At 70.5% G+C, this 57,671-nt stretch carries 41 protein-coding genes (1 of these 41 running past the window's edge); 22 read left to right on the forward strand and 19 right to left on the reverse strand.

Annotated elements, in window-relative coordinates; genetic code table 11:
- Nucleotides 1-246: 246 nt before the first annotated feature.
- Nucleotides 247-612 carry a DUF5655 domain-containing protein gene (locus HCR68_RS06135; RefSeq protein ID WP_167147635.1) on the forward strand — a complete coding sequence of 122 codons (366 nt, stop codon included), beginning with the start codon at nt 247-249 and terminating at the stop codon, nt 610-612.
- A 92-nt stretch (nt 613-704) separates the two neighbouring features.
- Here HCR68_RS06135 and HCR68_RS06140 read toward each other — a convergent pair whose 3' ends face one another.
- On the reverse strand, nt 705-1,001 hold the full coding sequence (locus tag HCR68_RS06140; RefSeq protein WP_167147646.1) for a hypothetical protein: 297 nt from the start codon (nt 999-1,001) through the stop codon (nt 705-707).
- 130 nt (nt 1,002-1,131) lie between these two features.
- On the opposite strand from HCR68_RS06140, the gene mnmA reads away from it, so the two are divergent.
- Together mnmA and HCR68_RS06150 are read left to right on the forward strand one after the other, a co-directional pair.
- Nucleotides 1,132-2,316 carry a tRNA 2-thiouridine(34) synthase MnmA gene (gene mnmA, locus HCR68_RS06145; protein WP_167147808.1) on the forward strand — a complete coding sequence of 395 codons (1,185 nt, stop codon included), beginning with the start codon at nt 1,132-1,134 and terminating at the stop codon, nt 2,314-2,316.
- Between the two features lie 108 nt (nt 2,317-2,424).
- The gene (locus tag HCR68_RS06150; protein ID WP_167147649.1) at nt 2,425-2,733 is read left to right on the forward strand and encodes an AbrB/MazE/SpoVT family DNA-binding domain-containing protein; all 309 of its coding nucleotides are present in this window, start codon (nt 2,425-2,427) and stop codon (nt 2,731-2,733) included.
- Nucleotides 2,734-2,777: 44 nt separating this feature from the next.
- On the opposite strand, the gene HCR68_RS06155 is transcribed toward HCR68_RS06150, so the two are convergent.
- The 3 genes from HCR68_RS06155 to HCR68_RS06165 are packed head-to-tail and all read right to left on the reverse strand — an operon-like array spanning nt 2,778 to nt 4,731.
- Complete coding sequence (locus HCR68_RS06155) at nt 2,778-3,593, reverse strand: hypothetical protein (protein ID WP_167147652.1); 816 nt, start codon at nt 3,591-3,593, stop codon at nt 2,778-2,780.
- Entirely contained in the window at nt 3,593-4,339 is a 747-nt protein-coding gene (locus tag HCR68_RS06160; RefSeq protein WP_167147655.1) for an ABC transporter ATP-binding protein, read from the reverse strand. The genes HCR68_RS06155 and HCR68_RS06160 overlap by 1 nt, the downstream gene beginning before the upstream one ends.
- Nucleotides 4,336-4,731 carry a GntR family transcriptional regulator gene (locus HCR68_RS06165; protein WP_167147658.1) on the reverse strand — a complete coding sequence of 132 codons (396 nt, stop codon included), beginning with the start codon at nt 4,729-4,731 and terminating at the stop codon, nt 4,336-4,338. Before HCR68_RS06165 ends, HCR68_RS06160 begins: the two co-directional genes overlap by 4 nt.
- Before the next feature lie 402 nt (nt 4,732-5,133).
- Here HCR68_RS06165 and HCR68_RS06170 point away from each other — a divergent pair, with 402 nt between their 5' ends.
- Nucleotides 5,134-7,374 (forward strand): hypothetical protein, encoded by a 2,241-nt coding sequence (locus HCR68_RS06170; RefSeq protein WP_243858966.1) that lies wholly within the window; start codon nt 5,134-5,136, stop codon nt 7,372-7,374.
- A 91-nt stretch (nt 7,375-7,465) separates the two neighbouring features.
- On the opposite strand, the gene HCR68_RS06175 is transcribed toward HCR68_RS06170, so the two are convergent.
- Nucleotides 7,466-8,464: an FAD-binding protein gene (locus HCR68_RS06175; RefSeq protein ID WP_167147661.1), complete on the reverse strand. Its 999-nt coding sequence runs from the start codon at nt 8,462-8,464 to the stop codon at nt 7,466-7,468.
- A 104-nt stretch (nt 8,465-8,568) separates the two neighbouring features.
- Nucleotides 8,569-9,327, reverse strand: coding sequence for an electron transfer flavoprotein subunit beta/FixA family protein (locus HCR68_RS06180; RefSeq protein ID WP_167147664.1), 759 nt, complete (start codon nt 9,325-9,327; stop codon nt 8,569-8,571).
- Nucleotides 9,328-9,593: 266 nt separating this feature from the next.
- Here HCR68_RS06180 and glgX point away from each other — a divergent pair, with 266 nt between their 5' ends.
- The 8 genes from glgX (at nt 9,594) to HCR68_RS06220 (ending at nt 26,026) form a co-directional block, all read left to right on the forward strand.
- Nucleotides 9,594-12,011, forward strand: a complete 2,418-nt coding sequence (gene glgX / locus HCR68_RS06185; protein ID WP_167147667.1) for a glycogen debranching protein GlgX — start codon at nt 9,594-9,596, stop codon at nt 12,009-12,011.
- A gap of 29 nt (nt 12,012-12,040) precedes the next feature.
- Nucleotides 12,041-13,768 carry an alpha/beta hydrolase gene (locus HCR68_RS06190; RefSeq protein ID WP_167147669.1) on the forward strand — a complete coding sequence of 576 codons (1,728 nt, stop codon included), beginning with the start codon at nt 12,041-12,043 and terminating at the stop codon, nt 13,766-13,768.
- Between the two features lie 67 nt (nt 13,769-13,835).
- Entirely contained in the window at nt 13,836-14,948 is a 1,113-nt protein-coding gene (gene trpS / locus HCR68_RS06195; RefSeq protein ID WP_167147672.1) for a tryptophan--tRNA ligase, read from the forward strand.
- A 144-nt stretch (nt 14,949-15,092) separates the two neighbouring features.
- Nucleotides 15,093-17,285: an alpha-1,4-glucan--maltose-1-phosphate maltosyltransferase gene (locus HCR68_RS06200; protein WP_279586975.1), complete on the forward strand. Its 2,193-nt coding sequence runs from the start codon at nt 15,093-15,095 to the stop codon at nt 17,283-17,285.
- A 179-nt stretch (nt 17,286-17,464) separates the two neighbouring features.
- Nucleotides 17,465-19,309, forward strand: coding sequence for a maltose alpha-D-glucosyltransferase (treS, locus tag HCR68_RS06205; protein ID WP_243858969.1), 1,845 nt, complete (start codon nt 17,465-17,467; stop codon nt 19,307-19,309).
- Nucleotides 19,309-20,940, forward strand: coding sequence for a phosphotransferase (locus tag HCR68_RS06210; RefSeq protein ID WP_167147675.1), 1,632 nt, complete (start codon nt 19,309-19,311; stop codon nt 20,938-20,940). The genes treS and HCR68_RS06210 overlap by 1 nt, the downstream gene beginning before the upstream one ends.
- A gap of 87 nt (nt 20,941-21,027) precedes the next feature.
- Nucleotides 21,028-23,262, forward strand: coding sequence for a 1,4-alpha-glucan branching protein GlgB (glgB, locus tag HCR68_RS06215; protein WP_167147678.1), 2,235 nt, complete (start codon nt 21,028-21,030; stop codon nt 23,260-23,262).
- A gap of 397 nt (nt 23,263-23,659) precedes the next feature.
- On the forward strand, nt 23,660-26,026 hold the full coding sequence (locus HCR68_RS06220; RefSeq protein ID WP_167147681.1) for a glycogen/starch/alpha-glucan phosphorylase: 2,367 nt from the start codon (nt 23,660-23,662) through the stop codon (nt 26,024-26,026).
- 84 nt (nt 26,027-26,110) lie between these two features.
- Here the strand turns inward: HCR68_RS06220 and HCR68_RS06225 are convergent, their stop codons facing one another.
- From HCR68_RS06225 to HCR68_RS06235, 3 genes are all read right to left on the reverse strand, one after another.
- Complete coding sequence (locus tag HCR68_RS06225; protein ID WP_167147683.1) at nt 26,111-27,064, reverse strand: tetratricopeptide repeat protein; 954 nt, start codon at nt 27,062-27,064, stop codon at nt 26,111-26,113.
- Between the two features lie 182 nt (nt 27,065-27,246).
- Complete coding sequence (locus HCR68_RS06230) at nt 27,247-28,293, reverse strand: Tat pathway signal protein (RefSeq protein ID WP_167147686.1); 1,047 nt, start codon at nt 28,291-28,293, stop codon at nt 27,247-27,249.
- On the reverse strand, nt 28,290-30,239 hold the full coding sequence (locus HCR68_RS06235) for a hypothetical protein (protein ID WP_167147689.1): 1,950 nt from the start codon (nt 30,237-30,239) through the stop codon (nt 28,290-28,292). Before HCR68_RS06235 ends, HCR68_RS06230 begins: the two co-directional genes overlap by 4 nt.
- 464 nt (nt 30,240-30,703) lie before the next feature.
- On the opposite strand from HCR68_RS06235, the gene HCR68_RS06240 reads away from it, so the two are divergent.
- Together HCR68_RS06240 and HCR68_RS06245 are read left to right on the forward strand one after the other, a co-directional pair.
- Nucleotides 30,704-32,347 carry a DivIVA domain-containing protein gene (locus HCR68_RS06240; protein WP_167147693.1) on the forward strand — a complete coding sequence of 548 codons (1,644 nt, stop codon included), beginning with the start codon at nt 30,704-30,706 and terminating at the stop codon, nt 32,345-32,347.
- A 9-nt stretch (nt 32,348-32,356) separates the two neighbouring features.
- The gene (locus HCR68_RS06245) at nt 32,357-32,857 is read left to right on the forward strand and encodes a hypothetical protein (protein WP_167147695.1); all 501 of its coding nucleotides are present in this window, start codon (nt 32,357-32,359) and stop codon (nt 32,855-32,857) included.
- 30 nt (nt 32,858-32,887) lie between these two features.
- Here HCR68_RS06245 and HCR68_RS06250 read toward each other — a convergent pair whose 3' ends face one another.
- Both HCR68_RS06250 and HCR68_RS06255 read right to left on the reverse strand, forming a co-directional pair.
- Nucleotides 32,888-33,178, reverse strand: coding sequence for a hypothetical protein (locus HCR68_RS06250; protein WP_167147698.1), 291 nt, complete (start codon nt 33,176-33,178; stop codon nt 32,888-32,890).
- 159 nt (nt 33,179-33,337) lie between these two features.
- A complete protein-coding gene (locus HCR68_RS06255; protein WP_167147701.1) occupies nt 33,338-34,324 on the reverse strand; it encodes a malate dehydrogenase in 987 nt (328 codons plus the stop codon).
- A 254-nt stretch (nt 34,325-34,578) separates the two neighbouring features.
- Here HCR68_RS06255 and HCR68_RS06260 point away from each other — a divergent pair, with 254 nt between their 5' ends.
- The gene (locus tag HCR68_RS06260) at nt 34,579-36,459 is read left to right on the forward strand and encodes an ABC transporter ATP-binding protein (protein WP_167147704.1); all 1,881 of its coding nucleotides are present in this window, start codon (nt 34,579-34,581) and stop codon (nt 36,457-36,459) included.
- Entirely contained in the window at nt 36,456-38,303 is a 1,848-nt protein-coding gene (locus HCR68_RS06265) for an ABC transporter ATP-binding protein (RefSeq protein WP_167147708.1), read from the forward strand. Before HCR68_RS06260 ends, HCR68_RS06265 begins: the two co-directional genes overlap by 4 nt.
- 67 nt (nt 38,304-38,370) lie before the next feature.
- Here the strand turns inward: HCR68_RS06265 and HCR68_RS06270 are convergent, their stop codons facing one another.
- The 3 genes from HCR68_RS06270 to purH form a co-directional block, all read right to left on the reverse strand.
- On the reverse strand, nt 38,371-39,723 hold the full coding sequence (locus tag HCR68_RS06270; protein WP_167147711.1) for a dicarboxylate/amino acid:cation symporter: 1,353 nt from the start codon (nt 39,721-39,723) through the stop codon (nt 38,371-38,373).
- A 181-nt stretch (nt 39,724-39,904) separates the two neighbouring features.
- A complete protein-coding gene (locus tag HCR68_RS06275) occupies nt 39,905-40,204 on the reverse strand; it encodes a DUF3017 domain-containing protein (RefSeq protein WP_167147714.1) in 300 nt (99 codons plus the stop codon).
- Nucleotides 40,205-40,344: 140 nt separating this feature from the next.
- Nucleotides 40,345-42,195 (reverse strand): bifunctional phosphoribosylaminoimidazolecarboxamide formyltransferase/IMP cyclohydrolase, encoded by a 1,851-nt coding sequence (gene purH / locus HCR68_RS06280; RefSeq protein ID WP_208320520.1) that lies wholly within the window; start codon nt 42,193-42,195, stop codon nt 40,345-40,347.
- 378 nt (nt 42,196-42,573) lie between these two features.
- Here purH and hchA point away from each other — a divergent pair, with 378 nt between their 5' ends.
- Together hchA and HCR68_RS06290 are read left to right on the forward strand one after the other, a co-directional pair.
- The gene (gene hchA / locus HCR68_RS06285) at nt 42,574-43,446 is read left to right on the forward strand and encodes a glyoxalase III HchA (protein WP_243858967.1); all 873 of its coding nucleotides are present in this window, start codon (nt 42,574-42,576) and stop codon (nt 43,444-43,446) included.
- A 137-nt stretch (nt 43,447-43,583) separates the two neighbouring features.
- Nucleotides 43,584-46,079 carry a hypothetical protein gene (locus tag HCR68_RS06290; RefSeq protein WP_167147717.1) on the forward strand — a complete coding sequence of 832 codons (2,496 nt, stop codon included), beginning with the start codon at nt 43,584-43,586 and terminating at the stop codon, nt 46,077-46,079.
- A 171-nt stretch (nt 46,080-46,250) separates the two neighbouring features.
- Here the strand turns inward: HCR68_RS06290 and HCR68_RS06295 are convergent, their stop codons facing one another.
- The 3 genes from HCR68_RS06295 to sucC are packed head-to-tail and all read right to left on the reverse strand — an operon-like array spanning nt 46,251 to nt 49,648.
- Nucleotides 46,251-47,501, reverse strand: coding sequence for a DUF6350 family protein (locus HCR68_RS06295; RefSeq protein ID WP_167147720.1), 1,251 nt, complete (start codon nt 47,499-47,501; stop codon nt 46,251-46,253).
- A complete protein-coding gene (sucD, locus tag HCR68_RS06300; protein WP_167147723.1) occupies nt 47,498-48,439 on the reverse strand; it encodes a succinate--CoA ligase subunit alpha in 942 nt (313 codons plus the stop codon). The genes HCR68_RS06295 and sucD overlap by 4 nt, the downstream gene beginning before the upstream one ends.
- 3 nt (nt 48,440-48,442) lie before the next feature.
- A complete protein-coding gene (gene sucC, locus HCR68_RS06305; protein ID WP_167147726.1) occupies nt 48,443-49,648 on the reverse strand; it encodes an ADP-forming succinate--CoA ligase subunit beta in 1,206 nt (401 codons plus the stop codon).
- 443 nt (nt 49,649-50,091) lie between these two features.
- Between sucC and HCR68_RS06310 the strand changes: the two genes are divergently transcribed.
- The 4 genes from HCR68_RS06310 to HCR68_RS06325 all read left to right on the forward strand — a co-directional run bounded on the left by HCR68_RS06310 (nt 50,092) and on the right by HCR68_RS06325 (nt 56,809).
- Complete coding sequence (locus tag HCR68_RS06310; protein ID WP_208320521.1) at nt 50,092-52,467, forward strand: 6-phosphofructokinase; 2,376 nt, start codon at nt 50,092-50,094, stop codon at nt 52,465-52,467.
- A gap of 6 nt (nt 52,468-52,473) precedes the next feature.
- Nucleotides 52,474-53,310 carry a CPBP family intramembrane glutamic endopeptidase gene (locus tag HCR68_RS06315; protein ID WP_167147729.1) on the forward strand — a complete coding sequence of 279 codons (837 nt, stop codon included), beginning with the start codon at nt 52,474-52,476 and terminating at the stop codon, nt 53,308-53,310.
- Between the two features lie 100 nt (nt 53,311-53,410).
- Entirely contained in the window at nt 53,411-54,706 is a 1,296-nt protein-coding gene (locus HCR68_RS06320; RefSeq protein ID WP_167147732.1) for a chloride channel protein, read from the forward strand.
- A 1,248-nt stretch (nt 54,707-55,954) separates the two neighbouring features.
- On the forward strand, nt 55,955-56,809 hold the full coding sequence (locus tag HCR68_RS06325) for a CPBP family intramembrane glutamic endopeptidase (protein ID WP_167147735.1): 855 nt from the start codon (nt 55,955-55,957) through the stop codon (nt 56,807-56,809).
- A gap of 4 nt (nt 56,810-56,813) precedes the next feature.
- Here the strand turns inward: HCR68_RS06325 and HCR68_RS06330 are convergent, their stop codons facing one another.
- Complete coding sequence (locus HCR68_RS06330; RefSeq protein ID WP_167147738.1) at nt 56,814-57,521, reverse strand: SDR family NAD(P)-dependent oxidoreductase; 708 nt, start codon at nt 57,519-57,521, stop codon at nt 56,814-56,816.
- On the reverse strand, nt 57,518-57,671 hold the end of the coding sequence (gene nhaA / locus HCR68_RS06335; protein ID WP_208320522.1) for a Na+/H+ antiporter NhaA. 1,745 nt of this gene lie beyond the right edge of the window; 154 of the gene's 1,899 nt are visible here — the last part of the coding sequence; its start codon lies off the right edge, out of view — the gene reads right to left on this strand; it ends in the stop codon at nt 57,518-57,520. Before nhaA ends, HCR68_RS06330 begins: the two co-directional genes overlap by 4 nt.

The following is a 57,671-nucleotide window of genomic DNA, read 5'->3' on the forward strand; positions in this document are numbered from 1 at the left end:
TCCATGAGCAAGCCGTCCTTCCCAGCAGGAGCGGTGAGATCTGGTGTAACACCACCGATCCTGCGAGGCCCTCACCCCATTGCCCAGCACCCACGCCGACCCACACCCCTTGGACTTACTCATCTAGGATGGCGTAGTCCTGCCCACCGCCTCCGGGGTTCCCATTGGCGTCCCACGCGGGAGAGCTACGAGAGCGCCGAAAGACCACGGCCATTCGTACGATGCTTCGCATACCGAGGAGTCCTCGTGTCCTCTACCTCGAACAAGATGATCGGCGACTTCAGCGGCAAGCCAGCGACGGCCACCATGTACACGGCGATCGAGTCCTACGTCATGTCTCTTGGCGACGTCACGAAGCACCTGACGGCCCAGGTCAGCTTCTCCGTCAACCGGAAGTTCCTCTGGGCGTGGGCCTACGAGAGGACGACTGACGGCACCCTGTTCCTGAACGTGAGACTCGACCATCCTCTGGAGGATCCGAACCTCCACCGCGTCACCCAGGTCAGCACGAACCGGTGGAACCATCACGTCGTCGTGAAGACGATGGAAGCCGCGGAGAGCGGGTGGCTCAGAGCTCTCATTGGTGCCGGATACGAGTTCGCCTCCCGCTAAGCAGCCCGCCATCGCTGCCAGCGCCGCCAAGCACGAGTCGCCAAGCACGAGGCCGCGGACGTCAAACAGTCCTGACCTCATATAGCTAACGCTTAAACGCGATCAACGAACTCCACGGCGATCTCGAGGGGGACCGGATCCCATTTCTTCACGTATCGCACGGCTCGCACACGCCCGTTTCTTCTTCCCGAGTCACGCAGGCGCCTGACCTCGTCGCGATCCAGCGGACTCTCCGAGAGCATACGGTCGATCGACAGGTTATAGGCCTGTCGGAAGTGGAGGCGCTCCAGCTCACGCTTCGTCATGGGATATTTTCGGCCGCCTGCCAGAATCCAGACATACAACAGCATGGCGACGACAACCATGTAGGGTAACAAGTCATCAAACATCGCAGCTCCTTCCTCTGACCCAATCCTATGCCGGTCACCACAACGTCTTCTGAGTTGTCCCGGCTCCCCTGCCGGTGTCGACCTGCGGTAGCCTGCCACGGCTGTACCCGCTTGCGTGAAGGAGACCCTCGTGCGCGTCCTGGCCGCCCTGTCCGGTGGAGTCGACTCCGCCGTCGCCGCAGCGCGCGCCGTCGACGCAGGCCACGAGGTCGTGGGCGTCCACATGGCCCTGACCCGCAACCGCGCCCAGACCCGCACGGGCTCACGCGGCTGCTGCTCCATCGAGGACTCCGCCGACGCCCGCTGGGCCGCCCAGATCCTCGGCATCCCCTTCTACGTGTGGGACCTGTCCGAGGAGTTCGAGGAGCGCGTCGTGGCCGACTTCCTCGACGAGTACCGCGCCGGCCGCACCCCTAACCCCTGCGTGCGCTGCAACGAGCGCGTCAAGTTCGACGCCCTCCTGGAGCGCGGCCTGGCTTTGGGCTTCGATGCGGTCGCCACCGGCCACTACGCGCGCCTGAGCGGTGGCGCCGCCTCCGGCCGCCCCGGTGACACCACCGGTCTGAGGCTTCGCCGTGCCGTCGACACCGCCAAGGACCAGTCCTACGTGCTGGCGGTCTCCGGGCGCGAGGGCCTGGCCCGCGCCCTCTTCCCACTGGGCGATGCCCCCTCCAAGGCGCAGGTGCGCGCCGAGGCCGAGGCCCGCGGCCTGCCGGTGGCCTCCAAGCCGGACTCCTACGACATCTGCTTCGTGGCCGACGGCGACACCCGCGGATTCCTGACCCGCTCGCTCGGCGCCCACGAGGGCGCCATGGTCTCCCCCGACGGCGAGGTCCTGGGCACCCACCAGGGATACTTCGGCTTCACCGTCGGCCAACGCAAGGGCCTGGGGCTCTCCCGCCCCGCAGACGACGGCCGCCCCCGCTACGTCATCGAGACCCGCCCAGCCACCAACGAGGTCGTCGTCGGCCCCGAGGAGCTGCTGAGCCGCACGACGGTCGAGGGCGACGGGCTCATCCTGCTGGCCGATCCCGAGCCGCTCGCCGACGGCGTCGGCGCAGTTCCCGGCCTCGGTGACTCCCCCGCCGTCGGCTGGCAGGAGGCCAGCGTCCAGGTGCGCGCCCACGGCTGCCCGGTACCGGCCCGCGTCCGCGTCGACGAGACCGCGGGTCTCCTGCACGCCGAGCTGGCCACCCCCCTGCGCGGCGTCGCCGCCGGTCAGAGCCTGGTCATCTACGGCGGCGCCGACGGCGACCAGGTCCTGGCCCAGGCGACCGTCACCTCCGAGCACGCCACCAGCCGCGCCGTCGCCTGAATCTGCGGAGCGGCTCCGGACCTCCACCGCGCCGGCACCGTGGAAAAGGGCTAGGGTTGGAGGCACCCCCGGCGCCCAGCAGAACCAGCAGGAAAGGGATCCTCCAGCATGTCAGCCGACACGTCCGCCGATTCTCCGTCGGACACGCAGCCCGGCACCCCACCTGACCTCACCGCCCAGGACCCGGAGCGCTACATCGCCACCGTCAGGCTCGGCCCCAAGTCACAGATCGTCATTCCCAAGGAGGTCCGGGAGATCTTCAACCTGGCCCCGGGAGACAACCTGCTCCTCCTGGCCGACCGCACCCAGGGGATCGCCCTGGTCAACCCGGCCGACTACGCCGACGTCGTCGCCGCCGCCTTCGATGCGGCCGCGCCCAGGACCAGCGGCGCAGCGGCGCCCAGGGCCACGGCATAGCCACCGCGCCCCGAACGCCACGCGCCGGGTTCCTTCACCCCCGGTCAGCGCAAGCAGGTGTGCCGCTCGATCGCGCGCACCGCCCACCAGACCAGGATCGCAGCCAGGACCGGCGCCGCCACGACGGAGCCGATTCCCACCAGAAGCGGGTCCTGGCCCGTTCGGGCGGCCTCGATGAACTGCGGGAGCATCATGCGCCCCACGATCCGCCCGCTGGTCAGATCCAGCGACAGCGGCAGCAGCACCGTGGCGACCAGGCCCACAACCTGGTTGACCACGTAGAGGATGACCAGGCCGGCTGCCGGCGCCCCGAAGCCGAGTCGGTTCCAGCGCCCCTGCCCGCCAATGCTCATCACCGCTGCGACCTCGATAATCGTCACGATGACGCCCTCAACGACGGTCAGCCCGTAGAACACGACCATGCCGGTTCCCACCATGCTGATCATCTGACGCACCGGTTCGAGGAGCTGCCCGAGCGTGGAACCGAGCAGGTGCACGTAGGCGGCGAACCAGCCGATGGCGAGGAGCGTCGCCGCCGCCGCGGACACCACCACCGCGATCACGGCGTACAGGACCTTGGCGGCGAACACGGTACGTCCCCTCACCGGCAGACTCATGGTGAGGTAGCCACGCGCACCGTACATGGACGCCCAGTACTCGATGCCGACCTGGACGCTCACGACACCGGGCATGGCCACGAGCGCCACGAACGCGCCAACGAGCAGCATCGAGGAGATCACGGGAAGCTCGAGCAGACTCAGAAGCATGAAGCCGGCGGCGATGACCGCCACGATCCCCACGACTCCGGCGTTGCGCCGGGCCTGGGTCCGGACCTCTTCCATGAGCAACGTGGTGAACATCAGTGGTACTCCTTCCTGAACAGGGCGTCCAGGCTCATACCGCGGTCCTGGCGCAGGTCGTCGGCGTCACCGGCCAGCAGCAGACGGCCGTCCTTGAGGAAGACGGCGGAGTCGATGATGGGCTCGACGTCGGCGATGAGGTGCGTGGAGATGAGCATGAGCGCATCGGGGTCGAAGTCCCGCAGGATGCCGCCGAGGATGACGTCGCGGGCGGCGGGGTCGACCCCGGAGATCGGCTCGTCGAGGAGGTAGACGCGGGCCCGGCGGGACATGGCCAGGCTGATGCGCAGCTTCTCCCCCATGCCCTTGCTCATCTCCTTGAGGGTGCGGTCGGTCGGCAGGCTGAAGAAGCGTACGAGCTCGGCGGCCTTGTCGGCGTCGAAGTCGGCGAAGAAGCGCCGGTACTGAGCGATGGCCGCCGGGGCGGTCAGGTTGGAGGCTAGGAAGCTCGCGTCGGGCAGGAAGGAGACGAGAGCCTTGGACTCGGGTCCGGGGGCATGTCCGGCGATACGGACCTGCCCGTCGTAGTCGGCCAGGACTCCGGCGAGGACCTTGAGCAGGGTGGTCTTGCCCGATCCGTTGGAGCCCATGAGGCCGACGATCCGCCCGGGCGGCAGCTCGAGGCTCAGCCCGTCCAGCGCGGGTCGGCCCTGGTAGGTCTTGGTGAGGTTCTCGACGGCGACCAGCGGTGAGGCGCCGTCGAGAGAGGGAATGGTGATGGGTTTACTGAGGGTCTGTGCGCTCATGACGCATCTCCTGTGGTACGGCGGACCAGTCGGTCCGGAGCCCACCAGCGCTCGGTGAGGAGCGCAGCGGTCTGGTCCAGGTCCATGCCGATGGCGGTCAAGGTGTCGATGTAGGCGTCCGTGGCCCCGGAGGCCAGGTCCCGACGCACGGAGTCGATAACGCTCGCCTTCGAGGTGACGAAGCGCCCGGCGGTGCGCTCCGTCGCGGTGAGCCCCTCACCGTCCAGCGCGCCCAGTGCACGCTGGACGGTGTTGGGGTTGACTCCGGTGTCCGCAGCGAGCTCGCGCACGCTGGGGACCTTGGTGCCCGGGGGCCACTGGCCGGAGACGATCCGGCGACGGAAGTCGTCGGCCAGCTGGACCCAGATCGGGCGGGAGTCGTCGCGATCCATGGCTCTCCTGGTACTCGGGGACGGGGACTGCTCATGAGCGCAGCGCAGGCGGCCTCGTCAGACCGGCTGTATTACTGCACTAATACAGTGACACAGACCGGCGGCGTCGTCAAGCCGGAGAGCCCGGACAGTCACGACCCCCCATCAACGACAGACGGCCTCCAGACCGAAGAACAAGAGCATTTATTCTCTCGGGAATTACCGAGCGAACAGTCGCGCGAATATCTACCAATTGATCGATCATCTATTTCGCCTTTCGACCGGCCTGTTTCCTTCTACGCTGTGCCCATGTCTCCGTCTCCCGAATCTCAGTCTCCCGAAACTCCATCCCCCTCTTCCGCGTCTCCCTCGCCCGAATACCCATCACCCACTATGCCGCCCGCCGGGTTCGACCCCGCCCCCATGGCACCGTCATCACCCGGACGTCCTCGGCGGGGACGGCTGGTGATCCTCGGCGTCGTCCTCACCCTGGTCCTCGCACTGGGCGGCGGAGGCCTATGGGCGCTGACCCGCGACTCCGATCCGCTCTCACTGGTCAAGGCCCCGATCCTCAAGGCCCAGCAGGACCTGTCCAACCTCGGCAAGGAGCCCACGGCTGCCCCCTTCGACTCCAGCGGCACAACGGCCATTGTCAACAAGCAGCTGACGATCCTGCGGGTGATCGCGGATCGCCGGGAGACCCTGGTGGCCCTGAGCACGAGCTCCTCGGCCTCCCATGCCGCCTGGCAGGTCCCAGTCCCCGACGAGCTGGCGGGGCAGAACCTCAGCTGCAAGGTGAGTACCAAGACCCTCGACTGCGGAGAGCGGATCAGCATCGACCTGGCCTCCGGCATCAACAGCCCCGCCAAGCCGTCGACGGTCTCGGCGGCCCCGGCCACCTCCTCCTCACAGGAGCCGGGGCAGCAGGAGCCGAGCGGCTCCAGCACGTCGGCCGACGACCCGACCTCGTCGACGGCACCAGCGCCCGCCGCCTCCCCCGAGTCCTCTCCGCAGACCTCCGCCACCGCATCCGATTCCTCACCCGTCCCCTCATCGTCTGACGCCTCCACGACGGCCTCCCCTGCCGTCTCCGCCTCGCCATCAGCATCGGATTCCCCGGCCCCGGCATCAGCGCCCGCCTCGGTGCGTCTGAGTGAGACGCCCTCCGGCGACGTGCCGCTGTCCGTCGACAAGGACGGTGCCGTGAGCGTCAATAATGGCAAGGTCTCCGGCCTGAGCCTCGACGGCTCCAAGCCGGTGTGGGCGGCCCGCGTCGAGGCGCCCCGCAAGGTCGCCGGCGTCAACCTGCCGTCAAGCCGTGAGGTCTGGGTCGTCAGCGACGGCCTCACCGTAGCCGCCCTCGACGGCAGCACCGTGCTGTGGTCGAGCGAGCTGCCCGACGGCGCGGGCGCCCTCAACGGCCTGGGCGCCGAGACTCCGCCGCGCTGGCAGATGAGCAAGGGCGCCGTCGTCATGGCCTACCCGGACTCGCTGCGCGCCCTCGACCCGATCGACGGCACCGCGATCTGGCAGGTCTCCACCCCGGTGACCTCATGGGCGGCCGGTGACGGCTACGTCGTGGTCTTCAACGGCTCGACGACGTCTGTCCTGGCCTTCGACTCCGGCTCGAGCTCAACCCGAGCCACGACGCTGCCGACCTCGGCCCCCGTCTCCACGGACGTCCCAGACCAGAAGGAGATCGAGAACGCGAGCCTCGACGTACCGGGCATCTGCGCGGAGGCCTTCAGCGGAGGGGGCCGAGGCATGACGAGGGCTGACATGGTGAAGCAGGCCCCGGAGAAGACGACGGTCACCTTCTCCGACGGAAAGGCCGCCGGTACCGCCAGGGGCAACGGCGTTGGCAGCAGCATCTCGAACACGATCTCCATGAAGGCGACGCAACAGGGGCTGCTCGGCAGCACGCCGGTCATGGTCACCGTCCTGGACTGCAACGCGGACAATCCCACCTACGGGTTCGATGTTCTTGTCGCCTACAACGCAGACAAGGAGATGGTCGGCTCACTCGTCATGGACGCCGAGGCCAACGAGATCGGCTACGTGTCCGCCCCGCACATGGAGAACCTGCGTGTCGTCGGCGGCACCATCACCTTCGATGAGCCGCAGCTGCGGATCTCCGGTGACGAGTCCTGCCTGACCTGCGGCGGCAGCGCCTCGGCCACCGTCACCGCGCAGTGGGACGGAGACTCCCTGGAGCTGTTCGACGTCGTCTACCACCTGCCGACCCAGGACATCCATCGCCCGTCACTGGCCACGGTCCAGGCCGTCTACGACGCTCTGGCCGCCAAGGAGGACAGCAGGGTTGCCAACCAGGTCGACCCCTCAGTGCTCTCGTCCCTGGATCAGCCCGCCAGGGCGGCGCAAGCAGGCGACGCCACGCTGCGCACCGCCTTCGTGCCCGAGGGCGGCAAGGTGGTCACCTGTCTGCTGGCCGGTTCCAAGGACTCCTCGGGCGCCTCAATGGCCTTGACACAGGATCTGCCTCTGGGCTCGATCGTCTGCCCGATCACCTCAGATGATCCTTCCAAGCCCTGGATGCAGCCCACCCCCAAGTACTCCGCCCAGGCCGAGTACGGTTCCTGGCTGGTGCTCACCTCGAACGAGGAGGGTTTCACGGTCACCGATATCGGACACAAGACCAACTGACTCGGCCCGATACCGCCTGAAACGGCACGAATGGTGGGGGGCGCACCGTCAGATCGACGGTGCGCCCCCACCATGTCGTTGGAGAAGCTTCTCAGCCGCGCAGCCTGGCGAGCTCCTCGACGAGCTGGGGGACGACGTCGGTGACATCGCCGACGACGCCGAAGTCGGCCATCTCGAAGATCGGCGCCTCGGAGTCGTCGCAGATCGCCACGACGGTGCCGGCACCCTGGATGCCGCTGGTGTGGTGGACGGCGCCTGAGACGCCGAGCCCGATGTACAGGCGCGGGGAGATGGTCTCGCCGGTCTGGCCGATCTGGGCGCTGCGCTCGATCCAGCCCTCGTCGCAGGCCACGCGGGTGGCTCCGACGGCCGCGTCCAACGGCTCGGCCAGGGAACGGACCAGGTTGAAGTCCCCATCCACTCCACGACCGCCCACGACGACGGTGCGGGCCTCGCTCAGGGCCGGACCGGCGGCGACGGAGGTGGCCTCGCGCGAGACGAGGCGCACGGCGGCGGCCTCGGCGCTGACGGGCACCTCCAGGGACTCGGCGGCGAGTGCCGCACCGTCAGCGGCGGCGACCTCGGCGATCCCGGGGCGCACGGCGATGATCGGTGCGCTGCCGCCCGAGCCGACGGAGGCGGTGGTGGACCAGGAGCCGGACAGGACCAGCTTGGAGGCGCGCAGCGTGGCGCTCTCCCCTGTGCCGGCGGCCTCCAGGGCGGTGGCGTCGGAGACGCAGGCCGAGCCGAGCAGGACGGCGGCCCGCCCGGCCAGCTCCTTGCCGCGGTAGTCGGAGACGACCAGGACCGCGGCGGGCTGGACCGCGTCGACGGCCGCGACGACGGCGTCGGCCGCGGTGGCCGGCAGGTGGGCGGACTCGCCCAGGTCGGCGGCAAGCAGGCGGGTGGCGCCCGCAGCGGCCAGGGCCGCGGTGGCCGGATCGCCCAGGGGCTGGAGGGCCAGGGCGACGACGTCGCCGCTGGTCAGACCTCGGGCGGCGGTGAGCAGCTCCAGGCTGGGTCCGGTGGGGGCGGGGGCCGCCTCGGTGGTCTCGAGGTCGATCAGGACGAGGATGGGGGCGTCGAGCATGGGAATCAGCTTCTTTCGCGGGTGGTGTGAGGCGGGTGAGGCGGCACCGCGGGCTCCGGCGTCCCTCGCTGAGGGGTGACGGCCTGCGACGGCTTGGCTCACCGTCAGACGAGCTTGTTCTCCACGAGCCAGGCGGCGAGCTCGCGGCCCGCCTCGCCGGCATCGGTGCGGATGATGCCGGCCTCGCGGGCCGGCCGGGCCTCGTCGTCGACGACGCTCACGGCCGGGTCGGCGACCTGGAGCCCGAGCTCGGAGGTGTCCCAGAAGTCGACGGGCTTCTTCTTCGCGGCGCGCATGGCGGCGAAGTTGGGGTAGCGGGGCTCGTTGGCCTGGTCGGTGACGCTGACCAGGGCGGGCAGCGGTGCGCTGACGACCTCGCGGACGGTGCCCACGGTGCGGGTGACGGTGACGGCACCGCCGTCGACCTCGAGCCGGTTGGCCAGTGTGAGGGCCGGCAGGTGCAGGGCGGCGGCCAGGGCGCCTGGGAGCATGGAGGTCAGGGAGTCCAGGGAGGCCATACCGGTAACGACCAGGTCGACCTCGCCGATGCGCTCGATGGCGGCCGCCAGGACCCGGGCGGTGGTGACGACGTCGGCGCCGGCCAGGGCGTCGTCGGCGACGACGATCCCGGAGTCTGCTCCCATCTGGAGGGCGCGGCGCACTGCGTCCTCGGCGTCCTCGGGGCCCATGGTCAGGGCGATGACCTCGCCGTCGGCCTCCTCGGCCAGGGTGACGGCGGCCTCGACGGCGTTCTCGTCGAGCTCGTTGAGGACGTCCTCCTCACCTCGCACGAGCCGGCCGCCCTCGAGACGGCGCTCGGACTGCACGTCGGGAACGTGCTTGATGCAGACCACGATTCTCATGCGCTCAAGGGTGCCATAACAGCGGCATCTCACCACTGAGCGCTGAGTCACCCTGACACGGCGTCAGGGCCCGGGTCGTGCCGGCTCCGTCGAGGTCGACAGGACCGCTTGACACGACTGCACGGTCACGATGGTCACGATGCCATCACCAGGCAGCATCGAGCCGCATCGATGCGTCGGATAAACGCGACGCGGCGCACTCTCACGAGGGAGACCTCACTGCGCCTCAACTGGTAGCGAACTGCGGGCGCCAGGACAATGGACCCATGCCTTCGACGCCAGAGCCCGCTCCAGCACCGCGCGCCGAGCTGCCAGCAGCTCCCGACCACGGGCTGGGCGTCACTCTCAGCGGTGACGGCGCGGACTTCGCGGTCCACGCCCCGCACGCCACGGCCGTGGACCTGTGCCTGCTGACCATGAACGCCGACGGCTCGGTGGCGGAGGAGACCCGGATCGGGATGCACGGCCCCTCGCGGGGCGTCTGGAGCGCTCACGTCCCCGGCGTCGGCGCCGGCCAGCGCTACGGCTACCGCGCCCACGGGCCCTGGAACCCGCACGAGGGACTGCTCTACAACCCTCGCAAGCTGCTCCTGGACCCCTACGCCCGCGCCCTGGACGGGCAGGTCGACCTGGGACCGGCCGTCTACGCGCACGAGGTCACTGACGACCTGGTCCCCGCGGCCGAGCCGTGGCGGCCCTCGCACCTGGACTCGGCCGGCCACAGCGTCGTCGGCGTCATCACCGGCGACACCTTCCCGGTGGTTCCGGGCCCGCACGTTCCCCGCGAGCGCACCATCATCTACGAGGCCCATGTCAAGGGCCTGACCTACAAGCTGCCGGGCGTGCCCAAGGAGCTGCGCGGCACCTACGCGGGCCTGGCCCACTCGGTGACGGTCGAGCACCTCAAGGGCCTGGGGGTCACGACGATCGAGCTGCTGCCGATCCACGCCTCGGTGACCGAGCCCTTCCTGACCAAGCGGGACCTGACCAACTACTGGGGCTACTCCACGCTGAGCTACTTCGCGCCGGAGCCCTCCTACGCCACGGCCGCGGCGCGCGCCGCCGGCCCGCAGGCCGTCCTGGACGAGGTGCGCGGCATGGTCTCCATGCTCCACGAGGCCGGTCTGGAGGTCGTGCTCGACGTCGTCTACAACCACACCTGCGAGGGCGGGGTGGACGGCCCCTCCCTGAGCCTGCGCGGCCTGGACAACCTGGACTACTACCTGCACGCCCCCTACCTGCCGGCGCAGTACATGGACGTCACCGGCACGGGCAACACGGTGGACTTCCGGGCCACCGGTGCGATCCGGATGGTCCTGGACTCGCTGCGCTACTGGGTCACCGAGGTCGGCGTGGACGGCTTCCGCTTCGACCTGGCGACCACGCTGGGGCGCCACGCCGCGGAGTTCTCACCGCGCCACCCGCTGCTCACGGCGATCGCCACCGACCCGGTGCTCAGCACGGTCAAGCTCATCAGCGAGCCGTGGGACGTGGGCCCCGGCGGCTGGCGCACCGGTCAGTTCCCCGAGCCCTTCCAGGACTGGAACGACCACTTCCGCGACACCACCCGCTCCTTCTGGCTGCACGACGCCTCGGAGATCTCCAAGGGGCGCCTGGGCTCGGACCTGCGTGACCTGGCCACGCGCCTGTCGGGCAGCGCGGACCTGTTCAGCCACGGGGAGTTCCCCGGGGGCCGCGGTCCCCTGGGCTCGGTCAACTTCGTGGCGGCGCACGACGGCTTCACCCTGCGTGACCTGGTGGTCTACGACCACAAGCACAACCTGGCCAACAAGGAGGACAACCGCGACGGCACCTCCAACAACCGCTCCTGGAACCACGGTTTCGAGGGCGACGTCGTCGAGGGCATCAACGGCGGCCCGATCGAGGTGCTGCGCCGCCGCTCCATGCGCAACCTGCTGGCCACCATGCTGCTGAGCGCCGGGACCCCCATGCTGCTGGGCGGTGACGAGATGGGCCGCACCCAGCAGGGCAACAACAACTGCTACTGCCAGGACTCGGTGCTCTCCTGGGTCGACTGGAACCTGGAGGTCTGGCAGCGCGACCTGGTCGCCACCACGCGCTTCCTCATCCACCTGCGCCAGACCCACCCGGTGGTGCGCCCCTCGCGCTTCGCGACCGGGCAGGTCCTCGATGGCGACACGATCCCGGACCTGGCCTGGTACCGGGGCGACGCCGTCCCGATGGACGGGGAGTCCTGGCACGATCCGCACACCCGCGTGGTCCAGATGCTGCGCTCGGGCCGCCCCTGGAACGACGACGACATGCTCGTGGTCATCAACGGCGCCCTGGATCAGGTCGACGTCGTCCTGCCCGAGGGACGGGGCACCGACTGGCACCTGGCCTGGGACTCGACCTGGGCGGTCCCTCAGCCCCATACGGCTCCCTTCTCCCAGGCGCGTCGCGTCAGCCGGAGCCCGCAGGACACGGAGGCCGATGTCATCGTCGAGACCGACGGCTCCGGGGAGGTGAAGGAGGTCAAGACGGTGGCCAGCGGCCCTACCGGACAGACCACCGAGAGTCTCACGGACTGCCACCAGGACCGCCCGGGGGACACGACGATGCTGGAGCCGCTGTCGCTGCGGGTCTACTTCTCCGGCGAGCTCCTGGAGACCCTCAAGGCGGGTGCTCAGGCGGAGCACGGCGGGAAGGTCGGCGCGCACTAGCTCGCCACTCACGTCGTAGGCTGGGGCCGATGCCGACTCTTCCCCCTCTTGCTGAGCGCGCCTGGGACCGTCTGCGTCCGGACCCGACCGGCCTGGTCCTGGGCTCGGTGTTCTTCGTCCTGGCGCTGACGCCCTCCCTCATCCCCCGTGACATCCTCTTCCAGGGGGTGGCCTGCGGGCTGTGTGCAGCGACCGGCTACCTGGTGGGGGTGTGGCTGTCGTGGAACTGGCGGACCTGGGTGAGCAAGGTGGTGCGGGTCCTGTGGGAGGCCAGCGGCCGGAGCCTGCCGTCCTGGGTGCCCCGGTGGCGGCGGCGCGTGGAGATCGCGCTGACCGTGATCGTCGTCGTGGCCCTCAACGCGATCCTGCTGCGGGCGGTCCACTGGCAGCAGCAGGTCGCGGCCCTGACCGACTACCGCGCCTACACGCCGGTGCAGTACCTGCTGGTCTTCCCGGTGGGCTTCGGTATCTGGATGGCCCTGGTAGTGGTGGGACGAGGCTTCCTGCGACTGGAGACCTGGCTGCGCCGGCACCTGCCGCAGCGCCTGCCTCTTCCGGTGCGGTCGGTGTCCTCCTGGATCATCGTGCTGGTGCTGGTGTTCGCGCTGGTCAACCAGGCGATTCCGGGCATTATCATCCGGGGCGCGGAATCGGCCTTCTCCGTGCGCAACAGCGCCGATCCGCCCTCGACGCCGAGGCCGACGGCGGCAGAGCGCTCGGGCTCTCCGGACTCGCTGGTGTCCTGGGAGTCCCTGGGGGCCTATGGCAAGCGCTTCGTGGGCCGCGGCCTGAGCGCCCAAGGGCTTGAGGAGGTGACCTCTCGGCCTGCCAGTGAGCCGATCCGCGTCTACGCCGGGCTGGAGAGCGCCGGCAGTGACGAGGCCCGTGCCGCGCTGGTCGTTGAGGAGCTCAAGCGCACCGGGGCGGCCTCACGCTCGGCGATCATGATCGCTCCGACGACGGGAACCGGCTGGGTGGACCCGGTGGCGGCCCTGTCCCTGGAGGTGCTGTACGACGGCGACACGGCGATCGCCGCCGCCCAGTACTCCTACCTGCCCTCCGGCGTGCAGTTCATCGCGGACACCGACAAGGCCCGGGCGTCGGGCAAGGCGCTGGTGACGGCCATCGTGGCCTGGTGGAAGACGCTTCCGGAAGGAGACCGGCCCCGGCTCCTGCTGTACGGGGAGTCGATGGGGGTCCTGGCGGGCGAGGCGGCCTTCGATGACCTGGCAGGAGTCCTGGACTCGGTCGACGGCGTCCTGTGGGTGGGGCCTCCCAACTCCTCGCGGCTGTGGCGGGACCTGGTGACGCGACGCGACCCGGGGACCCGGGAGGTGGATCCCACCTACTCGGCCGGGTTGACGGTTCGCTTCGCCCAGGATGAGTCGGATATGGAGTCCTTCGCGGGGGACACGACCTGGGGAGATCAGCGCATCCTCTACATCCAGCACGCGAGCGACCCGGTGGTGTGGTGGTCGCCCAGGCTCATCCGTGAGAACCCGGACTGGCTGCGGGAGCGTCCGGGGACGGACCGCTCCCCCGCCATGCACTGGATGCCCTACATCACCTTCTTCCAGGTCAGTGCGGACCTGCCGCGTGCGATGAACGTGCCCGCGGGGCACGGGCACCGCTACGGCGCCGAGATCCTGGACGGGCTGGCCCTGGTCGGCCACAACAGCTCCTTCACGCCCGAGCGCGTGGCCCAGGCCCGCCAGGAGCTGGAACGGGCCCTGGCCACCCAGCCCGCCGACGACTGAGATGACGGAGGTGCGGGCCCGATCGACGTCGGGCCCGATCCGCAGCGCCACCCCCTAGGATGAGGCCATGACTCAGACCCCCACCGCGGCCGAGGAGGCCCTGGCCAACGCCACCAATGACGCCTCCCTGGCCCGATCGATCGCCCGCTCCGCCGAGATCGAGGCCGATATCGCCGTCAACCCCGGCCGCTACCGGATGTTCACCGGGGTGCGTCCCACCGGGAACATGCACTTGGGCCACTACTTCGGCACCATGCACTCCTGGAAGACCATCCAGGACGCGGGCGTGGACACCTGGATCCTCGTGGCCGACTACCAGGTCATCACCGACCGCGACGGCGTCGGCCCCATCCGCGAGCGCGTCCTGTCCCTGGTCACCGACGCCCTGGCCGTGGGCGTGGACCCGCAGCGCTCGACGATCTTCGCCCACTCGGCGGTCCCGGCCCAGAACCAGCTGATGCTGCCCTTCCTGTCCCTGGTCACCGAGTCCGAGCTCCATCGCAACCCCACGGTCAAGTCCGAGCTGGAGGCCACCGACGGTCGCGCCATGACCGGCCTGCTGCTCACCTACCCGGTCCACCAGGCCACTGACATCCTCTTCTGCCAGGCCAACCTCGTGCCCGTCGGCAAGGACCAGCTCCCCCACCTGGAGCAGGCCCGCCTCATCGCCCAGCGCTTCGACAAGCGCTACGGGCGGGCCGTCAAGGACCACCCGGTCTTCCGCCGCCCCGAGGCCCTGCTCAGCCAGGCCCCGATGCTGCTGGGCCTGGACGGGGAGAAGATGAGCAAGTCACGGCGCAACACGATCGAGCTGCGCATGAGCGCCGATGAGACCGCCAAGGCCATCAAGAAGGCCAAGACGGACTCCGACCGCGTCATCACCTACAACCCGACCGGGCGCCCCGAGGTGGCCAACCTGCTGATGCTGGCCTCCCTGTGCGGGGCGGGCGCGCCCGAGGAGATCGCCGAGCGCATCGGCGACGGCGGCGCGGGCACCCTCAAGAAGGTCACCACCGAGGCCGTCAACGAGTTCTTCGCCCCCATCCGCTCCCGCCGGGCCGAGCTGGCCGCCAACGAGGACTACCTCCTGGAGGTCCTGGGTCAGGGCAACGCCCGGGCGAGCGAGGTCGCCGAGAAGACCCTCGACGAGGTCCGTACCGCCATGCACATGAACTACTGAGGGCCGGTGAGCGTCAGGAGACGTCCCCGGGCCCTGCGGTTCACTGGCCCCGATCGGCCCGGTTCGCGACGCGCGTACCGGGCCGATCGGCGTCGTGCGGTCGGACATGTGACTCAGGTCGTTTCTCACCGTAGTCTTGCCCCTGTGACTCCTAACACGACGCCCAAGGCCGGCAAGAAGCAGTCCCCCCGTTCCTCCAAGTCCGCTGCCGCTCCGACCGACGCGCCCGTCAAGGCGCCCGAGACGGCGTCGACGCCGTCCGCAGAGTCCGCCGCGTCCCCGGCATCCGCAGCGGCTGGGCCGGACGTGGCGAGCGGGCCGCAGCCGGCCCAGCACTCGCTGATCGGCCGGATCCCGGTCACCGAGGTCTTCCCCGTCGTCGAGGACGGCCGCTGGCCGGCCAAGGCGGTCGTCGGGGAGACCTTCCCGATCCGCGCCACCGTCTTCCGCGAGGGACACGACCGCTACGGAGCCACCGCGGTCCTGGTTCGCCCCGACGGCACCGACGGCCCGCGCGCCCGCATGCACGACATCGCCCCCGGCCTGGACCGCTACGAGGCCTCCCTGGCCCCCGACGCGCCCGGCAACTGGCGCTTCCGCGTCGAGGGCTGGTCGGACCCGTACGCCACCTGGAGCCACGACGCCGGTATCAAGGTGCCGGCCGGCATCGACGTCGAGCTCATGCTGGAGGAGGGCGCCCGGGTCCTGGACCGGGCGCTGGCCATCGAGGGCCGCGACGAGGAGGGCACCAAGGCCCTCAACGACGCCGTGTGGATCATGCGCGACCCATCCAACCCCGTGAGCGACCGCCTGGCCGCCGGTCTGGCCGACTCGGTCAAGGCGGCCCTGGAGCGGCTGCCGCTGCGCGACCACGTCTCCCCCACCGCCGAGTACCCCCTCCAGGTGGACCGCGAGCGCGCCCTGACCGGCGCCTGGTACGAGATCTTCCCGCGCTCGCTGGGTTCGGGGGTCAGCCAGGACGGCACCTGGCACTCGGGCACGCTGCGCACCGCCGCCGAGCGCCTGGACCGCATCGCCGCCATGGGCTTCGACGTCCTCTACCTCACGCCGATCTCGCCGATCGGCACCACCAACCGCAAGGGCCGCAACAACACCCTGACGGCCCGGCCCGGGGACCCCGGCTCCCCCTACGGCATCGGCTCGCCCGACGGCGGCCACGACGCCATCCACCCCGACCTGGGCACCTTCGAGGACTTCGACGCCCTGGTGGCCCGCTCGCGCGAGCTGGGCATGGAGGTGGCCCTGGACCTGGCGCTCCAGTGCTCCCCGGACCACCCGTGGGTGGCCGAGCACCCGGAGTGGTTCACGGTCCTGGCCGACGGCTCCATCGCCTACGCGGAGAACCCGCCCAAGAAGTACCAGGACATCTACCCGCTCAACTTCGACAACGACCCCGAGGGCATCTACCAGGCCATCCTGGAGGTCGTGCGCACCTGGATCGCGCACGGGGTGACGATCTTCCGCGTGGACAACCCCCACACCAAGCCCCTGGCGTTCTGGCAGCGGCTCATCGCCGAGATCCACGCCGAGTCCCCGGACGTGCTGTTCCTGGCCGAGGCCTTCACCCGCCCGGCCATGATGCGCACCCTGGGCATGATCGGCTTCCACCAGTCCTACACCTACTTCGCCTGGCGCAACACCAAGGAGGAGCTCATCGAGTACATGATGGAGCTCAGCAAGGAGACCGCCCACCTGCTGCGCCCGGCCTTCTGGCCCACCACGCACGACATCCTCACGCCCTTCATGACCAACGGGAAGGTGCCGGCCTTCAAGCTGCGCGCCGTGCTGGCGGCCACGCTCTCACCGACCTGGGGCATCTACTCCGGCTACGAGCTGGCCGAGTCCACCCCGCGACCGGGCTACGAGGAGCAGATCGACAACGAGAAGTACGAGTACAAGCCGCGTGACTTCGCCGCCGCGCGCCGCAACGGCATCGAGGACCTGCTCACCCGTCTCAACGCCGCCCGGGCCTCCCACCCGGCGCTGCGCCAGCTGCGGGACATCTACTTCCACCCCACCAGTGACGACCAGATCATCGCCTACTCCAAGCGGGTGGACGCCTCTCACAGCCCCACGGGCAGGGACGACGTCGCCCTGACGGTGGTCAACCTCGATCCGCACGGGGCCCGGGCCGGCGAGGTCTACCTGGACCTGGAGGCCCTGGGCCTGCCGGGCTGGGTGGACGCCTCGCGCCCGGTGGTCAGGGTCACCGACGAGCTCACAGGAGACTCCTATGACTGGTCGGGGCAGAACTACGTGCGCCTCGATCCCTTCGCCGGGCAGGTCGCCCACGTCTTCTCCGTGGAGCCGCTGTGAGTACGGACCCGATGGGCGCGGCCCCGATGCCGCTCGGCGGCGAGGTTGCGGGTGTACCGCCGGTGCAGCCCGGACAGCCTGCTCAGTTCCCCCCGACGGGTCAGCCCGGTGCGGCGCCGATGTCGGTGCCCGTACCGGCCCCCATGGCGGCGATCCCCACCCCCAGCGGCGGGGTCCCCATGCCGATGACGGTGGCGCCGCCGATCCCCGGGGTGCCGGTCCTGCCGGCCCAGGCCCGCCCCGGCATCAGCGCCGACCCCGAGTGGTTCCGCACGGCCGTCTTCTACGAGGCGCTGCTGCGCTCCTTCGCCGACTCCGACGGCGACGGGATCGGTGACCTGCGCGGGCTCATCTCCCGCCTGGACTACCTGGCGTGGCTGGGCGTGGACTGCGTGTGGATCCCGCCCTTCTACCCCTCGCCCATCCGCGACGGCGGCTACGACATCTCCGACTACACGGCGATCGACCCGCGCTACGGCACGATGGAGGACTTCCGCGAGCTGGTCCACCAGGCCCATCAGCGCGGGATCCGCATCGTCATCGACATGGTCGTCAACCACACCTCCGACGCCCACCCCTGGTTCCAGGCCTCCCGCTCGGACCCCGAGGGCCCCTACGGGGACTTCTACGTGTGGGCCGACGACGACTCCGGCTACGACGACGCCCGTATCATCTTCGTGGACACCGAGGAGTCGAACTGGGCCTACGACGTCGAGCGCGGCCAGTTCTACTGGCACCGCTTCTTCTCCCACCAGCCCGACCTCAACTACCGCAACCCGGCGGTCATCGAGGCGATCCACGACGTCATCCGCTTCTGGGCGCGCACCGGGGTGGACGGCTTCCGCCTCGACGCCATCCCCTACCTGACCGAGTCCGAGGGCACCAGCTGCGAGAACCTGCCCGGCACCCATGAGATCATCGCGGGTATCCGCGAGATGCTCGATCGGGAGTTCCCCGGGACGATCACGATCGCCGAGGCCAACCAGTGGCCCGACGACGTCGTGGAGTACTTCGGCACCGAGGAGGCGCCGGAGTGCACGATGTGCTTCCACTTCCCGGTCATGCCGCGCATCTTCTACGCGCTGCGCCAGGGCTCGGCCGAGGCCATCCGCTGGGTGCTGGAGAAGACCCCCGACATCCCCGCCCACGGGCAGTGGGGGACCTTCCTGCGCAACCACGACGAGCTGACCCTGGAAATGGTCACCGACGCCGAGCGCGACCAGATGTACGCCTGGTACGCCCCCGAGGAGCGCATGCGCGCCAACATCGGGATCCGGCGCCGCCTGGCCCCGCTCCTGGACGCCTCGCGCGCCGAGGTCGAGCTGGCCTACGCCCTGCTCCTGTCGCTGCCGGGCAGTCCCTGCCTCTACTACGGCGACGAGATCGGCATGGGTGAGAACATCTGGCTGGAGGACCGCGACGCGGTGCGCACCCCCATGCAGTGGGACGACTCGCCCAACATGGGCTTCTCCACCGTCGTCGACCCCGGCGCGCTGACCCTGCCGCTCATCCAGGCCCCGGGCTACGCGCACCTGACGGTGGCCACCGAGATGGGTCGGCCCGACTCCCTGCTGCACTTCACCCGGCGGATCCTGCACCTGCGCCGCTCCCACCCCGTGCTGGGACGCGGCGGCTTCCGTCTGCGTCCCACCAGCGACGACGCCGTCCTGGCGCACACGCGCTGCGACGATCCCTCGGAGGAGGGCGCCGAGAGCCTGCTGTGCGTCGCCAACCTCTCGGCCACGCCCCGCTCGGTGACGATCGAGGTGCCCGAGCTGGCCGGGCGGCGCACCACCGACCTGTTCGGCGGCTGCGCCTTCCCGTCGGTCGATGACGATGGTCACCTCACCCTGACGCTGGGGGCGCGCGGCTACTACTGGCTGTCCGTCGAGCGCGAGGAGCCCGATGTCTCACGGGAGAGCGGCAACCGGGAGGCCCCCGGGAGCTCGCACGCCGCCGAGTCCCCGGCTGACGCCTCCCACGCGGACGCAGACCACGACCACCACCCGATCGAGGATTCCTGATGCCCACCGAGTCCACCTCCGCCGCCGAGCAGTCGCACGCCCAGGCCCCAGCAGCGCCGGTCAGGTCGCTGCGCAGCGCCGAGGCGCCGTCGACCTGGCCCAGTGACGCCGAGATCCTGGCGGCCCTGGGCCCGTGGATGCTTCAGCGACGTTGGTTCCCGCTCAAGGGGGACGCCGCCCCGCCGCTGGGCTCCTTGCGGATCATCGCCTCCTGGGAGCCGGAGGCGGGGGTGCGCGACCTGGTCATCGCGGCCCTGAGGGGAAACCAGGCCGAGACCGGCCACAGCGACGGGATGGTGCTGCTGCACGTCCCCGTGGTCCTGGAGGCCGCCGACGCGCTCGATTCCTTCGCCGCCCCGGGTGAGGCGTCCGGCAACCACGGCCTGCTGTTGGAGACCGCCTCCGGCGGAGCGCCTTCGCCGGTGGCCCTGGTCGACGGCGCCCACCACCCGGCCTTCTGGCGCGCCTGGGCCCTGGGGGCGCTGGAGGCGGGCACCGTCCTGAGCCGGGCCGGCGCCCTGGCCATCGCCCAGCGCGCCCCGAGGCTGCGGGTGACCACCGGGGAGCAGTCCAACACCTCCGTGATCCTGCCTGCTCCCGCAGGCGACGGCGAGGCCCTCGGTGAGCAGGACGCCGCCACCGGTGACCTCATCGTCAAGCTCCTGCGGGTCCTGGAGCACGGCCGCAACCCCGACGTCGAGCTCTCCGTGGCCCTGGCCCGCAGCGGCTGGGACCGGGTGCGCACCCCGGTGGCATGGTCCACCCTGACCTGGACGCGCATCGGAGGCTGCGGCCAACCGACCCTGGAGGAGTCGACCGACTCGGCGGTGGCGTGCAGCTTCGTGCCCCGTGCCGACGACGGCTTCGAGCTGTTCTGCTCGTTGGCCTCCACCGACGACGTCGACGGGCCGGTGCGGGCCCGCGCCGTCGACCTGGCCCGGGACCTGGGACGCACGACGGCGCAGATGCACCACCACCTGGCCGCCTCCCTGGGCACGAGCCGGCCCCCCGCGCCGGCCGAGCTGGCAGCGGCACTGCGCAGCCGGGCCCGGTGGGCGCTGGAGGAGGTGCCCGAGCTCTCCGGCCACATCCCCGCCCTGGAGCTCAAGGTGGAGCAGACGCTGGCGCGGCTCGAGGAGCTGCCCGCTCTGGAGCCGGTCACCCGCATTCACGGCGACTACCACCTGGGGCAGGTGCTTCATGAGGTCGGCGGCCGGCAGCGCTGGTACGTGCTGGACTTCGAGGGCGAGCCCCTGCGCCCCCTGGCCCAGCGCTCCGACCCCGATCTGCCGGCCCGGGACGTGGCCGGGATGCTGCGCTCCTTCGACTACGCGGCGGCCGTGGGAGAGGCGCCCCACCCCGACTGGCTGGCCGCCGTACGCACCGCCTTCGAGGACGGCTACCGCCAGGCGCGCCGGGAGACCCGCCCTGAGCCCGCCTCCCAGGGCGATTCACAGGGCTCGTCGCAGGCAACCGGGCAGGCGGAGGATTCGCGCCAGACGGTCCTGACCTGCCTGGAGCTCGACAAGGCCCTGTACGAGGCCGTCTATGAGGCCCGCAACCGCCCCGACTGGCTGGGCATCCCCGTGGCGGGGATCGACTCGGTCCTGAACGAACGCACGGAGGGCTGAGCACGGAACGATCTCTTGCCCCCATCATCCCATCGGTTCGACGTCCAAAAGCACCCGTTAATCACCGACGCATGGAAGAGTTGCTGTATGAGCGCCAACACCCCTGAGAACGACCCCAGGTCCCCGGCCCCGGCCGACCTCAACCCCGTACCCGTGGACCCCTGGGTTCTGGCCGACGTCGCCTACGCGCGCTACCACGACCCGCACGAGGTCCTGGGCGCGCACGTGGGCGAGGACGGGGTCACCGTCCGCACCGTCCGTCACCTGGCCGACAACGTCGTCGTCGTCACCAAGGACGGCACCTACCCGGCCACCCACGAGCAGGACGGCGTGTGGGTCGCGGTCCTGCCGGGCCAGGAGGTCCCCGACTACCGCATCAAGGTCACCTACGGCGACGAGACCACCACCGTCGACGACCCCTACCGCTACATGCCCACCCTGGGCGAGATGGACACCTACCTCATCGCCGAGGGCCGCCACGAGGAGCTGTGGGAGGTCCTGGGCGCACACGTCAAGCGCTACGACGGCCCCATGGGCGAGGTCGAGGGAACCGCCTTCGCGGTGTGGGCCCCCAACGCCCGCGCCGTGCGCGTCGTCGGCGACTTCAACTACTGGGACGGCACCGCCACCGCCATGCGCTCCCTGGGCTCGTCGGGCGTGTGGGAGCTCTTCGTCCCCGGCGTCGGCGTGGGCGCGCGCTACAAGTTCGAGATCTGCTTCGCCGACGGCTCCTGGCACCAGAAGGCCGACCCGATGGCGCGGGCCACCGAGGTCCCCCCGGCCACCGCCTCGGTGGTCACCGACCAGTTCCACCAGTGGGAGGACCAGGAGTGGATGGCCAAGCGCGCCACCACCGATCCTCACAACGGCCCGATGAGCATCTACGAGGTCCACATCGGCTCGTGGCGCCAGGGCCTGGGCTTCCGCGGCCTGGCCGAGGAGCTGGTCCCCTACGTCAAGGAGGCCGGCTTCACCCACGTCGAGTTCCTGCCCGTGGCCGAGCACCCCTTCGGCGGGTCCTGGGGCTACCAGGTCACCAGCTACTACGCGCCCACCTCGCGCTTCGGCACCCCCGACGACTTCCGCTACCTGGTGGACCAGCTCCACCAGGCCGGCATCGGCGTCATCCTGGACTGGGTGCCCGCCCACTTCCCCAAGGACGAGTGGGCCCTGGCCCGCTTCGACGGCACCCCGCTGTACGAGGACCCCGACCCGCAGCGCGGCGAGCACCCCGACTGGGGCACCTACGTGTTCAACTTCGGACGCAACGAGGTGCGCAACTTCCTGGTGGCCAACGCCCTGTACTGGCTCGAGGAGTTCCACGTCGACGGCCTGCGCGTCGACGCCGTGGCCTCCATGCTCTACCTGGACTACTCGCGCCAGGACGGCCAGTGGCACCCCAACCAGTTCGGCGGCCGCGAGCACCTGGAGGCCATCAGCTTCCTGCAGGAGGCCACCGCCACCGCCTACCGCAAGAACCCCGGCATCATCATGGCCGCCGAGGAGTCCACGGCCTGGCCCGGGGTGACCGCCCCCACCGAGTACGGCGGCCTGGGCTTCGGCCTGAAGTGGAACATGGGGTGGATGAACGACACCCTGCGCTACCTGGCCGAGGACCCGGTCAACCGCCGCTACCACCACGGCGAGCTGACCTTCTCCCTCGTCTACGCCTTCTCCGAGCAGTTCATCCTGCCGCTGAGCCACGACGAGGTCGTCCACGGCAAGGGATCCCTGCTGTCCAAGATGCCCGGCGACGCCTGGCAGGAGCTGGCGGGTCTGCGCGCCCTGTACGCCTACCAGTGGTCGCACCCCGGCAAGCAGCTGCTGTTCATGGGCCAGGAGTTCGGGCAGGGGACCGAGTGGAACGCGGACAACTCCCTGGACTGGTGGATCCTGGACGACCCGGGACACCAGGGGCTGCTCGCGCTGGTCGGTGACCTCAACCGTCTCTACCTGAGCTCTCCGGCCCTGTGGTCGGAGGACTTCTCCCACCGGGGATTCGAGTGGATCGAGGCCGGCGACGGCGACCACAACGTCCTGTCCTACCTGCGCAAGGGAGTCGACGCCGACGGCAAGGCCGACCTCATGGTCTGCATCATCAACTTCGCCGGCACCCCGCACGAGGGCTACCGGGTGGGTCTGCCCTTCGCCGGGGACTGGGAGGAGGTCCTCAACACCGACTCCGAGGAGTACGGCGGCTCCGGTGTGGGCAACCTGGGTCACGTCGAGGCCGAGGACCTGCCCTGGAACGGGCGGCCGGCCTCGGTGCGTCTGCGGGTCCCCCCGATGGGCGCGGTCTTCCTGCGCCCCGTGCAGGACTGATCCGGGTCGGCGCCGGCCAGCACAGGCCGACGCCGGCTGACGCCGACTGAAGCCGTCTGACACGGACGGTACGAGCCGGCGCGAGCACGGTGCGGCCGGCCGTCACGGCCTGCGACCACACGCCGCGGTGGGGCGGGAGGTGAGGAGCCTCCCGCCCCACCGCGTGCTCGTGGGTCGCGAGACTGATGACGTCCTTGTTCCGCACCCGACTATCTGCACCCGGCACCATCACCTATGAGCCGGTAGTCTGGGTCCTGTCTCGCACAGGCGCGCGGCCTCCGGCGCCCTGTGCTCCCTGCGCAGGCCGGGCGGCCCGGCCCTCGTCGATGTACGCTTATTTCAGTCCGCTGCAATAATCTTGCAGTCGGTGACCACGAAGCCTGACAAGGGAAGAAGAATGACACAGAAGCTGGTCACGAGCGCCCCCGCGCAGGTGCGCGCCGTATCCGGTCGCCCCGCCACCGCAGCCACCCTCATGGAGGTCTGGCAGGGCCTGTCCGCCGCCGTCGTCGACACCATCGCGGACGACTGGTACGCCACCGAGCAGAAGTACAGCGCCGGTCGTCAGGAGCACTACTTCTCCGCCGAGTTCCTCATGGGTCGCGCCCTGCTCAACAACCTGTCCAACCTGGGCATGGTCGACGAGGCCCGCGAGGCCGTCGGCTCCTTCGGCGTCAGCCTGACCGACGTCCTGGAGCAGGAGCCCGACGCCGCCCTGGGCAACGGCGGTCTGGGCCGCCTGGCCGCCTGCTTCCTGGACTCCTGCGCCACCCTGGACCTGCCGGTCAACGGCTTCGGCATCCTCTACCGCTACGGGCTGTTCAAGCAGCTCTTCGAGGACGGCTTCCAGACCGAGCACCCCGATCCCTGGATGGAGGAGGGCTACCCCTTCGTCATCCGCCACGAGGAGGCCCAGCGCCTGGTGCGCTACCGGGACATGACCGTGCGCGCCATCCCCTACGACATGCCCATCACCGGCTACGGCACCAAGAACGTGGGCACCCTGCGGCTGTGGAAGGCCGAGCCGGTCGAGGAGTTCGACTACGACGCCTTCAACTCCCAGCGCTTCACCGAGGCCATCGTCGAGCGCGAGCGCACCTCGGACATCTCCCGCGTCCTCTACCCCAACGACACCACCTACGAGGGCAAGGTCCTGCGGGTGCGCCAGCAGTACTTCTTCTGCTCGGCCTCCCTCCAGCAGATCGTCGAGAACTACGTCAGCCACCACGGCCAGGACCTGTCCGGCTTCGCCGACTACAACGCCATCCAGCTCAACGACACCCACCCGGTGCTCGCCATCCCCGAGCTCATGCGCATCCTCATGGACGAGCACCACCTGGGCTGGGAGGCGGCCTGGGACGTGGTCACCAAGACCTTCGCCTACACCAACCACACGGTGCTGGCCGAGGCCCTGGAGACCTGGGAGATCTCCATCTTCGACCGTCTCTTCCCGCGCATCACCGAGATCGTCCGCGAGATCGACCGTCGCTTCCGTCTCGAGATGGCCGAGCGCGGCCTGGACCAGGGCACCATCGACTACATGGCCCCCGTCTCCGGAGACACCGTGCGCATGGCCTGGATCGCCTGCTACGCCTCCTACTCCATCAACGGCGTGGCCGCCCTGCACACCGAGATCATCAAGCGCGAGACGCTGGGCGAGTGGCACGCCATCTGGCCCGAGCGCTTCAACAACAAGACCAACGGCGTCACCCCCCGCCGCTGGCTTCGCCAGTGCAACCCGCGGCTGTCAGCGCTCCTGGACGAGGTCACCGGCTCGGACGCCTGGGTCAAGGACCTCTCGCTCCTGGGCGACTTCACCGACGCCGTCGACGAGACCGTCTACGACCGCCTGGCTGAGATCAAGCACGCCAACAAGGTGGACTTCGCCGCCTGGATCGCCCAGCGCGAGGGCATCGAGATCGACCCCGAGGCGATCTTCGACGTCCAGATCAAGCGCCTCCACGAGTACAAGCGCCAGCTGCTCAACGCCATCTACGTCCTGGACCTCTACTTCCGCATGAAGCAGGACCCGAGCCTTCAGGTCCCCAAGCGGGTCTTCATCTTCGGCGCGAAGGCGGCTCCCGGCTACATCCGCGCCAAGGGCGTCATCAAGCTCATCAACGCCATCGCGAGGCTCGTCAACAACGACCCCGTCGTCTCCCGGACCATCAAGGTCGTCTTCGTCCACAACTACAACGTCTCCCCGGCCGAGCACATCATCCCGGCCGCCGACGTCTCCGAGCAGATCTCGATGGCCGGCAAGGAGGCCTCTGGCACCTCCAACATGAAGTTCATGATGAACGGTGCCCTGACCCTGGGCACGCTCGACGGCGCCAACGTGGAGATCCTTGAGGCAGTGGGCGACGACAACGCCTACATCTTCGGCGCCACCGAGGACGAGCTGCCCTCGCTGCGGGAGAGCTACGACCCGGTGTGGCACTACGAGAACGTCCCCGGTCTCAAGCGCGTCCTGGACGCCTTCACCGACGGCACCCTCGACGACAACGGCTCGGGCTGGTTCGCCGACCTGCGCCGCAGCCTCCTGGAGGCCTCCTACGAGCCGGCCGACGTCTACTACGTCCTGGGCGACTTCGCCTCCTACCGCGAGACCAAGGACGCCATGGCGGCCGACTACGCCGACGCCCGCGCCTGGCAGCGCAAGGCCTGGGTGAACATCACCCGCTCGGGCCGCTTCTCCTCCGACCGCACCATCAGCGACTACGCCCGCGAGGTCTGGAAGATCGGTCCCGAGCCGATCGCCTGATCCTCACGACCCACACCGCACGTCAGTGCCCCTCACCGACCAGGTGAGGGGCACTGACGTCTGCCGAGGAAGCGGTGCAGGCGCTCAGTAGAGCATCGTGGCCAGGCGGCGGCGGGCCTGGGCGACCTCCGGCGAGGTGGAGCCGATGACCTCGAAGAGCTCGAGCAGGCGCAGGCGAGCCGTCTCACGCTCCTCGCCCTGGTGGGTGCGCACGGCCTCCAGGGCCCGGCCGAGGGCGGCGTTGACGTCGCCGAGGGCCAGTGCGGCGTCGGCCCCGGCCAGGGCGGCCTCGAGATCGGTGGGGGCGGCGTCGGCCGCGGCCAGCAGCTCATGGGGGTCCTGGCCGTCCAGGCGGGCCATGAGGCGCACCTGGTTGCGGGCCACCTTGAGCTCGTCATCGCCCGGGTTCTGGGCGATGGCATGGGTGTAGACCTCCTCGGCGGCGGCGAAGTCGCCGGCCTCGATGGCCTCACGGGCGGCACGCTCGACCTCGGTCTCCTCGGGCTCCTCCTGAGCCGTGGCGCCGGCCCCGGAGTCGACGGCGATGGTGCCGCTGACGCCGTTGGCGGCCGCCACCTCCAGCAGCTGGTCGATGACCGAGCGCAGCTGCTCCTCGGGCACCGGCCCCTGGAACATGGGCACCGGCTGTCCGGCGACGAGGGCCACGACCGTGGGGACGGCCTGAGCCTGGAGCGCCTGAGCGACCTCCGGGGCGGCGTCGACATCCACGCGGGCCAGCTGGAAGCGGCCGGCGTACTGGCCGGCGAGCTGCTCCAGGACGGCGGCAAGATCGGCACTGGCCTGGCTTCGCGGGCTGTGGAGGACGACGATGACGGGGACCTGGGTGGAGACCTCGGCGACGTCACGCAGGCTGGAGGCGTCGACGTCGACCACGAGCGGCACTGGCAGGCCACCACCGGCGCCCCCGGGCCCGCCCGCCATGGGAGTCGTCGCAGGAGCCGGGGCCCCGCCGGCAGGACCGGCCGGCTTGGTGGCGGGGGCGAAACTGGACAGGTCGACGGCGCCGAACATGCTCATTGACAGCTGCCTTCCTCGGGCCGCAGCCCGGTTGCTTCATTGGTCGGGGTCTTTCGGTGTCTCTCAGCGCAGGCGCGACCGGCAGGCCTCACTCGTCATTCAGAGGCGCACCGGCGGCCCGACTCCGTGGGGTCACAGTGGTCGTCACAGTGATCACGGAGCCGGGCCGGGGATCGGAGAGGTCAGGACGGTCTGGTCGACGCCGCGGCCGTGGGAGCCGGGGTCTGGGAGTCGTCCCGGTCCACCTTGATGAGCGCGGTCTCGGCTCCCAGGATCGCCGCCTTCTCGCTGCTTCCCTCCTTGGGGATGGAGAAGGCGACCATGGAGTCGTAGGTGGCCGTGACCGTGCCGACGATCTTCTGGTTGCCCCCCATGAGAGCGGCGACGTCACCCTGCAGGGTGAGATCGGAGCCGTCGACCGTGCGCTTGTAGACAACCGTGTAGGTCAGGGTCGTGAAGACCAGTGCCCCACCGTCTCCCTCCTCCATCTGGAGCCCCTGGAAGCCGTCCTGACCGGCGGCCACCGTCAGGGTGACCTCGCCCAGGGAGCTGAGGTTGGTGGCACGGGTGGCCTGGATCTTCTGGCGCAGCAGGTCATCGGGGAAGGCCTTGCCGTTCTCGCCCTCGGGATTGTTGAGCGCATCGACATAGGCGTCGAGGACCGCCTGGGGGGTGGCGACCAGCCCCGTGGAGTCAGCCGTCACCTGCTTGGCGCGCTGAGCCGACTGCTTGGTCAGAACCGGGATGTTCTTCTGCTCCGAGAACCCCTGCACCCAGGCCCACACCTTGAACTGGTCGCGCGCCGAGTTCTGCTCCAGGGACAGGATCGAGGGGCTGGCACCCTCCGACGCCGCTGCGGCGTTGCGGGGGAAGCCGACGGTCTGGCCCACTCCCCCACCCTGGATCGTGGTGGTCACGGGGTGGATGAACTCGTTGTTCCCGCTGGCGGAGGCCGTGGCGTACTCGGCCGCACGGATCCGGGCCGCCGGGCCGGACATGACCTCCTTGAGCTTGTCAGCGTTCCTCTCCTGGTCCGCCGTCGCCAGACCGGTCTGGACGCGCTGGAGGATCTCGGAGAGCTGCTTGTCATTGAGGACGGGCTCGGCGATCGGAGTGCCGGAGGCCTGGGTCTCGGCGGTCTTCGGCTGCGACCTCGAGCAGGCGGCCAGGCTCAGGGCGAGGGCGGAGGCGCCGCCTGCGCTCAGGAAGGCTCGACGGGTGGACTTCATGCGTGCTCCTGGTTGTGGGGGTCCGCGGTGGGGTCGGGCTCGCCAAGGGGCTCGGCGTCGGCGGCCTGGATGGCGGCGGGGTCGGCAGCGGGAGGCAGCTCGACGCCGTCGGAGTAGCTGGGCCACGAGACGGTCGAGGTCGTGGACGGGTCAGTGAGGCCGGCGGAGGAAGAGTTCTCGCCGGAGCCCTCGGGCTCGGCTGCTTGCGGGCGAGGTTCCGCGTTCGCCTCCGCCCCGAGCTGCTCAGGGACCTGCCACGGCTGAGACCCGGGCTGCTCGGTGGCCGGCCAGGGCTGAGGCTCGGGCTGCTCAGGGACCTGCCACGGCTGAGACTCGGGCCGGGGCTGTTCGGTGACCGGCCAGGACTGAGGCTCGGGCTGGGCGAAGCCGGTCGGCATCTGGAGGCTGGGGTCCTGGGACGGGGCCGACGCCGCCACCTCCTCGATCTCCGCGGTGTCGCCATCGAAGGTCCGCCGCTCATCCGGCTCGGCCGCCGCGTGGCTGCCGTGGTGCTCCTGGTACTCCTGGGGGGCGAAGCGCGTGTGGTCCTGCGCCTCAGGCTGCCCGGGCGCCGGCTCAGCGCCCGGAGCCACGTGGCTGTGGTGGCTCACGTGACTGGTGTGCGCAGGAGCCTCACCGCCTCCCGGCGCATCGGAGAGATCGGAGAACCCGGGCGCGGCTGATGTGCCGGCGTCGTCCGAGGCGATCGCCAGCGCCTCACCGTCCTGGAGTCCCTCCAGCCCTCGGGAGGCCCGGTACTGCTGGGCGGCGGCCTCGTCGAGACCGGGAACGACCGACGAGCCCCGGGCGACCCCCGCGGCCGTCTGTTCCTCCTGCCCGAGGTGGCTCTCATCGTAGCCACCACCGGCACCGGCTTCATTGAATCCACCGAATCCACCGGTGAAGCCACCGCCGTAGCCGCCGGCGGGAGGCGTCTCGGGAGCCTGGGGGACGGAGGGGGCCTCAATGCCGTCGAGGTAGACGCGGCCCGTGCGCGGGTCGGTCCAGGCCTCGCCGGAGGCCTCGGCGCGCTCCTTGTCCCGCAGCTCTCGGCGGGTCAGCTGCCGGTCGGGATCATCCACCTGGGGAATGCCCTCGGTGGAGACGGAGTCGGCGTTGGCGATGCGGGCCGCGCGCTCGGCCGAGCGAGTCCGCCGCTCGACGCCGGCGCGACGCAGCTGGAGGTCGATGAAGAACAGGAAGGCTCCCGCCAGCACGAACAGGCCGCCCAGGACCAGACCGCCGTAGAAGTACCAGGGCGTCTCCACCTGGCGCGACCAGCTGATCGTCAGGTTGGGGGCCTGGGCCTTGCCGTCGGTCATCGCCATGACGACGATCTGCTCATCGACGTTCTTGCGCGGCAGCAGGGCGCGGTCGGCGGTCTCGGCGGTGTTGAAGGTGACCGACGAGCCGCCGCTCTTCTCCCCGAGCCAGAGGTCGGAGCCCGAGGCACTCACTCCACTGGCCTTGCGCTCCGAGCACTGCGACCCGGAGGCCCCGGAGGCCGACGGCGTCGCGCCCGCCTGGGCGGAGGCCGAGGACTGCGGGCCAGCCGCGGCGGACGCGGCAGGCGTGGCGGAGGGCGGCGGACAGTACTGGGTCTGGTCACTGGAGGTCAGGGTGCCGGCGTCGGCATTGATTCCGGTGACCTCCGTGTAGGCAAGCGCGTTGTCGGCGTCGGGGCTCAACCATGCCTCGACGTCGGCCGCACGGGCCACGAAGAGGTGAACGTCCTTGCCGTCGGAGGACTTCGCGGTCACGGCGACGTCGGACTCCGCGCCACTGAGGACCCCGGGGGCCGTGACGACGTAGGGCTGGGAAGGACCGGAGGCGAGCGTCGCCTCGACCTTGGAGCTGGGTTTCCAGATGGTGGCCGAGCAAACGGCCAGGGCGATGAGGACCAGCCCGAGGACGGTCACTACCACGCTCAAGATACGTCGACTCACGACGCGGGTCTCCTATGCTCGCGGACACGGTTGGCGACGGCCGGCTACGGAGCCGGACACCGCTGCGAGCGCTCACCATGCGCCCGCCAGGAACCAGAATCGCATGACGGACCCCGCGACCGCACCGACCTCGGCGCAAAATCACAACGAGGCACGCGCTGAGCGAAGTGATCTCTCCCGGGAACCAGCCGGCAGAAAACACCTTGAGCGCCCACCAAACAGTGCCTGGTTGTCGGTGGTGAGCCGGAGGAACACTCGGAGAAACGGCGGCCCACGATCGGATGATGCCCGCCTGGTCGTCGACCGCCTCCTCGGCCGCCCCGCCGATACCGCTCAGAACCGGGCCTCTGCCTGCTAGATTGTGCGTATCGTCACGCTTTCGTGACCACCGTCCCGATCGCGCCCAATCGTTACGCTTGGGCTGGCGGTGAGCGTCCCCGGCTCACCAGGAGGAGGAACCCGACGTGGCTGAGGAATACAGCGAGTTTGCCATCACGATGCGCGGCTACGACCGCGCCCAGGTCGACCGGAAGCTGGAGCAGCTCTCTCGTCAGCTGGCCGACGCGCGTCGTGAGGTCGCCAGCCTCGACCAGCGCGCCATGACACTGGCCGGTGAGCTGGCCGACGCCCAGCGCCGGCTGCGGGAGTCCGACAAGCCGACCTACGCCGGCCTGGGCTCCCGGATCGAGCAGCTGCTGCGCAGCGCCGAGGAGCAGAGCGCCTCCGTGCTGTCCAAGGCCAACGCCGAGGCCGACGCGCTGCTGACCCGCACCCGGACCAACGCCAAGAACCTCTCCGAGCGCAGCGCCTCGGAGGCGGCGACCCTGCTCGCCGACGCCCGTCGCGAGGCCAGTGAGCTGCGCTCCCGCTCCCAGGGAGAGGCCTCCACCGCCCTGGCCAACGCCGAGGCCCGCGCCCAGGAGCTCGTCTCCTCCGCCTCGCGCAAGGCCGCCCAGATCTCCGCCGACTCCGAGGCGGCCGTCACCGAGATGCGCGCCACCGCCGAGCGCGAGGCCGCGCTGGTCCTGTCCCAGGCGCGCAAGCAGGCCGCCGAGATCGCCATCACCTCCGAGCGTGACGCCACTGCCAACCGTGAGGCCGCTGCGGCCGAGGCCGACGAGCTGCACAAGACCTCCACGACGAAGGCCGAGGAGATCCTCTCGGCCGCCAAGCAGGAGGCCGAGCTGACCGTCGGCAAGGCCAGGCGCGAGGCCGAGGAGATCCTCACCTCGGCGCGCAACGAGTCGGAGACGCTGCGCCGATCGGCCACCGATGAGGCCGCCGCCGCCCGCTCGGAGGCCACCGAGCTGCGCCAGCAGGCCACCCTGGAGATCGCCGCGGCGCACGAGCAGGCCGCCCAGGAGGACTCCGACGCCCACGAGGCCACTCGCGAGCGCATCCGGGAGATGCAGGAGCAGGCCCAGGTCCAGGCCCAGGAGGCCGAGGAGCGTCTTCAGGAGGCGCTCTCGCGCGCCGAGGAGGTCCGTGCCCGCACCGACGCCGAGGCCCGTAAGCGTCAGGAGGAGGCGGTCGCCCAGGCCGAGGAGACCCTGGCCCAGGCCCGGATCGAGGCCGAGCAGATCGTCAGCGACGCCCGTGCCGACGCCGACGTCACTGCTCAGGTGGCCGCCCGTCAGCTCCAGGAGCTCGAGCGCCAGCGCGACTCCGTCTCCGCCTACCTCACCGAGATGCGCGGAGTCCTGGGTGGTGTCCTGCCCCAGGCGCCCACCTTCAGCGACCACGTCGCGGCCCTGCCCCAGGAGGCTCAGGAGCCGGAGCAGGAGCAGTCCTCCGCAGCTTCGGCGGAGCCGGCGGCCAGCGGCAACAGTGCCAGCAACAGTGCCAGCAGCGCCAACGCCGCGGGCTCGGGCGGCGCCTCCGCGACGTCAGCCGCCTCGGCGCCGTCGGCGACCTCGGCTCCCGCCCCGACCGGCAACACGGCCGCCGCGGCCTCGAACCGTGGCCAGCAGACGGGTGCCCAGTCGACCTCCAAGAACGCCCAGAAGGGCGGCGGCCGCATTGAGAACGTCCCGGCTCCCGGCAGGGGCTCGGGCGGCTCCGGCAACGCCGGCAACCGCCACCCCCGCCAGGGCAAGGGGCGCCGCTGAGGCGCAGTCGTGACAGCCGACGACGCCGCCCGGTTCGAGAACGAGTCGTCCAGCGCCTCAGGCCCTGGGGACTTCGAGGACTCCGACTGGGCGGCGTCGCGTCGTCGGGCGGCCGCTCAGCGGGCCCGCATGCTCCAGGAGCGTCAGGACGCCGAGCACGCCCGGGCGGCCCGCATCGTCGGCCTCTTCCTCAGAGTCGCCCGCGATGAGGGTCTTGAAGCGGTTCCGCTGCGGGTGCGCGGGTACTCCGGTGGCAGCGCCCGCACCCCGCTGCGCGGCTGGTACCTGAGAGCCGATGAGACCGTCGGCATCGACACGGAGGGACGCTTCTACATCCTGTCCATGCCGTTGAGCCTGGGACCGCGCCTGAGCGGGGTCAGGCCCGAGGGCCAGCCGGTACCGATGACCATCGGAGAGGGCGGACGCGACGGCGATGTCGTGCCGCTGCGCTTCGCCCTGGACCGCCTGCTGCCGGGATGGGAGGAGCACTCCCCCGAGCCGCTCGTGTGAGCGCTCGGCAGGTCACCGCCCCTGGTTCGGCTACCAGAGGCGGCGCTCCCAGCAGGAGGTGTGCCAGTGGCGCCGTTCCTCCAGGCCCCGGTCCGCGCCGAAGAGGGACTCGTTGGTCCAGGCCACCACGTGCGCCGTGCCGACGGGGATGACGCGGTGGCAGCCGGGGCAGGTGTAGGGCTTGTCCCCGCCGCGCAGGTAGCGCACGGTGAAGTCGGCCCCTCCGGGCCCGGTCTGGGTGCGCGGCACGGAGGCGAGGCGGTCCATGCTCAGGGGGATGTGCCCCTGCCCGTAGGGGCGCTTGGATCTGCGGCGTGCCATGCCCCGATCTCACCACATCTGGCTCCCTCCCCCAAGCCGGGGGCGGGAGCCAGATCCAGATGTGGTGGTGGGCGGGCCCGCCAGAAGCGCAACGATCGATAAGGGCTTCTCAGCCCTCGGCGGCCTGGCCGGGTGGCGACCAGGGCGACTGACGACGACTCAGATGAGCCCCATGGAGGCCACGGTGTTCTTCTCCTCGACGAGCTCGTCCGCCGAGGCGTCGATCCTGCCGCGGGAGAAGTCGTCGATCTCCAGGCCCTGGACGATCTTCCACTCACCGTTCTCCGAGGTGCAGGGGAAGGAGGAGATGATGCCCTCGGGCACGCCGTAGGAGCCGTCGGACATGACCGAGGAGGAGGTCCAGGACCCGGAGGTGCCCAGCACCCAGTCGTGCACGTGGTCGATGGCGGCCGAGGCCGCCGAGGCCGCCGAGGAGGCGCCGCGGGCGTCGATGATGGCGGCGCCGCGCTTGGCGACGGTCGGGATGAAGTCGTCCTCGACCCAGGTGCGGTCGGCCAGGATGTCGGTGACGGGAGCGCCCTTGACGGTGGCGTGGGTCAGGTCGGGGTACTGGGTGGAGGAGTGGTTGCCCCAGACGGTGACCTTGTCGATGTCGGTGACGTGGCAGCCGGCCTTGGTGGCCAGCTGGGCCAGGGCGCGGTTGTGGTCCAGGCGGGTCATGGCCGTGAAGCGCGAGGCGGGGATGTCGGGGGCGTGGGAGGCGGCGATGAGTGCGTTGGTGTTGGCGGGGTTGCCCACGACGAGCACCTTGATGTCGTCGGCGGCGCCGGCGTTGAGCGCCTCACCCTGGGGGCCGAAGATGCCGCCGTTGGCGGAGAGCAGGTCGGCGCGCTCCATACCGGCCTTGCGGGGCATCGAGCCCACGAGGAAGGCGATGTTGGCGCCCTCGAAGGCGGCCTTGGCGTCGTCGAAGATGTCCACGCCGCCCAGGGTCGGGAAGGCGGAGTCGAACAGTTCCATGGCGGTGCCCTCGGCGGCCTTGACGGCCGGCGGGATCTCCAGCAGGCGGAGGTTGACGCGCTGGTCCGGGCCGAGCAGGGCACCGGAGGCGATGCGGAACAGCAGCGCGTATCCGATGTTGCCGGCGGCACCGGTAACGGTGATGTTGACGGGGGCGTTTGCCATCGAGGACTCCTTCGAGACGTGTGTCGTCGCGGGCCGCAGGCGGCAGCCCGGCAGGACAACGCTATGACGTCCGCGCAGGTGAACGCACCGATCCACCACATTTCGTGACTCTCACCACTCCTGGGGCCGATGGTGGTGGGGATCCTGCTGGTACTCGGTGATCTCACCGAGATCCTGAACGCTCCTGACAGCACCCCGTCCTGGTCGATACGCTGGAGTCCTCCCCCAGCCCGTTTCTCGCCTCCAGGACCGTGATGAGCTCACGCCGATCCCTCGTGCCGCTTCCGGCGCCGCTGCGCCGCGGCTCCACGCCCCCACCCGTGGTCTCCTCATCCGCAGGGCGCCGAGCGGGCGTCGTCTCCTTCGGCCTGACGCTGCTGGGCGCCCTGGGCTCGGGGTGGTGCCTCATCTCCACCGGGCGCGCCCTGGGAGCCCTGCTGCGCTCCTCACCGGTGGCCGGCCTGCTGGCCCAGGCGCTGGCCGCGGCAGTCCTGAGCGCCGCCTGCCAGCTGCTGGCCCAGCGGGTCGCCCGCTCCAGCGCGCTCAGCGAGGAGGCCCACCTGCGCCGGCTCACGCTGGCCCATCTGCTGGGCCTGGGCCCGGCGCGCGCCGCCGACGTCCGCAGCGGCGCCACCGCCTCCCTGCTGACCGACGGCGCCGAGCGCGTGGCCCTCTACCGGCAGACCTTCCTGGCCCCCACCCTGGCCGCGGCCGCGGCGCCCCTGCTGGTGCTCGTCGAGCTGGCCGCCGCCGTCGACGTCGTCCCCGCCCTGGTCCTGGGGACGGCCGTCGTCGTGGTGCCGGCCTTCATCGCCTTCGCCCACTCGCGGCTGCGGGCCTCGTCGTCGGACTCGCGCCGGGCGCGCACGCGGCTGGCCGCCGAGTACCTCGACGCCATCCAGGGGCTGCGGACCCTCACCCTGGCTCGGGCGGCGGAGCGCACCAGCGCCCGCCTGCGCCTGGAGGGGGAGACGAACCGGCGCGCCGTCATGGGCCTGCTGGCCGGCAACCAGCTCGTCATCCTGCTCACCGATGGACTCTTCTCGCTCTTCCTCATCACCGTGGCCGCGGGCCTGGCCCTGGTCCGCCTGTCCATCGGTGCGATCGACGTCGGCGACGCGCTGGCGATCGTGCTCACCTCCTACGTGCTCCTGGAGCCGCTGGACCATGTGGGGGCCTTCTTCTACGTGGGGATGGGAGGCATGGCCAACCAGCGCGCCATCCGTCGGATCCTGTCCCGGCCCCTGCCCCGCTCCGCGGCGCGCCCCGGGACACGGGCCGGGGCCTCGAGCACCGCTGAGGCGCGGGCCTCCATCGTGCTCGACGACGTCGAGGCCGCCTGGGGCGAGGAGCCGGTGCTTGAGGGCGTGAACCTCACCGTGCGTCGCGGCGAGCACCTGGCGGTCGTGGGCCCCTCGGGCGCGGGTAAGTCCACACTCATGGCGATGCTGGCCGGGAACCTGCTGCCCAGCGCCGGGTCCCTGCGCGTCGAGGGCGCCGAGCTGACCGCCGCCACCCAGGAGCAGGTGCGGGCGGCCTCCGCACTGGTGGCGCAGACGACGTGGCTGTTCACCGGCACGATCGCGGACAACCTGCGTCTGGCCCAGCCCTACGCGACGCCCTCGCAGATGTGGCACGCCCTGGAGGTGGCCCGCCTGGACAAGGAGGTGGCCCTCATGCCCGAGGGGCTGGAGACGCAGGTCGGCGAGGCGGGGCTGGGGCTCTCGGGAGGTCAGGCCCAGCGCCTGTCCCTGGCGCGCGCGTTCCTGGCCGACCGCCCCGTGCTGCTGCTGGACGAGCCCACCAGCCAGGTGGACCTGGCCAGTGAGGCGGCCATCGTCGAGTCCATCGAGCAGCTGGCCCGGGGCCGGACCGTCATCACCATCTCGCACCGTGCGGGGGCGCTGACGACTGCGGACCGGACCGTGAGGGTCGAGGCCCACGGGCTCCACGAGGTGGGCACGGCCGGCCCGGCTGGAACTGCCCAGGCTCCCTCAGCCGACGGCGCGGCGGCCGGCCCCGAGCTCGCCAAGACCGATGGCACCAAGACCGATGGTGCCAAGGCCGGCTCCCAGCGGGCCGGCGGCACCACTGCCGGGGCGGCCGCCGGGAACCACGGGCAGGAGCGGTCATGATCCGGTCCACGCGATCATCAGCGTCCCGGTCGCAGGAGGCCGGCCGATCTGTCCGGCGCAGCGCGAGCGCCGGGGCCAGTGCGTCCACCCAGGAGCGTCCCTCGCGTGCGACGCTCGTGCGCTGGCTGCTTCGGGTCACCCGCCCGGTCCTGTCGCCGCTGCTGGGCTCCACGCTGTGCCGCACCATCGACCTGCTCAGCGGTGTGGCCCTGTTCGCCCTGGGGGCCTACGCCGTGGCCCGGGCGGGGCTGGCCATGGCGACCGGTGCGCCCCTGCCCGCCGTCTGGCCGGTGCTGGCGGTCATGGCGGGACTGTCGCTGCTCAAGGCGGCGCTGCGCTACGCCGAGCAGTTCCTCGGCCACCTGGTGGCCTTCAAGGCCCTCGAGCTGCTGCGCGGGCAGATCTTCCGCTCGCTCATCCCCCGCTCCCCCAGGGTCAGTGCGACCTCGCGCTCGGGCGACCTGCTGTCGCGAGCCACCAAGGACGTGGACCGCATCGAGGTCTTCTTCGCCCACACCTTCGCCCCGGCGGTCTCCGCCGTCATCACCCCGATCGTGGTGCTCACGGTCATCGGCCTCAAGGTGTCCTGGCCGGTGGCGCTGGCGGCGCTGCCCTTCGTGGCCGTCCAGCTGCTCGTGGTTCCCCGCCTTGGCTTCACGGCCTCCCTGGAGGCCTCCCGCTCGGCCTCCGCGGCGCGGGCGGACCTCACCCAGCACGTCACCGACACCGTTCAGGGCATGAGCGAGGTCGTCGGGTACGGGCGCAGCCAGGAGCGTCTTGATGAGATGGCCCGGATCGACGCCGAGATCGCCGGTGCCTCGCGGCCAGGCGGCCAGTGGGCCTCCGTGCGCCGGGGCGTCAACCAGCTGGCGAGCCTGACGGCGCCGATCGTCGTCGTCATGGTCGGGGCGATGCTGCCCGCCACCGGTTCCGGCGCCGGCGTCCCCCTCCTGGCTGCGGCTGCGGCGGCGGTCCTGCGTATGACCGAGACCGTGCGCGGCGTCGAGGAGCTCTCGGGGGCGCTCAACGCCTCCTTCGCCTCGGCCGAGAGGGTGTGGGAGGTCGTCAACGCCCCCGTGGAGGTGCACGACGGCGATCAGGAGCTGACCAGCGGGATCTCCCACGAGGTCCTGTGGCAGGACATCAGCTACTCCTACCCCAACACCGCCGCGCAGGCCGTCCACGGGGTGAGCCTGCGGGCCAGGGCCGGAAAGTGGACCTGCATCGTGGGGGCCTCCGGCTCGGGCAAGTCCACGCTGGCCCAGCTGGCGGTGCGCTTCGACGAGCCGGAGTCGGGCCGTATCCTCATCGACGGTCAGGACGTGGCAGATCTGCGCGCCATCAGCCTCTACCAGGAGATCGGCATGGTGGATCAGCAGGTCCACCTCATGCGCGCCGCCATCGCCGACAACGTGCGCCTGGCGGCGCCGTCGGCCAGTGACGCCCAGGTGCGCCGGGCCTGTCGGGCCGCCTGCATCGATGAGGACATCGAGGCCCTCGAGGACGGCTACGACACCCTCGTCGGTGAGCGCGGCCAGTCCCTATCCGGGGGGCAGCGGCAGCGACTGGCACTGGCGCGAGCCCTCCTGGCCCGTCCCGGGGTGCTCATCCTCGACGAGTTCACCTCGCATCTGGACCCTGAGCTGGACGAGCGAGTGCGCATCGGGGTGCGCACCTACCTGCCGCAGGCCACGATCATCGAGATCACCCACCGCCTGCAGTGGTCCGAGCAGGCAGACCACATCGTCGTCATGGACGCCGGGACCGTGGTGCAGGCCGGCCCGCCGGCCAAGCTCCTGGCCGAGCCGGGGCCGCTGCGCACACTCACCAACCGCGGACACTGACCGATACGCCGATCGGGCGCCGAGAGTCCCGGTGACTCTCGGCGCCCGATTCGTGGGTGGATGCGTTCTACTCCCCGGAGCGGGTGGCGGCGGCCGAGGCCTCCAGCTCCTCGGGGCTGACGACGCCCTCGACACTGACGGCATGGAGGTAGGCCATGCCGTCGAAGGAGAGCTCGCGGACGTTCTCCGGGTCGCCCTCGTCGTTGACGGAGCCGCCGGCCATACGGTCCACGATGATGGCGATGGCGCCGTCACCGGTGACGTTGGTGGCGGTCCCGAAGGAGTCCAGCGCGATGTAGGTGGCGATCATGAGAGCCACCTGCTGGTCGTTGAAGCCGAGCATGGAGGACAGCAGACCGGTGGCCGCCATGATGGCGCCCCCGGGCACGCCCGGCGCGGCCACCATCGTGATGCCGAGCATGAAGATGAAGCCGATCCACTGGGCGGTGCTCACGTGCAGGTCCTGGGTGAGGACGATGGCGAAGGCGAAGGCGAAGATCTTCGAGGTCGACCCCGCCAGGTGGATCGTGGCGCACAGGGGGATGGTGAAGGAGGACACCGCGTCGGACACGCCGTTCTTCTTCGTCTGGCGCAGGGTGACGGGGATCGTGGCCGCCGACGACGAGGTCCCCAGGGCCGTGAGGTAGGCCGGGACCATGGTGAGCAGGGCCTTGAGCGGGTTGCGGCGCCCGATGATCCCGGCGAGGCCGAACTGGATGGCCAGGATGACGACCTCCAGGATGAGGACCACGACGACGACCCGCAGGAGCGCCTTCATGACCGAGCCCGCGGCGCCCGTGTAGGTGAGGTTGAGGAAGATGCCGAAGATGTGCAGCGGCAGCAGCGGGATGATCATCCGCTCGATGAGCCGGGTGATGATGGCCCGGAACTCGATGGAGCCCTTGCGCAGGACCCCCCGGGGAACCAGGGACAGACCGATACCGAAGATGAAGGACAGCAGCAGCGCCGTCATGACCTCCACCGGCGGGGGCATCTCCACGGTGAAGTAGCTGCTGAGCGCCCCCTCGGGCTTGGCGACGTCGGCCAGGGAGGTCCCGGCCAGCAGGCGGGGGAAGGTGGCGGCGCACACCAGGAAGGTGAGGAAGCCTGCGAAGAGGGTGGAGGTGTAGGCCAGGGCCGTGGTGATGCCGAGCCACTTGCCGGCGCCGCGCCCCAGGTCCGCGATGGCGGGGGTCACCAGGCCGATGATGATGAGCGGGATGGCGAAGTTGAGGAACTGGCTGAACAGGTCGGAGAAGGTCGCGAAGACGTTGCCGACGGCCTTGGGGATGATCGGGTGGCCTCCGACCCGGATCGATCCTAGGACCAGGGCCGCCAGGATGGCGCCGATGACCCAGGTGAGGATGCTGTGGCTGAGGCGGTGGCCCAGCGATGGCGGGACCGAGGGATTGCTTGTCATAGGGGACCTTCAGGGTGCGAAACGAGGTGACGAGACGTCTTCAATGGGCCCAGCGTGCCATACCGATCGGTCGCAGCGCCGCCCCGGACCAAGAAATGGGCAGCCGAACGGCCCAGATCACAGGAGATGGCACGCGGCGTCTCCGGGAGAAATCAGTGGCGCGCGGGGAGCGCTCCGCCTCTCACAGGACGCGGGGCAGGTTGACGTACGAGGACAGCAGGAACAGGACGGCGGCCAGGCCGATACCGAATCCGACGTCGAACAGGCGGCTGCGCGCCGCCAGCCAGGTGCCGTCGGGACGCTGGATCCGGACGATGGCCAGCGCCAGGATCCCGGTGGCCGCCCACAGGACGGCGATGCGGCGGTGTCCCAGCAGCGCGATGGCGGGAACCGCCGCCAGGCCGATGGCTACGAGGACGACGCAGATGGTGCGATAGGGCTCCTTGTGCTCGGCCTGCTGGGGATGCGGGTCATGAGTCACGGTGGAGAGCCTATCGGCGCACCGGGGCGCGGGTCCACGACCTTCCTCCCCCATCCTCCGCAGCCTCCCCGCACGTCCTCGGACGCGCAGGCCTCGCACCGGGTCCTCACCGACTCCCTGGGCGCGAGGCCAGCGGCGCGTCAGTGGGCGAAGTGACGGGTACCGGTGAGATACATGGTGACGCCGGCGGCCTGGGCGGCGTCGATGACCTCCTGGTCGCGAATGGACCCGCCGGGCTGGACGACGGCGCGCACCCCGGCATCGATGAGGACCTGGAGACCGTCGGCGAAGGGGAAGAAGGCGTCGGAGGCGGCCACGGCCCCACGGGCACGCTCCGGGACGGCGGCCCCCGCCTCCCCCAGGACCTCGGCGGCGTCGGCCCCGCCGACGGCGCCCTTCTCCGCCTGCTCCGCCCGGTCCGTCTGCGAGCCGCCGGCCGCGGCGTCACCGGTGGAACGGGCGCCCAGGGTGTTGGCGCGCTCGACGGCCAGCCTGCAGGAGTCGACGCGGTTGACCTGCCCCATGCCCACCCCGACGGTGGCGCCGCCCTGGGCCAGGAGGACCGCGTTGGAGCGCACGGCGCGCACCGAGCGCCAGGCGAAGGCGAGCTCGGCCAGCAGGGCGTCGTCGGCGGCGGGCCCGGCGGCCAGGGTCCAGGTCGCCGGGTCGTCGCCCGGGGCGGTCAGGACGTCGCGCTCCTGGATGACGGCGCCGCCGGAGACCTGCTTGATCTCGTAGCCCTCGCGTTCGGGGGCCTCGACGACGAGCAGGCGGAGGTTCTTCTTGGTGGACAGGATCTCCACGGCCTCGTCCTCGAAGGCGGGGGCGGCGACGACCTCGGTGAAGATCGGCTTGATCTGGCGGGCCATCTCGGCGGTGACGGTGGCGTTGGTGGCGATGACGCCGCCGTAGGCGGAGACCGGGTCGCAGGCGTGGGCCTTGCGGTGGGCCTCGGCGACGTCGCCGGCGGCGGAGACGGCGATGCCGCAGGGGTTGGCGTGCTTGACGACGGCGACCGTGACTGCGTCGCCGTGGTCGTAGGCGGCGCGCACGGCGGCGTCGGTGTCGGTGTAGTTGTTGTAGCTCATGGCCTTGCCGTGGAGCTGGCGGGCACCGGCCACTCCTCCGCTCGCCCCTGCGGTGCGGTAGACGGCGGCGCGCTGGTGGGGGTTCTCCCCGTAGCGCAGGCTCGCCAGGCGCTCGTAACCGGCGCCGACGTAGGCGGGCAGGGCGACCGGCTCGCCGGAGCCGTCGCCTGCGGCATCGGCGCCGCCGACGGCATCGGCCTCGACCTGCCCGGCCAGCCAGGTGGACACGGCGGCGTCGTAGGCGGCGGTGTGGGCGAAGGCCTCGGCGGCCAGGCGGCGTCGGGCCTCCAGGGTGAAGCCGCCCTCGCGCACGGCGGCGGCGACGTCGTCGTAGTGCTCAGGACTGGTGACGACGGCGACGGCGGGGTGGTTCTTGGCGGCGGCGCGCACCATGGTGGGCCCGCCGATGTCGATCTGCTCGACGCAGGCGTCGAAGGGGGCTCCGGAGCCGACGGTGTCGGTGAAGGGGTAGAGGTTGACCACGACCAGGTCGATGGGGGTCACGCCCAGGGTCTGGAGCTGGTCAAGGTGGTCGGGCTTGCGGCGGTCCGCGAGGATGCCGGCGTGGACGGCCGGGTGGAGGGTCTTGACCCGCCCCTCGAGGCACTCGGGGAAGTCGGTGACCTCCTCCACCGGGGTGACGGCCAGGCCGGCGGCGGCGATGGTGGCGGCGGTGGAGCCGGTGGAGACGATCTCGACGCCGGCCTCGGCCAGTGCCTGCGCGAGCGGGACGAGGCCGGTCTTGTCGTAGACGGAGACGAGGGCGCGTCGCACGCGGACGCGGTCGGGGCTGACGAGCCCCTCGGTGGGGACGTGGGCGGTGGGAACCGCCTCGGCGGCGGGCTGATCCGGCTGAGTGGACCGGGCGGACCGGGTTGACTGGGAGGACGACGACGGGGACATGGCGCTCCTGGTGCGGCGTGAGGGTGCGGGACGCCCAGGCGGGCGACGTCCCGTTCATGGACGGCCTCGGCCACTCCCCGGTGGTGCCCCACCCTCGCCAGTTGTGGCCGGCCCCATCCTATCGGGTGGATCCGGTCACGCGACCGGCCGCGCAGCGAGCCCGCAACTCACGTCCAGGCGTGGCTCCTGGCGCGCGGTTGTGGAGGTCAGTACGAACGTGCCGGCAGGCGGCGAGACCAGCATCATGTCCATCCGTCAGGTCCACCGGCAGCGCTGATCGCTCTCGAAGAATCCGGTGGGGTCGTCCGGCACGCACTCGCATCATCAATTACCTTCATTCCACTCCTATTTTAGTCCGAGCAACTAGAGGAAAGGTTGATGAGTATGACTGTCTCCAAGACCCCCGTCCCGGACCGGGCCGAGCACAACGCCTTCTTCCCCTCCGAGTACTCGCTGGGGCAGTACGTCCCGGCGAGGACCGACTTCGACGGCGCCGTCGGGGCGCCCCGGGTCACCTCCGGCCCCCGCAAGATCCTGGCCATCGCCGTGGACGAGCGCTACCTGCCCACGCAGGGCGGCAAGCTGTTCTCCACCGGCAACCACCCGGTGGAGACCCTGCTGCCCCTCATGCACCTGCAGGCCGCCGGCTACGAGGTCGAGGTGGCCACACTGTCGGGCAACCTGGCGAAGTTCGAGATGTGGGCGTTCCCCGCCCAGGACGAGGCGCTCAAGGCCGCCTACGAGGGTCTGCTGCCCGCCCTGACGCACCCCAAGCGCCTGGCCGACGTCGTCGCCACGGAGCTGGATGAGGACTCCGAGTACGCCGCGGTGTTCATCCCCGGCGGCCACGGCGCCATGGGCGGCGGCGTTCCGGAGAGCACTGACATCAAGGACACCCTGGTGTGGGCGCTGAGGAACGACCGCCCGGTCATCACCCTGTGCCACGGTCCGGCCGCCCTGTGCGCCGCCACCGACGAGGAGGGGGCCTCCTACTTCGCCGGCTACTCGCTGTGCGTCTTCCCCGACGCCCTGGACAAGGGCGCCAACGTGGAGATCGGCTACCTGCCCGGGCAGCTGACCTGGATGCTGGGCGAGCGCCTCAAGCAGCAGGGCCTGACCATCGTCAACGACGGCATGAGCGGCCAGGTCCACCGCGACCGTCTCCTGCTCACCGGTGACAGCCCCCTGGCGGCCAACGCCCTGGGCCGCCTCGCGGTGGAGACGCTGACGGGCAGGGCCTACAGCGCCTGAGGAATTCACCTGACTCAACTGACGCTTCTCCGACGTTCGGTCGGCCGGTTCACAGGCGATGTCGCTGCCGGTGAACCGGCCGACCGAACGGCCCGTTTCCTTGCGGGCGGCTTTAGATACGTCATACAGTCCACAGCATGACTGCGCCCATCAACATCGCAGCAACACCGGTGTACCGCGGGGCTCCTCCCGAGCGGTGGCAGGAGGCGGCCTCCGCCTACCGGCGCTGGTGGAGCCGCCACCCGGGGTTATCCAGCGCTCTGAACCTGGTGGTGCGCGGAGCCTACGCCGTGATGATCCCCCTGCTCATCGCCGCCCTGGTGATGGTGCCGCGGCTGACCTACGCCGCCGTCCCGGCGGCGTTCATGGCCGTGTGCCTCATGGTGGTGGCCCTGCTGTCGCGTACCCGGACCATCAGCTGGCGCTCGGTGGTCCTCATGTACGGCGTCGGCGCCGTGTGGTCCCTCATCGTCGCCATGATCATGAGCTCCGTGCGCACCCGGGCGGGGCTGTCCGTCATGGGCAACGGAATGAGTATCGCCCTGACCATCGCCCTGGAGGTGCTCAGCCCCCTGGTGCCCCTGGTCCTCGTGGTGTTCCTGGCACCGGGCCGGATGCGCCGCCTGGCGGCCTCCGACTGGGCCCTGCTCGGTTTCGCCGCCGGCGCCGGCCTGACGGCCGTCAACGACGGCATCCGGGCCCTTGAGGACAGCAGCATGCTCTCCTCGGTCCTGGGCAACGGGCGCCTGCCCTTCTCCTTCAACCCGTGGACCTCGGGGTCGATGACCCAGGAGAACAGCAACGTCCTGGCGGTCAGCTACCAGGTGAGTACCGCGAACATCACCATGGCGGTGGCCCTGGCGATCACGCTGTGGCGCCTCAAGGACTCACCGGCCTTCGAGGGGGCCAAGAACCTCGTGTGGCTGCGGATCGTGGCCTGGATACTGCCTGCGGTGGTCATCCTGCAGTCGGTCAGCGACCACGCCACCTACACCGCCAGGATCGCCCAGCAGCTCGGCCAGAGCGACTCCGGAGGCGGCTTCCCGGCACTGCTCATGTTCCTGTGGCGGGTCAACGGCGGGGGCCTGAGCGCCATCCCGCTGTCCGTCATCCTCATGGCCGCCTGCCTGCTCCTGGACGCCCACCGCCGCGCCTACGCCGGCGTGCACGGATGGACGGTGGCCGGGGCGCCGGCTCCCCGCTACCCCAATCTCACCGAGGCGCCGCCGTTCGTACGCGCCCTCATCGTCTCGGTGGTGGCGCTGGCGAACTTCACCTGGGGAGACCTGGCCGTCACCTGGGGCGCCTACGGCGACCTGCGCCAGGGCCGCCTCTACGCCATGAGGGCCGGGCGGGCTACCGCCGAGCAGGTGCGCGGCGTCAGGGCCGATGCCATGGAGGCCACGACGCCGGGCGCCGAGCCGAACGCCCGCCAGGGCTTCAGGCTCGGGATCCTCGTGGTCAGCGTCGTGCTGTTCCTGTTGTGCTGCATCTACGAGGTGCGCACCGTCTGGCAGCTGCCCCCCGGACTCAAGGAGACCGAGGACGATCTGTTCCTCTCGGCGCTGCCGCGACTGCTCTCCCAGTGGTGGAGCGCCCTGAGCGGCACCCAGGGTCTTCTCTACGCGATCGGCGCCCTGGCCGCGGTGGCCCTGAGCCTCTCACTGGTCCTGACCCTGGGTGCGCCGGGGCGTCGCATCAGCACGGCGCCGTCGTCCGTGAGCCTCACGGGCTACCTGCTCACGCTCACGCCCGGGCAGGCCGCCTTGAGCCTGCTGGACTTCGCGACGACCTACATGCCGCGCTCGGCCCTGAGCGCGAGCCCGGCGGGCGGTGGCACGGACCTGGCCGCCGAGCTCTCGGTCAACCGGCGGATCCGGGTCGCCGAGAGCTTCTCCGAGAGCCAGGAGCTGTTCACGGCGCGCACCAAGCGGCAGGTGGCGGTCGAGGCCGACATCGCTCGTCTCCAGAAGCTCGCCGAGTCCCTGGGCGTCGTCGGCGTCGACGCCCTCGAGCCCAGCCGGCTCGATGAGACCGTCGCCGACCTGGCCGACTCCGGGGCGGACTCACGCGTGGTCGGCGAGATGCGCGACCTGGCCGCCTCGGTGTCCGAGCAGCAGGGCGAGATCCTGGGGCTCTCACGCCGACTCAACACCGGCAACGGTGAGCAGTTCGCCATCCTGGAGGGCTTCCGGATCACCGATGCCTTCCGCGGCAGCGCCATCGACCAGCGGCCGGTCGACAGCCCCGTCCACGCCCTGGCGCTCTCCCCCGGCGGGGCCCAGCTGGTCGTCGTCGAGTACCAGGGTGCGGCCCCCACCATCGATGACGACGACGAGACCGACATTCCTCCTCGCCGGCTGCCGGGCCGCTCGGCCCACAAGTCGGCCGACAACGTCCTGGAGCACCTGGCCACCGACGAGCGCGTCACACGGTTCTTCCAGGAGTCCCCCGAGCTGTGGCAGGCTCTCAAGGAGGGGCGGGTGAGCCTGGAGGCGAACGTCCTCTACACCCCCATCCCCGGAATGACCTACCGGGCCGGGTCGGCGAGCCTCGCGGTGACGCCCGATCTCATCGACGGCGTGGACGCGGCGATCAGTGCCTTGAGCAGCGCGGACGCTTCGGCCCGCTGAGCCCGAACGGCTATGGGTAGCCCGATCGGAGGCCCACCCTCCCATCGGGGACTTACCTTCGCGACGGCGACTGCGTTTCGCTGCAGATGACTGGTGTCTGACCTCAGTCATCTGCAGCGAAACGCAGTCCTGGCCGGAGAAGTACGTCCTCGATCCACCGGATCCACGGCGCTAGACCTCGTCCTCCTCGTCGCTGCGCTCGGCCGCGGCCGGCTCCTGTGAGCGCGAGCCCGGCAGGATCGACCCTGGCAGGGCGCCTCGGGCCCAGGTGCGCGTGTAGGGGTGGGCGAGGACCGCCATGGCGGCCAGGCCGACCCCGACCTCGACGAGGACGAGGATCACGGTGTAGAGGACCTGCGGGCCGACGTCGGTCATCCGCCCGGGCCCCACGGCGCCGGAGGCGGCCAGGCACAGCAGACCCACGCCGCCGGCCACGAGGAGGGCCGCCAGACCGGCGGCACTGACGGCGTAGCGCACTCGCAGGGCGTTGAGGACCGCCCGACGCCGCCAGGCGGCCACCATGGCTCCGGCCGTCACCACGAGCGGGAGCCACAGTCCCACGGTGCTCAGCGGCGCCGTCGGCAGCAGTCCCAGCAGCGGCAGGGTGGGAACGGGGCCGGCCACCACGCGGTCGGGGGCGAAGACCGTCCCCGTGCCCACGGAGAAGCCGGCGCCGATGAGCCAGGAGCAGGCCCAGATGAGCAGGGTCGGCACCCAGCCGAGCTGGAGCAGGACCAGGCCGGTCATCGTGATGAAGCCGCCCCCGGCCAGGGCGTCGTGCAGGACCGAGACCCGGCCGGCTCCGGTGAAGACGGCCGCGACTACTACCAGGAGGCTGAGCAGCGCCAGGGCACGCGCGGCGCCGTAGGCCAGCGACAGGGCCGGGCCCACCCAGTGGGGGCGGCGGTCCCACCACCGGTTCAGGGTCGGCCAGCCGTTGCCGGAGCGCTGGAGCTGGACGGCGACGACGGCTCCTGTGATCGCGGTGATGCCGACGACGGCCGGCCAGGTCTCCGGCCCCGTGGGACCGGTCAGGCAGGCCAGGATCGCGGCGGCTGCGGAGGCGGTGACGATGGCCGCCCCGGCCGCCGGGCGGCTGGGGCGGGCCCGCCGCACGCAGTTCCAGGTCCAGCCCGCCTGCGCCAGGGTCAGCCCCAGCAGCGGCAGGCTGAGGGTGCCCTGGTCCGCGGAGGACGAGGCGACCATCCCCCCGAAGCCGAGGCTCCACAGGGCGGTTCCGGCGCGCAGCGCCTCACCGGCGCTCAGGGCGGCCGCGGCGTTGAAGCTGGAGGCCGCCATGGACACGGCGACCGTCAGCAGCACCACCATCAGCCAGATCAGTCCGACCGACTCGATCCCCACGCGCAGGGACCACAGGACCCAGGACGTCAGCCTGGTGACTCGCGACCGCTCCAGTCTCAAGCGCTCACCTCATCGGCCAGTCGGCGGTAGAGGTCGCGGGCGATCTCGGCGGTCTGGCTGGGGGTGCGGCCCACGCGGACGCCGGCCGCCTCCAGGGCGGTCCTCTTGGCCTCGGCGGTGCCCGAGGAGCCGGAGACGATCGCGCCGGCGTGGCCCATGGTGCGCCCCTCGGGGGCGGTGAAGCCGGCGACGTAGGCGACGACGGGCTTGGTCATGTGCTCACGGATGTAGGCGGCGGCCCGCTCCTCGGCGTCGCCCCCGATCTCGCCGATCATGACGACCAGGCGGGTGTCGGGGTCGGCCTCGAAGGCGGCCAGGGCGTCGATGTGGGTGGTGCCGACCACCGGGTCCCCGCCGATGCCGATGCAGGTGGTGAAGCCCAGGTCGGACAGCTCGTGCATGAGCTGGTAGGTCAGGGTGCCGGACTTCGAGACCAGGCCCAGGGGTCCGGGGCCGGTGATGTCCGGCGGGGTGATGCCCACGTTGGAGCGGGCCGGGGAGATGATGCCCGGGCAGTTGGGGCCGATGATCCGCACGCCGCGGTCGGCCGCGTAGGCGCGCATCCAGGTCGCGTCGGCCACCGGGATGCCCTCGGTGATGACGACGACGAGGCGCACGCCGGCGTCGACGGCCTCGATGACGGCGCCCTTGGCGAAGGCGGGCGGGACGAAGACGACGCTCACCTCGGCGCCGGTGGCCTGCCTGGCCTCGGCGACGGTGCCGTAGACGGGGACCTCGACGGTGCCGGCCTGAACCTGGTCGGAGCCGGGGCCGACGGGGGTGACGTCGAAGGTGACGGTGGTGCCGGCCTTGCGGGGGTTGACGCCGGCGACGACCTTGGTGCCGGCCGACAGCATGCGGGTGGTGTGCTTGCGGCCCTCGGAGCCGGTCATGCCCTGGACGATGACACGGTCGGTCTCGGTCAGGAAGATGCTCATGTCTCAGGCCTCCTTGCCAGCGGTCTGCCCGCTGATCTGCTCGGCGATGGCGGTGACGACGTCGGCGGCCCCGTCCATGGTGTCGACGACGGTGACGCCCTCGATGGCGGCGTCGGCCAGGATGGCGCGGCCGGTCTCGGCGTTGTTGCCGTCCAGGCGCACGACGACGGGCTTGGGCAGTCCGCCCAGGGTCTCCACGGCGGTCACGATGCCCTGGGCGACGGTGTCGCAGGAGGTGATGCCGCCGAAGACGTTGACGAGGATGGCGCGCACCTGGGGGTCGGAGGCGACGACCTCCAGGCCGGTGGCCATGACCTCGGCCGAGGAGCCGCCGCCCAGGTCCAGGAAGTTGGCGGGCCTCATGCCACCGTGGCGCTCACCGGCCCCGGCGACGACGTCGAGGGTGGACATGACCAGGCCGGCGCCGTTGCCCAGCACCCCGACCTGGCCCTCCAGGCGCACGTAGTTGAGGCCGGCCTCGCGGGCGCGGACCTCCAGGGGGTCGGTGGCGGTGGAGTCGACGAGATCGGCGTGGGCGGGATGGCGGAAGCGGGAGTTGTCGTCGAGGGTGACCTTGCCGTCCAGGGCAATGATGCGGCCGTCGGAGGCCTTGACCAGGGGGTTGACCTCCACGAGCGTGGCGTCCTCGGCGGTGAAGACCTCCCAGAGGCGCTCGATGACGGCGGCGACGTCGTCGGCCAGGGGGCCGGGGGTGAAGCCGGCGGCCTCGACGATCCGGTGGGCGACCTCGGGGGTGATGCCCTCAAGGGGGCTGATGCCGACGCGGGCCAGGGCCTCGGGGCGCTCGGCGGCGAGCGTCTCGATGTCCATGCCGCCCTCGCGCGAGCACATGGCCAGGTACTGGCGCTCGGCGCGGTCCAGGAGGATGGAGAAGTAGTACTCGGCCTCGAGGTCGACGCCGTCGGAGATGAGGACGGCGTGCACCGTGTGGCCCTTGATGTCCATGCCCAGGATGTCGCGGGCGCGGGCCTCGGCCTCTTCGGCGGTGCGGGCGAGCTTGACGCCGCCGGCCTTGCCGCGGCCGCCGGTCTTGACCTGGGCCTTGACGACGACCAGCTCACTGCCCGCCTCCAGGAGGGACTGCGCGGCGCTGCGCGCCTCCTCGGGGGTCGTGGCCACGGCGCCGTCGAGCACGGGGACGCCGTGCTCGCGGAACAGGTTCCTGGCCTGGTACTCGTAGAGATCCATGCAGCTGATCCTCTCGGTGCATGTGGATGGCTTGTGGGCGCGGCGCGGGCCGACGCGGCCGGGCGGGCGCCGGTGATGAGCCTAACGTCCCGGTGCCCGCTGAGCGGGACGAACACGGGAGTGAGTACGCCGACCCACCATTTACCATGGATTGACACGACGTCGAGGCGAGAACGAGGGGAAGAGTCATGCCGGGGCTGACGGTAACGAGCATCCTCGTGGGCGCTGTGGTGCTGCTCGGCGTCTGGAGCGGCAGGCGGTGGGGCCTCAGGCGCAAGCGCCTCCTTGACACCGACGAGCCACGTGCCTCAGCGCAGCTCCGAGGGCGCCCTGGGACCTGGGGAGGATGACGTGGCGGCGCTCACCAGCGACAATGGGGACCGACGTCCTCCCGGCCGACGCCGGGAGCCAGGCCCACCGGCGACCCCAGGGAAGGACCCCACATGCCAGCCGCCATGTCCCCAGACACCGCCCCCTCCCCCACAGACTCGTCGCCCGGCCCGCTCCTCGGTCTGGACGGGGAGCCTCTGCGCATCGGGGTCCTCACCTCCGGCGGTGACGCCCAGGGCATGAACGCGGCCGTGCGGGCCGTGGTGCGCACCGTCATCCGGCTGGGGGCCAGGCCCTACGCGGTCATGGAGGGCTGGGCCGGCGCCGTGACCGGTGGCGACGGGATCCGTCCCCTGGAGTGGGACTCGGTGGGCTCCATCCTCCAGCGCGGCGGCACCATCATCGGCACTGCCCGCTCCGCGGAGTTCCGCGAGCGCGCCGGCCAGCTGGCGGCCGCCCGCAACCTCCTGGAGCACGGCATCGACCGGCTCGTGGTCATCGGCGGGGACGGGTCCTTGACCGGCACCAACGAGTTCCGCAAGAACTGGCCCTCCCTGCTCGAGGAGCTCGTCGCCAACGGGGACATCAGCGCGGAGACGGCCGCCGCCCACCCCGTGCTCATGGTGACCGGCCTGGTGGGCAGCATCGACAACGACCTGGTGGGCGCCGACATGACCATCGGCACCGACTCGGCCCTCCACCGCATCCTGGAGGCCATCGACGACATCTCCTCGACCGCCGCCTCCCACCAGCGCACCTTCGTCGTGGAGGTCATGGGCCGCCACTGCGGCTACCTGGCGCTCATGGCGGCCGTGGCCGGGGGCTGCGACTACGTCCTGGTCCCCGAGCTCCCCCCGGGCAAGGACTGGGAGGAGGACATGTGCTCCAAGCTCAGGGCCGGCCGTGAGGCGGGGCGCCGCGAGTCCATGGTCATCGTCGCCGAGGGCGCCACCGACCGCGAGGGCAACCGCATCACCGCCGACGACGTCCGCCAGGTCATCGCCGACAAGCTGGGTGAGGCCGCCCGCGTCACCATCCTGGGCCACGTCCAGCGCGGTGGCCGCCCCAGCGCCTACGACCGCTGGATGTCCACGCTGCTGGGCTGCGAGGCGGCCCGCGAGGTGATCGCCATGGAGCCGGGCAGCGAGCCGGTCATCATCGCCGAGCGCCACAACCGCATCCGTCGCCTGCCGATGATGGAGCAGATCGCGGCGACCCGCGCTGTCAAGGACCTCGTGGCCGCCCACGACTACCTCGGGGCGATCCAGGCCCGCGGCGCCAGCTTCGGCAACATGCTCGAGCTGTTCGAGACCATGTCCACTCCCCCGGCCGAGCCCGCCGCCGGCGCGGGCTCGCAGGCGTCACCCACCACGCGTCCCAAGCAGGTCGCCATCATCCACGCCGGCGGCCTGGCGCCGGGCATGAACACGGCGGCGCGCGCGGCCGTGCGCCTGGGCATTGATCATGACTTCACGATGCTGGGCGTCTACGGGGGATTCCCCGGCCTGCTCGACGGCGACGTGCGGGAGCTGACCTGGGCCGACGTCGAGGGCTGGGTCGGTGACGGCGGCGCCCAGCTGGGCACCCGCCGCGAGGTGCCCACCATCGAGCAGCTCTACGCCCTGGGGAGGGCCATCGAGCTCCAGGAGATCGACGCCCTGCTGGTCATCGGCGGCTACAACGCCTACCTGAGTGCCTACCGCCTGGTCACCGAGCGGGACCGCTACCCCGCCTTCCAGATCCCGATCGTGTGCGTGCCGGCCTCCATCGACAACAATCTGCCCGGCTCCGAGCTGAGCATCGGCACCGACACGGCGCTGAACAACGCGGTGGCGGCGCTGGACTCCATCAAGCTCTCCGCGGCGGCCTCGCACCGCTGCTTCGTCGCCGAGGTCATGGGCCGCAAGTGCGGCTATCTCTCCCTGATGTCCGGTATCGCCACCGGCGCGGAGAAGGTCTACCTCAACGAGGAGGGCATCACCCTCAAGGGCCTGGCCGCAGACTCCGAGCGGATGGTGGAGTCCTTCCGCTCGGGCCGCAGCCTCTACCTGGTCATCCGCAACGAGCGGGCCAGCGTCAACTACACCACCGACGTCCTGGCCCATATCTTCGCCGAGGAGGGCAAGGACCTCTACGACGTGCGCGAGGCGATCCTGGGCCACCAGCAGCAGGGCGGCAGCCCCACGGCCTTCGACCGGATCATGGCGACCAAGCTCGTCGCCTACTCCCTGGACCTGCTGGCCGGCGCCCTCAAGCACGGCGAGCCGATGGCCTCCTACGTGGGCCTGGTGGAGGGCAAGGTCTCCCACCACCCGCTGGACCGTATGAACGACGAGCTCGACCGCGAGCACCGCCGCCCCCGCCACCAGTGGTGGCTGGGTCTGCGCCCGGCCATCGGCCTGGTCAGCCAGAACAGCGGGACCCTGGCGCTCAAGGACGTGCCCGACTTCGGTGAGGCGGTCGACGACGCGGCCGGAGAGCGGAGGTAGCGCGAGTTGGCAGCCCGCCCCGGCTCGCAGCGTGAGGTGGTCCCTCCCGGGGCCGTGAGCGCCCCGGCCGGGGCGGAGGCGACCCGTACCCGCTGGAGCGCGTGGGCCGCCCTGATCCTGCTCATCGGAGGCCTGTCGATCGGCGTCGTCCTGGCCCTGGCGGGTGGCCCCTGGCAGGTTCTCGCCGTTCTCCACCTAGGAGCACTGGCCATCTGGTTCCTCGTGTGGCGCCGTAGCTGGCGCGACCTGCTGCGATCCGCAGGGCCTCGCAGTCCCTGGCTGCTCTTCGCCGTCGGCGCGGGGTTGTGCGCCCTGAGCGCCGTGGCGCGCCGCCCGATCGACGACCCGGGCGCCGTTCTCGCTCCCGTGACGCTCACCGGGCTTCTGTCGGCCCTGGCCAGCGCCGTGGGCGTCGGTGTGCTCATGAATGCCGTCCCCGAGGAGCTCTCCTTGCGCCGTTGCCTGCTCGAGCCCCTGCGAGCGCAGTTCGGGGACCGGTTCGCCCTGTGGGTCACCGCCCTGGCCTTCGTCGGCATTCACCTGCCCACCTGGATCTCATCGGGCGCCACCGCCTCCATCTACGCCGCCGAGGTCCCCGAGAAGCTGTTCTTCGGTCTGGTGGCCGGATGGTCCGTCCTGCGGCTCGATTCCCTGGCCTTCGCCCTGGGCATGCATGTGGGCGGCAACGTCGTCGGCGTCCTGCTGGACTCCCTGTCCCGGCAGGACACCCTGACAGGGTGGAGTCGACTCACCGCGCCCGTCGTCGTCGCAACCCTCATCGAGACGACGGCGGCGGCCGGTGCCGTCTGGTACCTGAGCCGGAAGCCTGGAGCCGGTCGATGAAGGGGGGCTGCCCTACTTCGGTGAGGCGGTCGACGACGCGGCGCGCTGAGGGCTCAGCCGGAACGCGGCCGGATCGGCGGGTGCGGGTATCGTGCCTGGGGTGCGCGCGCTGACCCGTCCCCGGTTCCTGGTGGCCGCCGTCCTGGCGGGCGTGACCGCGGGCCTCATCGGGATCGCGATGGCACTGCTCCTGGAGGTCTTCGAGTCACTGTTCTACGGCGTCACCCACGGCGGGCTCCTGGAGCGCCTGGCCGCGGCCCCTCCCTGGCGGCGCGTACTCGCCCCCGCCGCGGGAGGCGTCGTCGCCGGCGGCGTGTGGTGGTGGCTGCGCACCACCGGCGGGGTCGCCGACGTGGAGACCGCCGTTGCGGACTCCTCCGGGAGGGCCGCCTCCCGGATGGGGCTCGCGCGCCCGTTCGTCGACGCCGTGAACCAGGTCCTCACCGTCGGCTCGGGCAACTCGGTGGGTCGGGAGGGCGCCCCGCGTCTGGCCGCCGGGGCCGTGGCGGCCCGACTCGTCGCCCGTCTGGGGATCGGAGGCGCCGACGGGGCGATCCTCATCGCCTCGGCCGCCGGGGCGGGCCTGGCCGCCATGTACAACGCGCCGCTGGGCGGGGCGGCCTACGCCGTCGAGCTCGTCATGGTCACCGGGATGCGGCGGCGCGGGGTCGCCGTGGCGGTTCCGGTCTGCGTCATCGCCACGCTCGTCTCCTGGCTGCACTCCCACGGGCGCCCGACCTTCGGGATCGCCTCGCCGGGGCCGTCACCGGCAACCGCGCTCGGACTGGTCGCGGTGGTGCCGGTGGCCGCCGCTCTGGGCGTGGGGGCCAGACGGCTGTGGTCCTGGATGCTGCGGCGCCGGGTTCGCGCCGCACGGTGGCTGCCCGCGGCGATCGGGGCGGCGGGGCTGGTCACCGGGCTGGTGAGCCTGTGGATCCCGGCCGTCGTCGGCAACGGCCGCGACGCCATGGAAGTGGCCCTGAGCGCCGCGGACGCCCAGGTCGGCGCCCCGGGTCCGGCCCTGGTCATGCTGCTGGGGGTCGTCGCCCTCAAGCCGGTCCTCACCGGCCTCACGCTCGGGGCCGGCGCCACCGGCGGTCGCCTGGCCCCGTCCCTGGCCGCGGGCTCGAGCGCCGGGGCCGCCCTGGCACTCGCGCTACAGGCCGGCGGGATGGAGGCGAGTGTGCCGGTGCTGGCACTGGCGGGTGCCGGCGCCGTCCTCGCCACGACCCAGAAGGCCCCGGTCTTCGGGATCGTCTTCACCTGGGAGCTGGCCCGCGCCGGGTCCTGGACTCTGGTGGCACTGATCGTCGTCGTCCTCGCCGTCACCGCACTGACCACGCCGGCTTACTTCGGCAATTTATATCGCGTGTTTTACAAACCACAGACAACATAGACACCATGAGGATTATTCATAGCAGTCTCCGCTACCTTTCTTGAACTGCGATGAGTGTGCGGACTCTGGTGTCCACAGAAATGACATTGAAGCACTTATGGCGGGTGCGGCACTGGCAAATCGTTGGAATTACGCCGATCCGTCGACTCGAATCCAGGCGTTGAGGCCCCAATGTCATTTCTGTGGACACAACAGCGGCACGACTCGGGCCGTCCGTGTGATTCGAGGCCGCCGAGTCCCGCCGTGAGCGTCGCGGTCGGGAGCGAGACTCCGGTTCAAGCCTTCAAGGTACAGACTCGGCGTCTCCCCTACCCCTTCGAACGTGATGTCCCCTGCAGCCACCACGGTCAAGATCACCTATGGACAGCCCCGCGAATAAGCCTCCATAATCCTTATTGTCGATTAGCAGCCATGATCATAAAACCAAAGACCGCAAGAATTAAAAGAATAAGGCCTGATATTGACGTAGGAATAGTGGCCGCAACCCTCCGAAAACCTTCCCATAATGCCGCCCACAGAAGTAACGGAAGTGACACACCAACGACAATTGTGCGCACGCCGACACCGAACGCCGCCCATGAGCGCACCACCGCAGCCAATAAGAGCGCAAAAAGAAGGAGGTATACCCAAAACGCCGAGCGCCCTGATTCAATCCGCGAAACCCCCTGCCAAACACAAGCAACCGCAACATAGGGAGTGACCAAATGTGCAGCAACCGACAATCCGACAGGACCACATTGCCGTCCAGAAGAAAGTCAGCAGGAAAAGCCCGCGGACACCAAACCAACGATCACCACAGCGAGCGTCGCGCGCCAATCCCAGTCAACATAGTGATCGACAGCCACATCTTCGACGTTAAACACTTACTCACACCTCGAATCTAACCGCTGAAAATACAAGATCGAGAAACCAGCACCCCAGACACAGCAAGACACCAAATCAGATCCCAACGAATCAAAGTCGCGACCACAAAAGGAAGCAACCTTTAAGTCTGCATCAAAACAACATCCCCCTCCCCGAGTAACACAACAACGGCACCCGAAAATCGCAGCCGCGTACAATCACATCCCCACCCTCCTTTTCGATTTCCCTTAATCGAAACTGTAACACAAGCAGACAACCCACATAAGCTCCAGATTTAAGTCACTTATTCAACATTCCCAGATTAAACTAATGGGATTCTTGCTTCATTAATTTAATTGCACTAATATATCTGCGTCAGTAGATAATGTTACTTATCGGAGCCTCATGCGCCGTCATCACGACAACGCCCCGCCTCGCCACGCCGCGCCACCTCACCGCGCATGGCACGCCGGCGACGGCACCGGGCGTCCGCCGGCTTCAGGTGGCGCCGTCGCCATCTCCCTCATCCTGCTCGCCGGGTCCCCGGCGCTGGGAACCGCCCTGGCTCTCCTCCAGGGACCGTGGATCCTCATGCTCCCGGTCCTTCACCTCGGCGGCCTGATGCTCTGGGTGGGGCCGCTCCATCGTGGCTGGCGCGACCTCGTCGCCTCCGGCAGCACCCACAGCCGAACCGCGCTCTTCACCGCCGGCGCCCTGGCTGGAATCGCCTTCGGCGGCCTGCACGCCTGGATGGGGCCGACGGGCACCGGCCCCCTGTGGAAGCCGGAGATCACCGCATCCACGCTGCTCCATGCCCTGGTCTTCGCCGTCTCGGTGGGCATCGTGTACAACGCGCTCCCCGAGGAGATCACCCTGCGACGCACCCTGTTCGCGCCCGTGCACGAGCGCCTCGGGGCCACCGCGGCGGTGCTGGTGACCACGGCCTCCTTCACCGCCCTGCACCTTCCGACCTGGCTGACCTCGCAGACCAGCGCCGGCGGCTACGCCTGGCAGGTCCTTCACAAGGTGCTCTTCGGACTCCTCGCCGGCTGGTCGGTGGTGCGGCTGCGGTCGGTCTTCTTCGCCCTGGGGCTGCACGTCAGCGGCAACGCGCTGGGCCTGTTCATCGGCCAGCTTCAGAGCGAGAACCTTCCCGACTTCGAGATCTCGTGGCTCAACGCCGCCATCCTGCTGATCGGCGCAGCCGTCACCACCGCCTTCATCCACCTCCTGGGCCGACGACGAGGCCGAGGGACCTGAGGACTCAGGCCCAGCCCTGGGCGGTGGGGACCACCTCGATGTCGCGAACGACGACGTCCTGGGGCAGGTTCAGCTGGTGGTGCACGATCGTGGCGATGTCTTGCGGGTGCAGGGGCGCTGAGGCGATCTGCTCGGTCACCGCGGGGATGTCCCGCCCCTTGGTGGCCGCTGTCTCCACGTAGCCGATCGCGATCGTGCGTGAGCGCACCCGGTCGGCTCGCAGCTCCACCCGCAGCTGCTCCCCCAGGGCGTTGCGGGCGGCCGCCGTGGCCCCGTAGACGGCCGCGTGCTCGAAGGCGACGTCGCTGGCGATGGAGCCGATGACGATGATGTCGGCGACCCCTCGGGCCTCGGCGGCCCGCCTGAGGGCGGGCAGGAGGAGGCGCGCCGCCCTGAGGACGGTGGCGATGTCGGTGGTCATGCCCTCGACCCACTCCTCGGCCTCCCTGGAGTCGAAGGGGCCGCCCAGCATCCCGCCCGCGCTCGTCACGAGGGCGTCGACCGTCCCCTCCTCGCGCACGATGCGCTCCAGGGCCTCGTGAGTGGCGTCGGCGTCCTTGAGATCGCAGCGCACGACACGCGCATCGATCTCACTGAGCGGCTCCTGACGGTCGACGACGACGGTGTTCCAGCCCTCGGCCGCGGCCCGCTGGGCAATGGCCAGGCCGATGCCGGAGGCGCCTCCGGTGACGACGATCGTGCGAGGGCTCATGCCTTACCTCCTGCTGCTCCGGGGACATCGGCTGTCTGACAGGGCTGCTGGGCCTGCTCGTCCTGCTGCTCGAGGGCGTGCCTGGCCTCCTCCAGCGCGGCGATGAGGTGATCGGTCTCGGCCGGTCCCTCGTAGATCTCGCCGTTGATG

It is taken from the genome of Actinomyces sp. ZJ308, from assembly GCF_011752065.1.
GTDB lineage: Bacteria > Actinomycetota > Actinomycetes > Actinomycetales > Actinomycetaceae > Actinomyces.

Excerpts from the sequence above, each read along its gene's own strand:
- HCR68_RS06310 (WP_208320521.1), top strand. The coding sequence starts at position 50,092 with ATGCCAGCCGCCATGTCCCCAGACACCGCCCCCTCCCCCACAGACTCG.
- HCR68_RS06290 (WP_167147717.1), top strand. The coding sequence starts at position 43,584 with ATGACTGCGCCCATCAACATCGCAGCAACACCGGTGTACCGCGGGGCT.
- trpS (WP_167147672.1), top strand. The coding sequence starts at position 13,836 with ATGACTCAGACCCCCACCGCGGCCGAGGAGGCCCTGGCCAACGCCACC.
- HCR68_RS06225 (WP_167147683.1), bottom strand. The coding sequence starts at position 27,064 with ATGAGCATGTTCGGCGCCGTCGACCTGTCCAGTTTCGCCCCCGCCACC.
- HCR68_RS06260 (WP_167147704.1), top strand. The coding sequence starts at position 34,579 with ATGAGCTCACGCCGATCCCTCGTGCCGCTTCCGGCGCCGCTGCGCCGC.
- HCR68_RS06210 (WP_167147675.1), top strand. The coding sequence starts at position 19,309 with ATGCCCACCGAGTCCACCTCCGCCGCCGAGCAGTCGCACGCCCAGGCC.
- purH (WP_208320520.1), bottom strand. The coding sequence starts at position 42,195 with ATGTCCCCGTCGTCGTCCTCCCAGTCAACCCGGTCCGCCCGGTCCACT.
- HCR68_RS06270 (WP_167147711.1), bottom strand. The coding sequence starts at position 39,723 with ATGACAAGCAATCCCTCGGTCCCGCCATCGCTGGGCCACCGCCTCAGC.
- HCR68_RS06160 (WP_167147655.1), bottom strand. The coding sequence starts at position 4,339 with ATGAGCGCACAGACCCTCAGTAAACCCATCACCATTCCCTCTCTCGAC.
- HCR68_RS06170 (WP_243858966.1), top strand. The coding sequence starts at position 5,134 with ATGGCACCGTCATCACCCGGACGTCCTCGGCGGGGACGGCTGGTGATC.
- HCR68_RS06175 (WP_167147661.1), bottom strand. The coding sequence starts at position 8,464 with ATGCTCGACGCCCCCATCCTCGTCCTGATCGACCTCGAGACCACCGAG.
- HCR68_RS06190 (WP_167147669.1), top strand. The coding sequence starts at position 12,041 with ATGCCGACTCTTCCCCCTCTTGCTGAGCGCGCCTGGGACCGTCTGCGT.
- sucC (WP_167147726.1), bottom strand. The coding sequence starts at position 49,648 with ATGGATCTCTACGAGTACCAGGCCAGGAACCTGTTCCGCGAGCACGGC.
- hchA (WP_243858967.1), top strand. The coding sequence starts at position 42,574 with ATGAGTATGACTGTCTCCAAGACCCCCGTCCCGGACCGGGCCGAGCAC.
- HCR68_RS06330 (WP_167147738.1), bottom strand. The coding sequence starts at position 57,521 with ATGAGCCCTCGCACGATCGTCGTCACCGGAGGCGCCTCCGGCATCGGC.
- HCR68_RS06220 (WP_167147681.1), top strand. The coding sequence starts at position 23,660 with ATGACACAGAAGCTGGTCACGAGCGCCCCCGCGCAGGTGCGCGCCGTA.
- glgB (WP_167147678.1), top strand. The coding sequence starts at position 21,028 with ATGAGCGCCAACACCCCTGAGAACGACCCCAGGTCCCCGGCCCCGGCC.
- HCR68_RS06150 (WP_167147649.1), top strand. The coding sequence starts at position 2,425 with ATGTCAGCCGACACGTCCGCCGATTCTCCGTCGGACACGCAGCCCGGC.
- HCR68_RS06255 (WP_167147701.1), bottom strand. The coding sequence starts at position 34,324 with ATGGCAAACGCCCCCGTCAACATCACCGTTACCGGTGCCGCCGGCAAC.
- HCR68_RS06325 (WP_167147735.1), top strand. The coding sequence starts at position 55,955 with ATGCGCCGTCATCACGACAACGCCCCGCCTCGCCACGCCGCGCCACCT.
- HCR68_RS06155 (WP_167147652.1), bottom strand. The coding sequence starts at position 3,593 with ATGTTCACCACGTTGCTCATGGAAGAGGTCCGGACCCAGGCCCGGCGC.
- glgX (WP_167147667.1), top strand. The coding sequence starts at position 9,594 with ATGCCTTCGACGCCAGAGCCCGCTCCAGCACCGCGCGCCGAGCTGCCA.
- HCR68_RS06180 (WP_167147664.1), bottom strand. The coding sequence starts at position 9,327 with ATGAGAATCGTGGTCTGCATCAAGCACGTTCCCGACGTGCAGTCCGAG.
- sucD (WP_167147723.1), bottom strand. The coding sequence starts at position 48,439 with ATGAGCATCTTCCTGACCGAGACCGACCGTGTCATCGTCCAGGGCATG.
- HCR68_RS06140 (WP_167147646.1), bottom strand. The coding sequence starts at position 1,001 with ATGTTTGATGACTTGTTACCCTACATGGTTGTCGTCGCCATGCTGTTG.
- treS (WP_243858969.1), top strand. The coding sequence starts at position 17,465 with ATGCCGATGACGGTGGCGCCGCCGATCCCCGGGGTGCCGGTCCTGCCG.
- HCR68_RS06165 (WP_167147658.1), bottom strand. The coding sequence starts at position 4,731 with ATGGATCGCGACGACTCCCGCCCGATCTGGGTCCAGCTGGCCGACGAC.
- HCR68_RS06265 (WP_167147708.1), top strand. The coding sequence starts at position 36,456 with ATGATCCGGTCCACGCGATCATCAGCGTCCCGGTCGCAGGAGGCCGGC.
- HCR68_RS06250 (WP_167147698.1), bottom strand. The coding sequence starts at position 33,178 with ATGGCACGCCGCAGATCCAAGCGCCCCTACGGGCAGGGGCACATCCCC.
- HCR68_RS06230 (WP_167147686.1), bottom strand. The coding sequence starts at position 28,293 with ATGAAGTCCACCCGTCGAGCCTTCCTGAGCGCAGGCGGCGCCTCCGCC.